This is a genomic window from Sphingobium sp. TB-6, from assembly GCF_012927365.1.
Classification (GTDB): domain Bacteria; phylum Pseudomonadota; class Alphaproteobacteria; order Sphingomonadales; family Sphingomonadaceae; genus Sphingobium.
Genome location: NZ_JABBGL010000001.1, coordinates 569501 through 626451, shown reverse-complemented (window position 1 = coordinate 626451; position 56951 = coordinate 569501). Strand labels below are relative to the sequence as shown.

At 63.4% G+C, this 56951-nt stretch carries 55 protein-coding genes (2 of these 55 running past the window's edge); 23 read left to right on the top strand and 32 right to left on the bottom strand.

All coding sequences use genetic code 11. From position 1 onward, the window contains the following. Together HHL26_RS02840 and HHL26_RS02835 are read right to left on the bottom strand one after the other, a co-directional pair. Positions 1-1486: the 5' portion of a potassium transporter Kup gene (locus HHL26_RS02840; RefSeq protein ID WP_066562430.1), read on the bottom strand. 410 nt of this gene lie to the left of the window's left edge; only the first 1486 of its 1896 coding nucleotides appear in the window; the start codon lies at positions 1484-1486; its stop codon lies off the left edge, out of view. Between the two features lie 408 nt (positions 1487-1894). Next, positions 1895-3040 (bottom strand): PHB depolymerase family esterase, encoded by a 1146-nt coding sequence (locus tag HHL26_RS02835; protein WP_066562428.1) that lies wholly within the window; start codon positions 3038-3040, stop codon positions 1895-1897. Positions 3041-3288: 248 nt separating this feature from the next. Here HHL26_RS02835 and HHL26_RS02830 point away from each other — a divergent pair, with 248 nt between their 5' ends. The 3 genes from HHL26_RS02830 to HHL26_RS02820 all read left to right on the top strand — a co-directional run bounded on the left by HHL26_RS02830 (position 3289) and on the right by HHL26_RS02820 (position 5721). After that, on the top strand, positions 3289-3816 hold the full coding sequence (locus HHL26_RS02830) for a hemerythrin domain-containing protein (protein ID WP_066563790.1): 528 nt from the start codon (positions 3289-3291) through the stop codon (positions 3814-3816). Between the two features lie 386 nt (positions 3817-4202). Further along, positions 4203-5510, top strand: a complete 1308-nt coding sequence (gene hemN, locus HHL26_RS02825) for an oxygen-independent coproporphyrinogen III oxidase (protein ID WP_066563788.1) — start codon at positions 4203-4205, stop codon at positions 5508-5510. Next, positions 5500-5721, top strand: a complete 222-nt coding sequence (locus tag HHL26_RS02820; RefSeq protein ID WP_066562426.1) for a hypothetical protein — start codon at positions 5500-5502, stop codon at positions 5719-5721. Before hemN ends, HHL26_RS02820 begins: the two co-directional genes overlap by 11 nt. A 12-nt stretch (positions 5722-5733) precedes the next feature. On the opposite strand, the gene HHL26_RS02815 is transcribed toward HHL26_RS02820, so the two are convergent. Beyond that, positions 5734-6822, bottom strand: coding sequence for a helix-turn-helix transcriptional regulator (locus HHL26_RS02815; RefSeq protein WP_237230147.1), 1089 nt, complete (start codon positions 6820-6822; stop codon positions 5734-5736). A gap of 85 nt (positions 6823-6907) precedes the next feature. On the opposite strand from HHL26_RS02815, the gene cysD reads away from it, so the two are divergent. Genes cysD through HHL26_RS02800 form a run of 3 tightly spaced genes read left to right on the top strand, consistent with a single transcriptional unit; the run spans position 6908 to position 10499 of the window. Next, entirely contained in the window at positions 6908-7819 is a 912-nt protein-coding gene (cysD, locus tag HHL26_RS02810) for a sulfate adenylyltransferase subunit CysD (protein WP_066562423.1), read from the top strand. Further along, positions 7819-9726: a sulfate adenylyltransferase subunit CysN gene (cysN, locus tag HHL26_RS02805; protein WP_169575802.1), complete on the top strand. Its 1908-nt coding sequence runs from the start codon at positions 7819-7821 to the stop codon at positions 9724-9726. Before cysD ends, cysN begins: the two co-directional genes overlap by 1 nt. Next, entirely contained in the window at positions 9723-10499 is a 777-nt protein-coding gene (locus HHL26_RS02800; RefSeq protein ID WP_066562419.1) for a 3'(2'),5'-bisphosphate nucleotidase CysQ, read from the top strand. The genes cysN and HHL26_RS02800 overlap by 4 nt, the downstream gene beginning before the upstream one ends. Before the next feature lie 17 nt (positions 10500-10516). On the opposite strand, the gene HHL26_RS02795 is transcribed toward HHL26_RS02800, so the two are convergent. After that, a complete protein-coding gene (locus tag HHL26_RS02795; protein ID WP_145907585.1) occupies positions 10517-11137 on the bottom strand; it encodes a methyltransferase domain-containing protein in 621 nt (206 codons plus the stop codon). Positions 11138-11339: 202 nt separating this feature from the next. Here HHL26_RS02795 and HHL26_RS02790 point away from each other — a divergent pair, with 202 nt between their 5' ends. Further along, positions 11340-11624 carry a hypothetical protein gene (locus HHL26_RS02790; protein ID WP_066563784.1) on the top strand — a complete coding sequence of 95 codons (285 nt, stop codon included), beginning with the start codon at positions 11340-11342 and terminating at the stop codon, positions 11622-11624. Positions 11625-11631: 7 nt separating this feature from the next. On the opposite strand, the gene HHL26_RS24460 is transcribed toward HHL26_RS02790, so the two are convergent. The 8 genes from HHL26_RS24460 to HHL26_RS02755 all read right to left on the bottom strand — a co-directional run bounded on the left by HHL26_RS24460 (position 11632) and on the right by HHL26_RS02755 (position 18981). Further along, positions 11632-11754 (bottom strand): hypothetical protein, encoded by a 123-nt coding sequence (locus tag HHL26_RS24460; RefSeq protein ID WP_257721825.1) that lies wholly within the window; start codon positions 11752-11754, stop codon positions 11632-11634. A 14-nt stretch (positions 11755-11768) separates the two neighbouring features. Continuing rightward, positions 11769-12659, bottom strand: a complete 891-nt coding sequence (locus HHL26_RS02785; RefSeq protein ID WP_066563782.1) for a dioxygenase — start codon at positions 12657-12659, stop codon at positions 11769-11771. A 114-nt stretch (positions 12660-12773) separates the two neighbouring features. After that, positions 12774-13007, bottom strand: coding sequence for a hypothetical protein (locus HHL26_RS02780; protein ID WP_066562417.1), 234 nt, complete (start codon positions 13005-13007; stop codon positions 12774-12776). A 5-nt stretch (positions 13008-13012) separates the two neighbouring features. Continuing rightward, positions 13013-14320 (bottom strand): acetamidase/formamidase family protein, encoded by a 1308-nt coding sequence (locus HHL26_RS02775; RefSeq protein WP_066562414.1) that lies wholly within the window; start codon positions 14318-14320, stop codon positions 13013-13015. Positions 14321-14350: 30 nt separating this feature from the next. After that, positions 14351-14695, bottom strand: coding sequence for a hypothetical protein (locus tag HHL26_RS02770; protein WP_066562412.1), 345 nt, complete (start codon positions 14693-14695; stop codon positions 14351-14353). A gap of 11 nt (positions 14696-14706) precedes the next feature. Then, a complete protein-coding gene (locus tag HHL26_RS02765) occupies positions 14707-15942 on the bottom strand; it encodes an SRPBCC family protein (protein ID WP_066562411.1) in 1236 nt (411 codons plus the stop codon). A 104-nt stretch (positions 15943-16046) separates the two neighbouring features. Next, on the bottom strand, positions 16047-16526 hold the full coding sequence (locus HHL26_RS02760) for a nuclear transport factor 2 family protein (protein ID WP_066562410.1): 480 nt from the start codon (positions 16524-16526) through the stop codon (positions 16047-16049). A gap of 49 nt (positions 16527-16575) precedes the next feature. Beyond that, positions 16576-18981: a TonB-dependent receptor gene (locus HHL26_RS02755; protein ID WP_082748999.1), complete on the bottom strand. Its 2406-nt coding sequence runs from the start codon at positions 18979-18981 to the stop codon at positions 16576-16578. A gap of 282 nt (positions 18982-19263) precedes the next feature. On the opposite strand from HHL26_RS02755, the gene HHL26_RS02750 reads away from it, so the two are divergent. The 4 genes from HHL26_RS02750 to HHL26_RS02735 are packed head-to-tail and all read left to right on the top strand — an operon-like array spanning position 19264 to position 21704. Further along, entirely contained in the window at positions 19264-20523 is a 1260-nt protein-coding gene (locus HHL26_RS02750) for an aromatic ring-hydroxylating dioxygenase subunit alpha (RefSeq protein WP_237230146.1), read from the top strand. Positions 20524-20536: 13 nt separating this feature from the next. Next, on the top strand, positions 20537-20908 hold the full coding sequence (locus HHL26_RS02745; protein ID WP_066563778.1) for a hypothetical protein: 372 nt from the start codon (positions 20537-20539) through the stop codon (positions 20906-20908). Next, complete coding sequence (locus HHL26_RS02740; RefSeq protein WP_145907582.1) at positions 20875-21405, top strand: nuclear transport factor 2 family protein; 531 nt, start codon at positions 20875-20877, stop codon at positions 21403-21405. The genes HHL26_RS02745 and HHL26_RS02740 overlap by 34 nt, the downstream gene beginning before the upstream one ends. Then, positions 21402-21704: a non-heme iron oxygenase ferredoxin subunit gene (locus tag HHL26_RS02735; protein ID WP_066562408.1), complete on the top strand. Its 303-nt coding sequence runs from the start codon at positions 21402-21404 to the stop codon at positions 21702-21704. The genes HHL26_RS02740 and HHL26_RS02735 overlap by 4 nt, the downstream gene beginning before the upstream one ends. A 62-nt stretch (positions 21705-21766) precedes the next feature. On the opposite strand, the gene HHL26_RS02730 is transcribed toward HHL26_RS02735, so the two are convergent. Next, positions 21767-22795: an AraC family transcriptional regulator gene (locus tag HHL26_RS02730; RefSeq protein WP_066563774.1), complete on the bottom strand. Its 1029-nt coding sequence runs from the start codon at positions 22793-22795 to the stop codon at positions 21767-21769. A gap of 266 nt (positions 22796-23061) precedes the next feature. Here HHL26_RS02730 and HHL26_RS02725 point away from each other — a divergent pair, with 266 nt between their 5' ends. Then, complete coding sequence (locus tag HHL26_RS02725) at positions 23062-24309, top strand: FAD-dependent oxidoreductase (RefSeq protein WP_066562404.1); 1248 nt, start codon at positions 23062-23064, stop codon at positions 24307-24309. Positions 24310-24493: 184 nt separating this feature from the next. On the opposite strand, the gene HHL26_RS02720 is transcribed toward HHL26_RS02725, so the two are convergent. The 5 genes from HHL26_RS02720 to HHL26_RS02700 are packed head-to-tail and all read right to left on the bottom strand — an operon-like array spanning position 24494 to position 29040. Continuing rightward, complete coding sequence (locus HHL26_RS02720) at positions 24494-25666, bottom strand: glycosyltransferase (protein WP_066562402.1); 1173 nt, start codon at positions 25664-25666, stop codon at positions 24494-24496. A 4-nt stretch (positions 25667-25670) separates the two neighbouring features. Next, positions 25671-26174 (bottom strand): DUF2141 domain-containing protein, encoded by a 504-nt coding sequence (locus tag HHL26_RS02715; RefSeq protein WP_066562400.1) that lies wholly within the window; start codon positions 26172-26174, stop codon positions 25671-25673. Continuing rightward, the gene (locus tag HHL26_RS02710; RefSeq protein WP_176392212.1) at positions 26171-27115 is read right to left on the bottom strand and encodes a hypothetical protein; all 945 of its coding nucleotides are present in this window, start codon (positions 27113-27115) and stop codon (positions 26171-26173) included. The genes HHL26_RS02715 and HHL26_RS02710 overlap by 4 nt, the downstream gene beginning before the upstream one ends. Then, on the bottom strand, positions 27112-28299 hold the full coding sequence (locus tag HHL26_RS02705) for a glycosyltransferase (RefSeq protein WP_082748994.1): 1188 nt from the start codon (positions 28297-28299) through the stop codon (positions 27112-27114). The genes HHL26_RS02710 and HHL26_RS02705 overlap by 4 nt, the downstream gene beginning before the upstream one ends. A gap of 3 nt (positions 28300-28302) precedes the next feature. Then, on the bottom strand, positions 28303-29040 hold the full coding sequence (locus HHL26_RS02700) for a polysaccharide deacetylase family protein (RefSeq protein WP_066562399.1): 738 nt from the start codon (positions 29038-29040) through the stop codon (positions 28303-28305). A 229-nt stretch (positions 29041-29269) separates the two neighbouring features. Between HHL26_RS02700 and HHL26_RS02695 the strand changes: the two genes are divergently transcribed. Beyond that, complete coding sequence (locus HHL26_RS02695) at positions 29270-30310, top strand: endonuclease/exonuclease/phosphatase family protein (RefSeq protein WP_066562397.1); 1041 nt, start codon at positions 29270-29272, stop codon at positions 30308-30310. On the opposite strand, the gene HHL26_RS02690 is transcribed toward HHL26_RS02695, so the two are convergent. From HHL26_RS02690 to HHL26_RS02675, 4 genes are all read right to left on the bottom strand, one after another. Beyond that, complete coding sequence (locus HHL26_RS02690; RefSeq protein WP_237230173.1) at positions 30294-32660, bottom strand: TonB-dependent receptor; 2367 nt, start codon at positions 32658-32660, stop codon at positions 30294-30296. The two genes, HHL26_RS02695 and HHL26_RS02690, sit on opposite strands and share 17 nt — an antisense overlap. Beyond that, complete coding sequence (locus HHL26_RS02685) at positions 32572-33555, bottom strand: FecR domain-containing protein (RefSeq protein WP_169575801.1); 984 nt, start codon at positions 33553-33555, stop codon at positions 32572-32574. The genes HHL26_RS02690 and HHL26_RS02685 overlap by 89 nt, the downstream gene beginning before the upstream one ends. A gap of 90 nt (positions 33556-33645) precedes the next feature. Further along, positions 33646-34164, bottom strand: a complete 519-nt coding sequence (locus HHL26_RS02680; RefSeq protein WP_066562390.1) for a sigma-70 family RNA polymerase sigma factor — start codon at positions 34162-34164, stop codon at positions 33646-33648. Positions 34165-34305: 141 nt separating this feature from the next. Beyond that, positions 34306-35190: a LysR family transcriptional regulator gene (locus HHL26_RS02675; RefSeq protein WP_066562388.1), complete on the bottom strand. Its 885-nt coding sequence runs from the start codon at positions 35188-35190 to the stop codon at positions 34306-34308. Between the two features lie 100 nt (positions 35191-35290). Between HHL26_RS02675 and HHL26_RS02670 the strand changes: the two genes are divergently transcribed. Beyond that, positions 35291-36790 carry a CoA-acylating methylmalonate-semialdehyde dehydrogenase gene (locus HHL26_RS02670; protein WP_066562381.1) on the top strand — a complete coding sequence of 500 codons (1500 nt, stop codon included), beginning with the start codon at positions 35291-35293 and terminating at the stop codon, positions 36788-36790. Positions 36791-36831: 41 nt separating this feature from the next. On the opposite strand, the gene HHL26_RS02665 is transcribed toward HHL26_RS02670, so the two are convergent. Both HHL26_RS02665 and HHL26_RS24575 read right to left on the bottom strand, forming a co-directional pair. Further along, positions 36832-37917 carry a PepSY-associated TM helix domain-containing protein gene (locus HHL26_RS02665; protein ID WP_066562380.1) on the bottom strand — a complete coding sequence of 362 codons (1086 nt, stop codon included), beginning with the start codon at positions 37915-37917 and terminating at the stop codon, positions 36832-36834. Then, a complete protein-coding gene (locus tag HHL26_RS24575; protein WP_169575600.1) occupies positions 37904-38266 on the bottom strand; it encodes a hypothetical protein in 363 nt (120 codons plus the stop codon). The genes HHL26_RS02665 and HHL26_RS24575 overlap by 14 nt, the downstream gene beginning before the upstream one ends. A 144-nt stretch (positions 38267-38410) precedes the next feature. Between HHL26_RS24575 and HHL26_RS02655 the strand changes: the two genes are divergently transcribed. Continuing rightward, positions 38411-39454, top strand: coding sequence for an MBL fold metallo-hydrolase (locus HHL26_RS02655; RefSeq protein WP_066563767.1), 1044 nt, complete (start codon positions 38411-38413; stop codon positions 39452-39454). Positions 39455-39626: 172 nt separating this feature from the next. On the opposite strand, the gene HHL26_RS02650 is transcribed toward HHL26_RS02655, so the two are convergent. Further along, positions 39627-40550, bottom strand: coding sequence for an SDR family NAD(P)-dependent oxidoreductase (locus HHL26_RS02650; RefSeq protein WP_237230143.1), 924 nt, complete (start codon positions 40548-40550; stop codon positions 39627-39629). A 165-nt stretch (positions 40551-40715) separates the two neighbouring features. Here HHL26_RS02650 and HHL26_RS02645 point away from each other — a divergent pair, with 165 nt between their 5' ends. After that, positions 40716-41642: a LysR family transcriptional regulator gene (locus tag HHL26_RS02645; RefSeq protein WP_066562378.1), complete on the top strand. Its 927-nt coding sequence runs from the start codon at positions 40716-40718 to the stop codon at positions 41640-41642. Between the two features lie 29 nt (positions 41643-41671). Here HHL26_RS02645 and HHL26_RS02640 read toward each other — a convergent pair whose 3' ends face one another. From HHL26_RS02640 to HHL26_RS02620, 5 genes are read right to left on the bottom strand one after another with little or no spacing between them, the layout of a single operon-like run. Further along, the gene (locus tag HHL26_RS02640) at positions 41672-42181 is read right to left on the bottom strand and encodes an aromatic-ring-hydroxylating dioxygenase subunit beta (protein ID WP_066562376.1); all 510 of its coding nucleotides are present in this window, start codon (positions 42179-42181) and stop codon (positions 41672-41674) included. Then, complete coding sequence (locus tag HHL26_RS02635; RefSeq protein WP_082748993.1) at positions 42178-43545, bottom strand: Rieske 2Fe-2S domain-containing protein; 1368 nt, start codon at positions 43543-43545, stop codon at positions 42178-42180. Before HHL26_RS02635 ends, HHL26_RS02640 begins: the two co-directional genes overlap by 4 nt. 14 nt (positions 43546-43559) lie before the next feature. Continuing rightward, positions 43560-44369 (bottom strand): SDR family oxidoreductase, encoded by an 810-nt coding sequence (locus HHL26_RS02630; RefSeq protein WP_066562375.1) that lies wholly within the window; start codon positions 44367-44369, stop codon positions 43560-43562. A 44-nt stretch (positions 44370-44413) separates the two neighbouring features. Continuing rightward, positions 44414-45568 (bottom strand): alpha/beta fold hydrolase, encoded by a 1155-nt coding sequence (locus tag HHL26_RS02625; protein WP_066562374.1) that lies wholly within the window; start codon positions 45566-45568, stop codon positions 44414-44416. Continuing rightward, the gene (locus HHL26_RS02620; protein ID WP_066562373.1) at positions 45561-46544 is read right to left on the bottom strand and encodes a glyoxalase; all 984 of its coding nucleotides are present in this window, start codon (positions 46542-46544) and stop codon (positions 45561-45563) included. The genes HHL26_RS02625 and HHL26_RS02620 overlap by 8 nt, the downstream gene beginning before the upstream one ends. Before the next feature lie 254 nt (positions 46545-46798). Here HHL26_RS02620 and HHL26_RS02615 point away from each other — a divergent pair, with 254 nt between their 5' ends. From HHL26_RS02615 to HHL26_RS02585, 7 genes are all read left to right on the top strand, one after another. Continuing rightward, entirely contained in the window at positions 46799-47728 is a 930-nt protein-coding gene (locus tag HHL26_RS02615) for a 3-keto-5-aminohexanoate cleavage protein (protein WP_066562367.1), read from the top strand. Beyond that, positions 47725-48765 (top strand): SMP-30/gluconolactonase/LRE family protein, encoded by a 1041-nt coding sequence (locus HHL26_RS02610; RefSeq protein WP_066562365.1) that lies wholly within the window; start codon positions 47725-47727, stop codon positions 48763-48765. Before HHL26_RS02615 ends, HHL26_RS02610 begins: the two co-directional genes overlap by 4 nt. Before the next feature lie 138 nt (positions 48766-48903). Further along, positions 48904-49944 carry an aromatic ring-hydroxylating dioxygenase subunit alpha gene (locus HHL26_RS02605; RefSeq protein ID WP_237230141.1) on the top strand — a complete coding sequence of 347 codons (1041 nt, stop codon included), beginning with the start codon at positions 48904-48906 and terminating at the stop codon, positions 49942-49944. Positions 49945-49998: 54 nt separating this feature from the next. Further along, positions 49999-52254 carry a TonB-dependent receptor gene (locus HHL26_RS02600; protein ID WP_158511764.1) on the top strand — a complete coding sequence of 752 codons (2256 nt, stop codon included), beginning with the start codon at positions 49999-50001 and terminating at the stop codon, positions 52252-52254. A 49-nt stretch (positions 52255-52303) separates the two neighbouring features. After that, the gene (locus HHL26_RS02595; RefSeq protein WP_169575800.1) at positions 52304-54088 is read left to right on the top strand and encodes an FAD-dependent oxidoreductase; all 1785 of its coding nucleotides are present in this window, start codon (positions 52304-52306) and stop codon (positions 54086-54088) included. Between the two features lie 70 nt (positions 54089-54158). Beyond that, positions 54159-54548 carry a c-type cytochrome domain-containing protein gene (locus tag HHL26_RS02590; RefSeq protein ID WP_169575799.1) on the top strand — a complete coding sequence of 130 codons (390 nt, stop codon included), beginning with the start codon at positions 54159-54161 and terminating at the stop codon, positions 54546-54548. A 69-nt stretch (positions 54549-54617) separates the two neighbouring features. Continuing rightward, entirely contained in the window at positions 54618-56288 is a 1671-nt protein-coding gene (locus HHL26_RS02585; RefSeq protein ID WP_087573083.1) for an FAD-dependent oxidoreductase, read from the top strand. Positions 56289-56438: 150 nt separating this feature from the next. On the opposite strand, the gene HHL26_RS02580 is transcribed toward HHL26_RS02585, so the two are convergent. Beyond that, entirely contained in the window at positions 56439-56591 is a 153-nt protein-coding gene (locus tag HHL26_RS02580) for a hypothetical protein (protein WP_158511762.1), read from the bottom strand. Between the two features lie 74 nt (positions 56592-56665). After that, positions 56666-56951, bottom strand: partial view of a TonB-dependent receptor gene (locus tag HHL26_RS02575; RefSeq protein WP_169575798.1) — the final stretch only. 2072 nt of this gene lie beyond the right edge of the window; only the last 286 of its 2358 coding nucleotides appear in the window; the start codon falls outside the window, past its right edge; it ends in the stop codon at positions 56666-56668.

Here is a 56951-nt window from a genome sequence, read left to right as displayed (position 1 = left end):
CCCCCTCGACACGGGAGTTGAGGAAAATCGCCGTCCCCGGTACGCGTTTCAGGGAACCGGAGACGGACTGGATGAACAGCTCCACGTCCATCGCGCCTTCCATCAGATAGAAATTCATGATCTTCCGACCCGTCGACCAGGTTGTGAGGATGATGAACACAACCGCCGCCACCAGCAGCGGGAACCAGCCGCCATCGGGTATCTTGGTCGCATTGGACAGGAAATAGGCGCCGTCTACAGCCAGGAACAGCCCCGTCACCGCACCCGCCAAGAGCCGGTTCCAGCGCCACACGCTGAAGGTCAGTACCGCCATCATGCAAGTCGTGATGACCATGGTGCCTGTAACGGCAATGCCATAGGCCGCCGCCAGATTGCTCGAAGACTGGAAGCCCAGCACCAGCAGCACGACCAGAAACAGCAGCGCCCAATTGACCATCGGCACATAGATCTGCCCCGCCGCCGAAGCGCTGGTATGGGAGATTTTGAGCCGCGGCAGGAAGCCAAGCTGCACCGCCTGCTGCGTCACCGAAAAGGCGCCCGAAATCACCGCCTGGCTGGCGATGACCGTCGCCAGCGTCGCCAATATCACCAGCGGCAGCCGCGCCCATTCCGGCGCGAGCAGGAAGAAGGGATTTTCCGCTGCTTCAGGAAGGTCCAGCAGCAGCGCGCCCTGCCCCATATAGTTGAGCAGCAGACAGGGAAAGGCGGCATAGAGCCAGGCGATACTGATCGCCTTGCGCCCGAAATGCCCCATATCCGCGTAGAGCGCCTCCGCCCCCGTCACTGCCAGCACGACTGACCCCAAGGCCAGAAAGGCGAGTTTCGCGTCCAGCGCGAAGAAATGCACCGCCCACATCGGATTGATGATGCCGATAATTCCCGGATGCCGCACGATGTTGAGGATGCCCAGCGCCGCCAGCACCAGGAAATAGACCACCATGACCGGCCCGAACAGCGCGCCCACTCGCGCCGTGCCATGTTTCTGGATCAGGAACAGACCGATCAGGATGACGATGGCGATGGGGAGGATGAAGGGCGCGAAACCGTCATTCACCGTCTCCAGCCCCTCGACCGCCGACAGCACGGACACGGCCGGGGTGATGATGGCGTCGCCATAGAAAAGCGCCGCCGCCAGCACACCCAATATGGCGATGGTCGGCGTCCACCGGCTCTTGCCCAGCTTGCGGGAGATCAGCGCGAGAAGCGCCATGCTGCCGCCCTCGCCATGATTGTCGGCACGCATGATGATGAACACATATTTGACCGTGACGATCAGCGTCATCGTCCAGAAGACCAGCGAGAGCACGCCGTAGATATGCGCCGGATCGACCGCCAGCGGGTGGTGACCGACAAAACTTTCCTTCAACGCATAGAGCGGCGAGGTGCCGATGTCGCCGAACACCACGCCCAACGCACCCAGCGCCAGAATGGGCAACTTCCCTTGCGGATGGCTATGACTCACCCCCTCACCCGCTTGATCCGTCATCCGTACCGTTACTCGCTGTTACCAGGCCGCCCATTGCACAGAGCCCCATTATATTTCCAGTGGAGCTTTATGCGATCGACATAGGATTCGCATAGGAATGCCGGAAAGCTCCGGCAAATCCTATGCATTTTCAAAGGAAAAAAGCGCTTGTCCATCTCAAGGATCAGGGTAGCTGACATGGGTGGCGCGCTGCCGCGGCGATGATTGGGAATCTTGCGACGTCGATACGTCGCTCTCCTCGCCAGACCGGAGTGTATTATCTCTCGTCACAACCTGCGCCCCAACCGGCGCAAGAGGGATTTGGATCGCGGGTGCCACGCGACGCCAGCATGAGATGAGGCGGTTGCAGCACGCCCGCATCGCGATAGCGGTAGGTGGTGAGTGGCGTATGCGAAGCTGCATGATGCCTTAACGCATCAACCCGGCGGCGCGCAGCGCATCCTCGATCACCTTGCGCACGCCCGTCGCGACTGTGAGTCGAACCGTAGCGCGCTCCTCATGGCTGCGCGGGGATGACGAAGCCTGCAGCGATGCAATCGACGGGACAAGCGCCCGCTTTGCAGGCGGTGTCTCGATCTCATGGGCCCGCTCAACGGCATCCCCGGTCAGGCTCCAGAATCGACAGATGCGGTGGGTCGAGGAAATGCCGGTTTCCAGCATATAGGCACCACTTCGTCCGCAGCCATCTTCGCCTGCGGTGTCAAGCGGCGTGCCATGGCCCATTCCCGCGATACTATATTCCTCGATCACGTCACGGCCCTTTGCATCCGACCAGGTGCGCCGGACATAATCATCCCTCCGCTCGATCCGGCTCGGATCGGCTTCAACATCGTGCAAGGCGCGCCATTGGGCAGCGATCGCCCCGGCATTGGACGGATGCACGGTCGCGTCCGCGCTTCCGTGCCAAATGGAAAGGGTCGGCCAAGGACCGGCGTGGTCGGAGGCGCCCCGGACCAGCGCGGCAAGCTTGGCTTCGGGAGGAACGCCATGGCCGCGCATAAGGTCGAAGGCTGCTGGAATGGTGCGGGCACAGCCATAGGGCACCCCGGCGATGATCGCGCCGCCCGCAAACAGCTCGGGATAGGTCGCCAGCATGACAGCCGTCATGGCGCCGCCTGCCGACAGGCCGGTCACGAATATCCGCGTGGGGTCGATCCGATGGCGCACGGCCATCGCCGCGATCATCTGCCGGATCGAAAGAGCTTCGCCCGAACCTCGCCGGCTGTCCTCCGGGGAGAACCAGTTGAAGCAGAGATTGGGATTGTTCTGCCGCTGCTGCTCAGGAAAAAGAAGCGCAAAACCATGGCGATCAGCGACTTCCGACCAACCCGATCCGATATCATATCCTCCCGCCGTCTGCGTACAGCCATGCAGAACGACCACCAGCGCGGCCCCGTCATCGAACTTTCCGGGAATATATGTCCGCGCCCGAAGAGCGCCGGGGTTCGATCCGAAATCCGTCAGCGCACTCAAGCGTCCGGGGTCGTCGGACATATGGCCGGGAACGAGGCGAAGCGCCGCAAGACGGGAGATCGTGTCCGAGAGGGGCCGCATTGCAGTATCCTTTGATGGAGCGAGCCTGCACAGGCGTGGCTATAACCATCTTGCTGCACTGCACAATAAGTAGGTTTTGATTCTCCATTGGCAAGACCGGCTTTCTCCACTCATCGGCAAGCATGGATGACGTCCCGCCATAATCATATTGAGCGAAGTTAATTACGCGCTTTGTCGGGGATCTATGGCCGACGATCGCGAGTTCCATGAGACGCGTCTTCGCGCTCCCCCTTCTCAGGAGAATGAATATGGCTTCACCCCAGACCGCTACGAAATCCCGTCAAACCAAGCCCGGCTCTAAACCGGCCCGCAAATCGGCACGCGCTGCGTCGCGATCCCCCGACGCCATCAGCCTGCTGAAAGCCGATCACAAGGAAGTGAAAAGCTATTTCAAGCAATATGAAGGTCTGGAGGATGTGGCCGATAAGCAGGCGCTGGCCGACAAGATCTGCCGGGCGCTGACGGTTCATGCCCAGATCGAGGAGGAAATCTACTATCCGGCCGCCCGCGCCGCGATCGACGACGATGATCTGCTCGATGAGGCGGAGGTGGAACATGCCAGCGCCAAGCAGTTGATCGCCGAAATTCAGGCCATGACGGCCGCCGACCGGCTGTTCGACGCCAAGGTGACGGTGCTTGGTGAATATATCGACCATCATGTCAAGGAAGAGGAGAAGGAGATGTTTCCGGAAAGCCGCGCCAGCGACCTCGACCTCAAGGCGCTGGGCGCCCAGCTTGCCGAGCGCAAGGCCGAATTGATGGCGAAGGCCCACTGAATATCCTGGACTGTCTTGTTATCGGCGGTGGCCCGGCGGGTCTCACCGCCGCCATTACACCATGTGGACACCGGACTGGCCTAGTATGATGATGGCCGGCGTCACCGTGGCGCGTGAAGGAAAAATCCACAACATCGCCAACTGAAATTTCGAGTCCTTGATTGAGATAAATCAAGATGCAGGCGCAACCGGTCGCGTATATTCCTCTCGACGCTTATGGCCGATGCCGGCTCCTAGCGGTAGGAATATCTCAGCCGGAGCAATTCAGCATGTTTATCGCAATTTTTATCGCGAATTCTCTTGAGTTGGCTAATCGGCAAGCTCGCAAAAGCCACGGAAATCCGTGGCTTTTGGCTGGTCATCCAGTGTCGGCCTGAGTCAGGATGATGTGGACCTTTCATCCCTACCTGCTCGACCGGCCCGTGCCGCGCTACACCAGCTATCCCACCGCCGCGCAGTTCAGCGGCGATGTCGGCGCGGCGGAGCTTGCCGCCCGGCTGGACGGGGTGGAAAGGGACAGCGCGCTCTCGCTCTATGTCCATATCCCCTATTGCCACGACATCTGCTGGTATTGCGGCTGCAACACGGGCGCGGCGAACCGGGTCCAGCGCCTCGCCGCCTATGTCGAGTCGCTGGAGCGGGAAATCGCGACCGTCGCCGGGCGGCTGAACGGCAAAGGCCGGGTGCAGCGCATCGCCTTTGGCGGCGGCAGCCCCAACAGCCTGCCGCTGGTCGATTTCGTCCGCCTGCTTCAGCAATTACTGCTCTGTTTCGATGCGCATCATGCCGAATTGTCGGTCGAACTCGATCCCCGGCGTCTCGACGGGCAATGGATTTCGACCATGGCCGCCATGGGCGTCGACCGGGTCAATCTGGGCGTGCAGACCTTCACCCCGCATGTCCAGGCGCGAATCGGCCGCATCCAGCCGCTCGACATGGTGGAGCGCGCCGTCGACCAGCTTCGCGCCGCCGGGATCGCGACCGGTTTCGACCTGATGTACGGCTTGCCCGGCCAGACGGCGGACGATCTCGCCGCCACGCTGGAGGCCGCCATTGCGATGCGGCCCGCCCGAATCGCCCTGTTCGGCTATGCCCATATGCCCCGGCTGCTGCCCCGCCAGCGCCGCATCGACGCCAGCGACCTGCCCGATCTCGCCACCCGCTTCGCCATGGCGGCGCAGGGATATGAAATGCTGACCGGCGCGGGCTATGCGGCGATCGGTTTCGACCATTTCGCCCTGCCGGAGGACGGCATGGCCCGCGCCGCCCGCGAAGGCCGGCTGCGCCGCAATTTTCAGGGCTTCACCGACGATCCGGCGGAGATATTGCTGGGCCTGGGCGCTAGCGCGATCAGCCAGTTCCCCGATCTCATCGTGCAGAATGAGAAGCAGGCCGGCCCCTGGCGCGAACGGGTGGACGCAGGGCAATTATCCGCCACCCGCGGCACTTTCCGCTCAGCCGAGGACCGCCGCCGCGGCCGCATCATCGAGGCTTTGCTCTGCCAGGGAGAGGCGCATGTCGGCACGGCCCTTCCCATGCCCGACTTCAGCCGCTTCGAGCGGCTGGGTCTCGTCCGTCTGAGCGAAGGCCGCATCGCGCTAACGCGGGATGCGCTGCCTTATGCGCGCAGCATCGCCGCCTGTTTCGATGCCTATCTGGAACCGGCGGAAAAGCGGTTCAGCCATGCGGTCTAGCGCGCTGGCGTTCCTTGCCGTCATCCCATTGACGGCCGTCCACGCGCCCGCCTCCGCCACGCAAAGCCCCTGGTTCTGCGGTTCGGCGCCGCCGGGCTGGACTCCGCCCTGGCAGCGCAAGCCCGCTGCGCCGGACGACAAGAACGCGCCCTGCCATTTCATCCCCTGCGACAGGAAGAAGGTCCGAACCTGCTCCACCGCCGCGGATTGAGCGGCCGCCCCTTCAAGCCAGCGCCAGCACACTCGTCAAAATATTCCGCACCAGTTCCGCCTGCCCCCGCGCCCCGGTCTTGGCGTAGATCTTCTTCGAATAGTTGCGCGCCGTCTCCAGCGTCAGCCCCAGATCGTCCGCCGCTTCGCTGATCGACATGCCCTGCGCGATCGCCCAGGCCAGCCGCGCCTCGCTGGGCAGCAGGCCGAACAGGTCGACCAACTGGTCGCAACGGTCCGCCTGCGACCAACGATCGCCGCTGATATAAGCGATGGCGACCGGCGGCGACTGGGCGGACAGGGAACGGTCCCGCATCGGACGCACCAGCATGTCGAGCAGCGGATCGCGGCTGAGATTGATCGCCTTTGGCCGCCCCTCCGCATCCTCCGCAAAACTTTTGACCAGGGCGGTCAATTCCCGGTCCACGGCCGGGGATGCGGGCATCAGCCGATCGTAGCGGCCCCGCCGCAGCACGCTCGATCGCTGGAAAAGCTGCTCCAGATGCGGGGTCATGTCGACGATGCGGCAGCGCGCATCCAGCATCAGCCAGCCGAAATTGAGCCGCCCGAACGCCTCCGAAGTCACGGACGAGCGGAATTTTTCCCGTTCGAACGCGACGAAGCTGCGCAGCGCGATGCGCAGATGCGGCACCAGCGCAGTCAACAGGGCGCCGACGGCGGACCCTACTTCACGACCGCCCGCGCAGGTCAGCCATGCGTCCATGCCGCTCGGCTCCGTGACACGGACCGAGCGGATATTGGTGATGCCCAGCGGCTCCAGAAACTCCGCGCGATAGCTTTGCTGCACAGCGTCGCCGGGGTCGAGCAGTTCGTCCAGCGTATAGACCCGCGCTTCGCGCATCCGCCGGTAGGGCAAGGGGTCGCGCACATATTTTTCGTTGAACAGCCTATCAAGGTGCAGCGGCGTGGGCGGCCCGGCATAAAGTTCGACGATCCGCTCCTCGTCCACCGGGCGGAACGCCAGGCTGACATAGGCGGCGCCGGAGCGGGCGCGCAGCTTTTCAAGGAACCCATGCCAAAGGGGTTGCTCGAACATACCCTCATGGAGAGCCGCCAATAATCCACCGTCGTCCAGTCGCATGGCTAATATGTATATCCTCCCATATGGGAGGTCCAGTCTTTCCCCGCTTCTGTCATGTGAGCGTCACGAAACAAGGCGGTGAACGATGATCGATTCGAAAAGGCTGACGCATTTGGAGCGATTGGAGGCGGAGAGCATCCATATATTGCGCGAGGTTGTGGCGGAGGCCGAGAAGCCTGTGATGCTGTACAGCGTCGGCAAGGATTCGGCGGTGATGCTGCATCTCGCGCGCAAGGCCTTTTATCCCTCGCCGCCGCCCTTCCCGCTGCTGCATGTGGACACGACCTGGAAGTTCAAGGCGATGTACGAGCTGCGCGACCGCATGGCGCGCGAGAGCGGCATGGAACTGCTGGTCTATCATAATCCCGAAGCGCAGGAACGGGGCATCAATCCGTTCGACCACGGCCCGCTGCACACCGACATGTGGAAGACGGAGGGCTTAAAGCAGGCGCTCAACCTCTACGGCTTCGACGCGGCCTTCGGCGGCGCGCGCCGCGACGAGGAAAAGAGCCGGGCCAAGGAGCGCATCTTCTCCTTCCGCACCGCCTCGCACGGCTGGGATCCCAAGAACCAGCGGCCCGAACTGTGGAACCTCTACAACGCCCGCAAGAACAAGGGCGAGAGCATTCGCGTCTTCCCGATCAGCAACTGGACCGAGCTGGACATCTGGCAATATATCCACCTGAACGACGTGCCGATCGTGCCGCTCTATTTTGCCGAGGAGCGCCCGACCGTGGAGCGGGACGGCATGCTGCTGATGGTCGATGACGAACGCTTCCCCTTGAAGCCGGGCGAGGAGCCGGTGATGCGCTCGATCCGTTTCCGGACGCTGGGCTGCTATCCGCTGACCGGCGCGGTGGAGAGCCAGGCGAAGACGCTGCCTGATGTCATCCAGGAAACGCTGCTCACCACCACATCGGAACGGCAGGGCCGCGCCATCGACAAGGATGCTGGCGGCGCCGGCATGGAGAAGAAGAAGCAGGAGGGTTATTTCTGATGTCGGACGCAGATGTCATCTACAAGACCGACGCCCTCATTGCCGAGGACATCGACCAGTATCTGGAGGTGCACCAGCACAAGACGATGCTGCGCTTCATCACCTGCGGCTCGGTGGACGACGGCAAGTCGACGCTGATCGGCCGCCTGCTCTATGACAGCAAGATGATCTTCGAGGATCAGCTCGCCGCGCTGGAGGCCGACAGCAAGCGCGTGGGCACCCAGGGGCAGGAGATCGACTTCGCCCTCCTCGTCGACGGCCTCGCCGCCGAGCGCGAACAGGGCATCACCATCGACGTCGCCTATCGCTTCTTCGCCACCGAAAAGCGCAAGTTCATCGTCGCCGACACGCCGGGCCATGAGCAATATACCCGCAACATGGTGACCGGCGCGTCCACCGCCGACCTTGCCGTCATCCTGATCGACGCGCGCAAGGGCGTGCTGACGCAGACCCGCCGCCACAGCTATCTGGCGCATCTGATCGGCATCAGGAACATCGTGCTGGCCATCAACAAGATGGACCTGATCGACTATGACCAGGCGGTCTATGACGGCATATTGAAGGATTATACCGAGTTCGCCCACTCGATCGGCATCAAGGCCTTCACCCCGATCCCGATCTCCGGCTTCAAGGGCGACAATATCACCGGCCCGTCGGAAAACACCCCCTGGTACAAAGGACCGGCGCTGATCGAGCATCTGGAGACGGTCGAGGTCGACCAGGTCTCCGACCAGCTCAAGCCCTTCCGCATGGCCGTCCAGTGGGTCAACCGCCCGAACCTCGACTTTCGCGGCTTTTCCGGCCAGATCGCGACCGGCACGGTGCGCAAGGGCGATGCGATCCGCGTCCTGCCCTCGGGCAAGACCAGCACGGTCAGCCGCATCGTGACGCTGGGTGGCGATCTGGACATCGCCGTCGCGGGCCAGTCGGTCACGCTCTGCTTTGCCGATGAGGTCGACTGCTCGCGCGGCGACGTGATCGCGGCGTCGGACAATCCGCCGCAGGCCGCCGACCAGTTCGAAGCCACCATCGTCTGGATGGCGGATGAGGAGATGCTGCCCGGCCGCCCCTATTGGCTCAAGATCGGCACGCAAACGGTCACGGCAACGATCCAGCAGCCCAAATATCAGATCAACGTCAACACGATGGAGCATCTGGCGGCCAAGACGCTGGACCTCAACGCCATCGGCATCGCCAATCTGTCGACCGACAAGCAGATCGTGTTCGAACCCTATGAGACGAACCGCACGCTGGGCGGCTTCATCCTGATCGACAAGATCACCAACGCCACGGTGGCGGCGGGGATGCTGCACTTCTCGCTGCGGCGGGCGCAAAATGTCCACTGGCAGGCGACCGATGTGTCCCGCGACTTCCACGCGGGCCTCAAGAACCAGAAGCCGGCCGTGCTGTGGTTCACGGGGCTGTCGGGCGCGGGCAAGTCGACGATCGCCAATCTGGTCGAGAAGAAACTCGCCAGAATGAACCGGCACACCTTCCTGCTCGACGGCGACAATGTGCGTCATGGGCTGAACAAGGATCTGGGCTTCACTGATGCCGACCGGGTGGAGAATATCCGCCGTGTGGGCGAGGTGGCCAGGCTCATGACCGATGCGGGGCTGATCGTGATCACCGCCTTCATCTCGCCCTTCCGGGCAGAGCGCGACATGGTGCGCCAGATGATGCAGCCCGGCGAGTTCATCGAGGTGCATATCGACACCCCGCTGGCCGATGCGGAGGCGCGCGACGTCAAGGGTCTCTACAAGAAGGCGCGGGCCGGCGATCTCAAGAACTTCACCGGCATCGACAGCCCCTATGAGGCGCCCGAAGACCCCGAGATCCGCATCGACACCACCGCCATGACCGCCGATGAAGCGGCCGAAGCGATCGTCGCGAGGTTGATCCCATGAGCGAGCGGATCGACATCGCGACATTGAGCGACGCCGACCTCGCGGCGCATCTGGCCGAGGTCACCGGGCGCATCCTCGTCAATGTGCGCGAGAGCGGGCTGTTCAGCGCCAAGGCGCTGGGCAAGGCCGGGGACCAGACCGCCAACCAGTTCCTCTGCCACGCCCTGCGCGAGACGCGGCCCGAGGACGGCCTGCTGTCGGAGGAGGAGAAGGACAATCCCGACCGGCTCGCCATGAGCCGGGTGTGGATCGTCGACCCGGTCGACGGCACCCGCGAATATGGCGAGGAACGTGCCGACTGGGCGGTGCATGTGGGGCTTGCCATCGACGGCCAGCCCGCCATCGGCGCGGTCGCGCTGCCGGGTCTGGACGGCGGCACGCTGCTGCGCTCCGACCAGCCCCGCGCCCTGCCCCCGGCGCCGGACAAGCTGCGCATGGTGATCAGCCGCACCCGCCCGGCCAAGGAAGCGGTCGCGATCGCGGAAAGGCTGGGTGCGCAACTGGTGCCCATGGGGTCCGCCGGGGCCAAGGCCATGGCCGTGATATTGGGTCAGGCCGACATCTATCTCCACTCGGGCGGTCAATATGAATGGGACTCCATGGCCCCGGTCGCGGTCGCGCTCGCCCATGGCCTCCATTGCTCGCGCATCGACGGATCACCCCTCGTCTACAACCAGAGCGACGTCTACCTGCCAGACCTCCTCATCTGCCGGAAGGAACAGGCCAGCCAAATGCTCGCCATGATCGCGGAGCTGGCGCAGGCCGACGGTTGATGCGATGCGTCCCTTCCTCAGAGGGGACGCGACGCCCAATATAGATGGCAGGGCGGCACGTTCCGCCATTCAAAGCCCGTCGCGACCTTCGCGAAACGACCCTCCAGCAGCGGCCCGACGGCCTGGCGCATCTGATAGGCCAGAAACCTTCCCTCAGGCGCCAAGGCCCGCCCGCTCACCCGCATCAACCCCTCCCCCCGATCCCGCGTCAGCGTCGAAAAAGGCAAGCCGGAAAGGATGCAATCCGCCTCGTCCAGTCCATGATCGGCCATGATGTCCAGGACAGCGTCCGCTGAGCCGCTCACGGCGATCAGGCGCCTGTCCGGGGTCGCATCGCGCAAATGATCGATGAACGCCGCGCTGGTGTCGATGGCCAGCAACCGCGCGTGAGCCGGTAGGCGATCCAGCAAGGCGCGAGTGAATATGCCGGTGCCCGGCCCATATTCGACGACGCAATTCAACCGGCTCCAGTCGACGGGAGAAAGCATGGTATCGACCAGGAAACGCGAAGCTGGAAAGGCGGAACCCACGGCCAGAGGATTTTTGAAGAACTCCCGAAAGGCGAGAGCCAGGAATTCCGGACCGCGACTTTCATTCAGCCGGTCTTGAACCACCCTGTCTTCGAACGATGCCGCCACGATTACTCACTTTCCCATCACCCCTACGCACGAGAGGCTTTTCGGGGAAACCCGTGGAGCCTGCACCGGGTTCCTGGAAAATCGGCTGACATGGATCAAGACATGCTCGCGGATCGGCGCAAGAAAGGTGACAGCCACCGATATTCAGCTATCCCATGGATCGGCCTTCCGGATTCAACTGGAAGCAACGGAGAACATCGAAATGCAGCAGATCAATCCGATGACGGTTGCACTGGGCTATTGGAGCCTCGGCCTGGAAGCCGCCATGGTGATCAGCCTGCGCATGCCGAAGCTGCTGGCCGGCAATCCGGCGGCGGCAATCGAGGTGCAAAGGATGGTCTCAGAGAAAATCGAAGCCGTGGCCCAGTTGCAATGGAAGGCGATGACCGGCGCCCTGGGCACGACGCCGCTTTCCGTCATGCAGGCATCCACCGCGCATTATCGCAAGGCGGTGGGGAAGAACCGCCGCCGCCTCGCCCGGCATTAGCTTACCTTCAGGCAAGAAAGTCCATCACCGCCAACCGGGAGCCGCTCATCAGCTTGACGAGCGCTTCGCTGTGCGGCGGCGGCGCGGCCGTTTCGGGGTGGAAGGCAGGGCTGCCGACAATCTTCCGCATGAAAAGCCTCCTCCTCAAGCCACAGCGCGAGCCCGTGCCGAAAAAGCTTCTTCGCTGGAAGCATCGGCCTTCTGGAGTTCGAAATCGAAGGCGATGGTGGCGGTGTCGCCCTGCCGGTTTGGGACGGGCAGCAGGCCTTCCCGTGTGCCGAAGGCGAAATCGTCCGCCGCGAACGGATCGTCCCCAAAGTTGATCTGCGTCGTCAGCATGCGATAGCCGGGCGCCTCGATGAAGAAATGGACATGGGCCGGGCGATTGCCGTGGCGGCCCAGCGCCTGCATCAGCCGGTCGGTCGCGCCGCCCGGAGGCACGCTGTAACCGTTCGGCATCTTCGAATGGAAGGCATAGCGCCCGTCGCCGCCGATCCTGATGCGGCGGCGGTTGTTGAAAGGGGTCTGCTCGCCGGTCGGGTCGAAATGGGAATACCAGCCTTGGGAATTGGCGTGCCAGACATGCAGGATCGCGCCGTTGACCGGCTCGCCGTCCGGTCCCTTGATCACGCCGCTCATATAGAGCGTGCCGGTGTCGTCGGCATCGTCGGTCAGGTTGACGTCGCCCTCCACCAATGGCGCGCCCGCGACATAGAGCGGCCCTTCAATGGTGCGCGGCGTGCCCCCGGTCCTACCCGCTTCGGCATCCTTGGCGTCCATGAAAAGGTCGATGAAATGTTCCAGGCCGACGCCCGGCACGATCAGGCCGAATTCAGCCGCACCATTCTGGAAATATTGGATCGCGGCCCAGAATTCGCTCTCTGTCACGTCATGGCGCACGATGGTCTTCATCACCGCTTCCACCAGGTCGCGGGTGATGGCCTTCAACCGCTTGTCGCCACCCTCTGCATCAAGGCCGCTGGCACGATCCAGCAGGGTCTGGACCGCCGGGGAATTCACGAAATCTTCGGTCATCATGCCTCTCCAAATGGTTGAATATCAGCGATCATCGTCATGAATGGAGGAAGGATGGCGGCAGAGCGCCGTCACCCAGCAGCGGCGTCACGGGTTTTCCGCTCAGCTCCGATTTCATGCCGAAAAGCTATCGGGCGCGCCCGGATCGATGCTTTCGACGCGCTGCATCAGCCGGGCGGCCATGGACGAGCGGACCGGGCGGCCCGCAATGACCTTGCGCCAGCTATTGTAGCTGATGCCGAAACGCGCGTTCAGCGCCTCATCGGTCCTGCCGGTTTCCAGATGCAGCATGCGATCCACCACATCCTTGCCGATGACGATCAGGCCGGACCTCTTCGCCCCATTCATGTGGATCACGCCAGCGGGCCATATTGCTGGCGCACCAGTTCGGCCACACCCATGCGCTCCAGGATCGGCGTCGGGCAAAGGAAAGTGACCCGAACGACGCCCGGCAGACGGCTGATCTCGATCGATCCCGCGATCGTCGCCCGGTTCAGGATTTCGTCATAGGGCAATCCCGTCACCTCGGCGGCGCGGGCGAGGCCGTTTTTGGTAGCGTCGTTCAGCGTCGGTCCCGAACCGATGAAGGTGATCGGCCCATTATCCTCGATCCTCTTCTGGCCGTAGCGTTCGGCCAGACGCCCGACCGCCGCGCTTTCCTCCCGGCTCATCGGCTGCGCCAGGAAGGGCAGGTCGTCGCGATGCTGCAACAGGATCGGGCCGTCCAGTTTCAGCCCCTTGATCACCTTCACTTCCAGTTCGACCACGCCCGACACGTCGGTGGCGTGCCCCGCAATCTCGCCATTGCCCTGCTGCGCATGCATGTCGCCCATATAGACGCCGCCGCCCGGCACCTTGACCGGGCAAATGAGAATCGCGCCCTCGCGCACCGAATTGGTGTCCATATGGCCGTCGGTCTTGTGCTGGTCGAGTTCCTCCTGCGTGAAGCTGTAGCCATGGGGCGCATCGATCAGGAAGGAACCGAAATCCCCCGCATTGTGCGAATCCGGTAGGTCGCGTGACGGCACCGTGCCGATATTGCCGAGGAAGGGCCGCATGCGGCTGGCGAGACCGGCGATATCCGCCCGCGCCAGGGCAAGGATGGAATGCTGGTGCGACTGGTCCGGCATGGCCGCGATAGTGCGGGCATCGCCAGCGATCCGTTCCGCAACATCCTTGCCGACGGTCAGGGACACGTTGTTTTCCCGGTCCAGCACGATGACATAGCCGTTGGAAAAGCGGAACGCGTTCACTTCCGCGCCGCAATTGTCGCACCGGACCGCCTCTTCCCCGATCCCTTCTATATGGCTGGACGGCGCGGTCGTGCCGCAGCTCGGGCAGAGCTTCGCGACGAAGGGATCACCCACATAGCGCCCCTCGACAAATTCCATGACGCCCGAGGAGGTGGCGAGCGAAGTGACGCGCACCGTCTTCAACTTGATGGCGATGGCGTCTCCCACCTCCGCGCCCTCGACCAGCACCGGGCGGGTGACTTCATGGCCGCCCTGGAATTTCGGCGTGATCATCGGCCCCCAGCAGCCCGGCGGCGTGCCGGTGCGGATCGTGCCGCCATCGCGAACCGTCCCGGCCGGTTCGATGCCCGGCCCGACGATCCCGCCGCTATAGTCGTAAACCTCGATATGCGAACGTGCATCAGACATTGGAATTACCCTTGCTTTCTGTGGGAACGCTCAGAGCGCGGCATCGCCATCCATGCGCACGAACCGCCTGGCGTCGAAGCTGAAGGGAACGGCGCTGCTGCCGCTGTAAAGCTCATGATGGGGCGAGGCTTCGGCAAAGGCGCAGGCCAGCAGGAAGAGATTATGGACATCCTCCGGCATGCCGGTGGCGGGATGGTCCGACAGCAGGCGCAATATCTCATCGAGGCGCGGCATCATCGCATCGTACAGCGCCTTGAAATCGGCGGCGGTGGCGGTCCAGCGGATTTCGCTGCGTTCATTCTCGCTCGGGCGCGCCCAATGGGCGGCAAGCGGCGCCAGATCGGCAAAGGGCGCGGGAAGGATGGGGTTCGTCATGCTATGGTTCCTCAGGCCGCGAGATAGGTGTCGAGCGTGCGCGCCGCGTGGCGGATCAGGAATTCCTGGTCCATCAATTGCATCGCATCGATCGATCCGGACATGATGCCGGCGAAAGTGTCTTCCATGGTGGCGGTGTCTTCCAGCCAGGCGTTGCGGTGCAGCGCGTTCACATGCTGCTGCGCCACCTGTTCCGCCGCGGTCTGGGCTGGCCGGAAATAGTTGATGCCTTCCCACAGCGTCCGCCCATGATCGAGCGGCCAGAACTGATGGGTGAAAAAGGACATGCCCGGATAGCCGCAGCCCGACGCCAGATGGATGATGAAATTGGGAAACAGATTGGGCAGCTCGAACTGGAAATCCGCCCGCCGTTCCGGGTTGATCGCGGGCGGCAACTGATCGGGGCGCGGGCGGTGGCGCTCGGTCGTGCTCAGCATCGATGCGAAGGCCAGCGTAGAGGGCGCGGTGTCCATGCCCGCCCCATAGATGGTGGAGGAGGCATGCGGCCCCATCAGCTTGAAATCGCTATGCTCCACCCCCTTGAAGCCCGGCAGCGACCCCGCATGGATGGTCGGCACATGATAGCCTTCGCTGAAGGCATAATGCGCGACCTTCCAGTTGCAGTTCAGCACGGTCGAATAGCGGAAGGCAGTGGTCGATTCCGCATAGGGATAGCCGCCGAACAGCTTGCCGAAATCGCCCAGATATTCGGTCAGCGTCTGAGCCGGTTCGGCGTCGAAATTGATGAAGACGAAGCCTTCCCAACTATCGCAATGGATTTCGCGCAGGCCAAGGCATGCCGTGTCGAGCTTGCCGAATTTTTCCTTCATCGGCACCGACCGCAGCGGTCCATCGGTCGAGAAGACCCAGCCGTGGAACCGGCAGGTCACCACATTGGCGCGCGACCGGCCGAAGGTTTCGAAACCGCTGGTCGGAACCACCTTGTTCCCGCGATGGGTGCAGACATTGTGGAAGGCCCGGATCTGGCCGTCCTTGCCGCGCACGATCAGCACGGACGCATCGGCCACGGGCAGTTCCTTGACCTTATAATCGCCTATGTTCGGAATCTCCCAGCTTGTCGCGACCTTCAGCCAAGTCTTCCGGAAGATCTTTTCGCGTTCCAGCTCGTAAATGGCCGGATCGCTGATCGCCCGCACCGAAACCGGATCGATGCCGAGTTCGTCGCGAATGTCATCGACGCTGCGATTGATATGGCGCAGATCTCCCGCCGTGCATGTCCTAGTCATGATTCTCTCCGAAAATTCCAGTGAAGTCTGCCGCTTCTTATCGAGCAGGCGCTAGGACCAGAGGGCAGCCATCATCCCCTGGCCGCAATCAAACGCATGGCGGATCATGCATCGGCCAAAGCGGCGGGTTTCTCACGCCAGCCATCGGGATAATGGGATATGAGATCGGCCCGCAATTCCAGCGCGCTGAAGCGCCAATTTCCCTCCCTCTTCCGCGCTTCCGCGACATAACGCCCGCCAATCCAATAGGCCCGCCCGCTTGCCGAAGTGGCGACTTCCCACAGCATGAAGTCGACGGCGGCCCGGTCATGGCCGGGATCGAGCGTCACCTTGGGCGAAACCAGATAATGCAGGGTCCATTTGAAGCCCTGATCGGCATTGCCAGCGACCCCCTGCGCGATCGTCTCGCCGCCCGATAACGTGCCATATCGGTCGATCTGGAAGACCGCATCCTCCGTGAACAAGGGCCGCAGCATCTGAGCCGACGGCCCCGCATCGAACGCCCGCGAAAGATCGACGATCAGCGTGTCGATATCGCGCAGCGCCTCCAGACGTTCGACCTTGCGTTCCAATGTTTCCGGCATGGCATCCTCGCCCGGTAAAGGGGCGCCGGAACCCAGCGCCCGCATGATTTCAGAAGGTCCGGCGCGCGCTCAGGAACCATTCGCGGGGACGTCCGAACGCGCCCTCGGTGATCCCGCCGAAGGAATCCACGAAGCCGGAGCCGAGATAGACCTCCTTGGTCAGATTCTTGACGCCCAGCGTGATCAGCCAGCTTTCGGGCTCGTCGCTATAGCCGATCGACGCGTTCACCAGATGATAGCCCTTCTGGATCAGCAGCGGGCTGTTCACCGCGTCATTATAGACCTTCGAACGATAGGACCAGTCGACCCGCGGCGTGAACTTGCCCACGCCATCCACCCGGATGTCGTAGGACACGCCAGCGCTCAGCGTCCACTTCGGCGCATTTTGCAGATGAGAATCCTTGGTCACGCCGCTGTTGAGGGCGCGGATGTCCACCTGACGATATTTGGCGTCAAGATAGCCGAGCCCCGCCTCCAGCCTGAGCGCCTCGGTCGGGCGCGCCTGCAATTCGAGTTCCAGACCCTTGATCCGCGCCTTCGCGGCGTTCTGGATGATCGGCGCGAAGCCCAGGCGCGGGTCGTTCACCGTGATCTGCAGATCGTCATAATCGTTGACGAACGCCGCGCCGTTCAGCCGCAGCCGCCGGTCGAGCAGGTCGGACTTGAAGCCGACTTCATAGGTGGTGCTCGTCTCCGGCCGGAAGGACGGGATATTGGCGAAGGGCGGGAAGACGCGCTGGGTGAAGCCGCCGCCCTTGAACCCTTGCGAATAGGATGCGTAGGTCAGGAATTCGGGCGACCAGCGATAGGAAAGGCTGGCCATCGGCGTCCAGGCGCGGTCCTTGATCGTCGTGCGTCCGGGCGGACCCATCAGCGGATCGCCGTCCTGAAGGCCCGAACCGTCAGGATTGAAGGGCTGGCCGGTCAGGAAGCCCGCCGCCACGACATATTGGTTGCCATTGTCGAAAGTCTTCCTGTCCTCGGTCCAGCGTATGCCGCCCGTCAGGCTGAGATTATGGACGATCTCGAACGTCGCCTGACCGAAGGCGGCAAGGCTTCGCCCATCGAGTATCGCACCGCTCATGAAGACGGCGTCGACAATATTGACCAGATCCTGATGATTGCCGCTTTCCTTGGAATAATAACCGCCGACAACCCAGTTCAGGCGGTTGTCGAGGGCGTCACCGATCAGTTGCAGCTCTTCGGAGAACTGATCCTGCTTCCAGTCGCTCTTGGTCTGGACGATGCTGGCGGGGCTATGATCGGAATCGCGGGTCCAGAAACCCGTCACCTTGCGATAGGCGGTGATGGACTTGGCCGTCACATTCTCGCCCAGCCGCCATTCCACCGTGCCGGAAACGCCCCAGATGTTGAGGTCGGACGCGGATTGATAGCGGCGCTTGCCGAAATTGTCGAAGGTGCTGGACACCGCCCGGAACGTGCCGCCATGGCGATAGGGCGCCTGCGCCCACTGGCTGTTGTAGCAGCGCGTGTCGGAAAGCCGGGCCGGATTGGAAAGATCGGTGCAGATGCTGGCCGCGCCGGAATAAAGGCCGTTCCAGACCTGCGCCGCAGGGGCGTTCTCATCGACCGCCAGCATGACGTTGGGCGCGGTTTCCTCCCGCGAGCGCGTGCCGTCGACGGCGATGTTGATGGAAAGCTTGCTCGTCGGTTCAAGCCGAACCGCGAAGCGGCCCGCCATCGTATTGGTGTCGCCCAGATCCGGCGCCAGCGGCACCGTGCCCTTCACATAGCCTTCGCGCAGATGATAGAAACCGGAGAAGCTGGTATAGACCCCCTCCGCCAACGGCACGTCGATCGATCCCTTGATCTGCACCCGGTTGTAGCTTCCCGTGGTCAGTTCCAGGCTGGCGCCCAGATCGTCGGCGGGCTTCTTCGTCACCACGCTCACCGCGCCGCCGATGGTGTTGCGGCCGAACAGCGTGCCCTGCGGACCTCGCAGCACCTCGATGCGCTCGACATTGAGCACGTCGAGGACATTGCCGACGCCGCGTGAAATATAAACGCCGTCGAGATATAGTCCTACGCCCGGATCGGCGGAGAGCTGATAGTCATTCTGCCCGATGCCGCGAATGAAGATCGCCGCCGTGGCGTTGCTGGCGGAAACGGGAACCGAGCTGTTGAACTTCACATTCGGCGTGAAGTCACCGATCTGGGTGACATTGTCGATGCCGCGTTGCGCCAGACCTTCCGACGTCACGGCCGAGATGGAGATCGGCGTGTCCTGAAGCGATTCCGCCCGGCGGCGGGCCGTGACCGTGATTTCCTCGATACCGGCGCTCTGGTTCGCTGCCGGATCTTCCGGCGCCTGCTGCGCCAGAACGGGCGTTCCGGAGGCCAGCGCCAGGCCAGCCATCAGCGCGCGAAACGAACCGGACTGCAAGCACTGGGCAGCACGGCCGGATGATATGGGTTTGCAGGTTTCAGCTTCCATTTTTTTGACTCCCCGTCTCGATTGGCATTTTGTTTTTCTGATACCGCCCAGTCCCCGAAAGGTGCGGTCACCGCCCTTGCTGGACGCCCGCCTCTAATCGAACCCAGATCGGCCAGGCGCGCTAGCCTGATCCTGCGACGTTCGACATCTGAGCGCGACGGAGTGCAAAGCGGCGAAAAAAGGCGTTTCTTCCCGCTCCCGATCCATCGCGCCTTTGATGCGCCCCCAGGCTAAGGTGCACCGGAACGGGCTAGCGGGGCAAGGCGCGCGCCGACATCATCCATGCCGAATTCACGCATTCGGGAAGCGGCGGACGCGGCGACCGATCGCAACAGCAAGGACAGGATGATGAACGAAGCGCATCGCTGGTTACACGAACATCCCGAACTGGGATCGGGTCCGATCTCCATCGAACCCTATATCGACCCGGACTGGTACGAACTGGAGCGGGCGAAGATATTCAGGAAGGTCTGGCTGTGCGTCGGGCGCGTCGACGAAATCCCCAACAAGGGCGACTATAAGGTCAAGCGCCTCGCCGCCGCCGACACGTCGATCATCCTGATGCGCGGCAAGGATGATGTCGTGCGCGCCCACCACAATGTCTGCGCGCATCGCGGCAACACCGTCGTCACCGAAACCGGCCCGGAAACCTTCGGCCGCAGCAGGGCGGCCATCGTCACCTGCCGCTTCCACGGCTGGGTCTATGGCGCGGACGGCGCGTTGAAGCATGTGCCGAGCGAAGAACGCTTCTACCAATGTTTCGACAAGCGGAAGAACGGCCTGTCCCCGATCCACACCGACTTCTGGGAAGGGTTCATCTTCGTCAATCTGGCTGAAACGCCGGACAACAGCCTGGCGGAATATCTGGGCGATTATGCCGCGCATTTCGCCGGATTCCCCTTTGCCGAACTCAGCTATCAGTTCACCTATCACACCGAACTGGAATGCAACTGGAAGGTCGCGCATGACGCCTTTGCGGAGGCCTATCATGTCGACACCATCCACGCCGGGTCGTTCCCCAACACTTTCTCGACCGGGCTGCAAAATGTGAAGCTGATGGGGCCGCACCGGAGCTGCGCGGTCTGCCTCACCCTGGGCGCGAAGCCGACGCCGGTGGCGGGCATCGCCAATAACATCGCGGGCGCCTCCCTCGTCACGCAGCGCGCCGAAACGATGCTGCCGCCCGCGATCAACCCCGACAAGAGGGACGATTTCGCGTTCGAACTGAGCGTGCTTTTCCCCAATACGCTGATCCATGTGTCGGAAGGCATCTGGTTCACCCACCAATTCTGGCCGATCGCCCATAACCGGACATTGTGGGAGGGGCGCTATTATGTCCGCCCGCCCAAGACCAATGCCGAACGCTGGGCCATCGAACATGCGATGACGCTTCAGCGCAACGCCTGGCTGGAGGACACCGCCACCATGGAGGATACGCAACGGGCGATGCAGTCGCGCGCCAAGCTGGTCCAGAACCTCCAGGACGATGAAATCCTCATCCGCCACAGCGCCGCCGTGGTCGATCAATATGTCAATGCGTGAGGGGGAAGTGACCATGACGCAAACCATACTGCCCACCGGCTTCGAAGACCTCTCCCTTTGCCTCGGCTGGAACCTGCCGACCGCCGACGAGCGGCAGCGCAAGCGGCAGGGGTCGGGCGCGGCGGAACTGCGCACCTTTTACGACCGGATGCTGCCGCGCCTTTCCGACGCGCTGGCGGAGGTCGACCGTTTCCCGCTGGGGGCGCTGCCGGAGAGCCATCACGCGCTCTACAATCTGGCGCTGTCGCTTGCCGAGGTGGCGCCGCATATCGAGCTTTATTCCGGCTCGCCCGGCGTCCCCTATGCGTTCGAGGAGGCGCGGTTCGTCGCCGTCCATGGCGGGCAGGAGACGTGGCGCGGTCTCAGCCCGATGGCAACCGCCTGACCATGGCGAGGACGGCCCATCTCTCCGTCGAGGAACGGCTGTTCCGGATCGAGGCGCGCCAGGAGATAGAGGATCTCGTGGCGCGTTACGGCCATGGCGCGGACCGGAAGAACGATCCGGCGATCATGCAGCCGCTATTCCATGCCGACGCCATCTGGTCGGCGGAGGGCTTCGCCACCTTCCACGGCTCCGGCGCGATTGCCGAAGGGCTCGCCCACATCGCCGCCGAGGCGGTGCTGTGGTCGATCCACTATATGGTCGCCCCCTATGTCGAGTTTGCGGAGGACGGCCGGTCGGCGCGCTGTCGATGGTATCTCTGGGAATTGTCCACCATGGCCGGGGACTCCGGCCCGGAAGATCGCTGGCTGGGCGGCTGGTACGACAGCGTTGCAAGATATGAGGAAGAAGAATGGAAATTCGCGTCTGTGAAGCTGGATCTCAGGGTTCAGGGGGTGGCCACGCCGCCCTGGATGGTCAAGAAGGCGTTCGATCAATGATCCGGCTGTGCGCGGTGGAGGATTTGAGCGAAGACGAGGTTCATCGGGTCGAGCTGGACGGCGACCATGGGATCGCCGTCTACCTGCTGGACGGCGAAGTATTCGCGACCGACGACCTGTGCACCCATGGCGAAGCGTCGCTGGCGGAGGGAGAGATCGAGGACGGCAAGATCGTCTGCCCCTTCCACCTAGGCAGTTTCGACATAAGGACCGGCGCGGCCTGCGCCGCCCCCTGCTCGATCGCGCTCAAAACCTACACTGTGGAGATTATCGACGGCGCGGTGCATATCGCGGGCTGAGAGAGTCTGTTTGGAAATGCGCCGTCCGGCGCATAGCCGTACCAGCCCTCTCCCCCACCCGGTCAGCCCTTCAGTTGCCGCAGGGTGGCTGAAGGGCGTTCGCCAAAGCGCTCCGCATAGTCGCGGGCGAATTTGCTGAGGTGGCTGAAACCGCAGGTCAGGGCGACATCGGTGACGCTATGCCCCTCCTCGACGCCGCCCAGCAACATCTTGCGCGCGAGGTCGAGCCGGACATTTTTGAGATAGACCATCGGCGTGACCCCGCGGAAACGGCGGAAACCGGCGTGCAGGGAGCGCGCGCTGACGCCCGAAATCTCGATCATGTCAATCAGCGAAATCGCCTCGCACGCATGGCCCCGGACGAAATCCTCGACGCGCCGGACATAATAGGGCGCAGGGCCGGATGGGACGGAATCGAACAGGTCGGAATGGTTGTGCGGCACCGCGGCGAGCAGCAGGCGCTTGAGCGCATCCTCCACCGCTCCGCTGGCGCGGGGATGGGTATAGCCGGTCAGGCCATAGTCGATGTCGTCGCAGATGGTGCGGACGAGATGGGCGAACGCCTGGGCGGCGCCGACCAGCGGCACGGGCCGGGTCGAAAAGACCAGATCGTCCGGCCGGAAGCCCAGCTCGTTCGCCAGCACCAGTTCCAGGTCGGCCTTCGGGATCTTGATGGTGAAATGCTTGTAACCCGCGTCGAACGTCTGCCGGAAATGCGAATTGGGGGCGAGCACGCACATCTGGCCGGGCGCAAGGCTGAAACTGTCCTTGTCATGGGTGATGAAGGAGGTGCCCGTCAGCGAAAATTGCACAAGATAGCTCTCGCCCATCTGGGGCACGTCGATGGAGATGCGGCCGAAGGGATTGCCATAATCCTGCGCATTGAACGTCAGCGCCTTGAGCTGGGCCTGATTGTGGCGAAAGTCGATCGGCGGGCGCCCGCCCTGGACATCCAGCCGATGGGGGCAGAACATCCGGCTCATATGCGCTTCGACATCGCCGGCGTCGGTGCTGCTGAACCTGTTCCACTGCACGAGCGGAAGCGCCTCTCCATTCCAGAAGCGGTTCGGCGTGGCCATTTGAGTCAGCATGCTCGTCCCTCCCGGCGCGTTTCCGGCGCAGATGCGGACATATTCCCCCTGATGCGACGGATCATTGACGCAGCCCTCCCTTCGCCTTTTCATGATGACACTCCGATTACAAGGCCGGGTCAAGCCTGGCGCGCCAAAAGGCCGCATTATGGGGGCAGCGCCTGCGGTAACGGGATAGTTGCCGGACAGATTATCGCCCAGATTCCCCGAAACGCCATGAAAGACGGCGCGGCGTGTCCCCCGGTCACGCATTTGGGAGAATCGAGTTGAACGATCAAATCGCCGTGGACGTCCTCATCATCGGCGGCGGGCATGCGGGCGCGCATCTGGCCATTTCGCTGCGGCAGAAGGGCTTTGCCGGAAGCATCGCGATCGTCAGCGACGAACACAGCTTGCCCTATGACCGCCCTCCCCTGTCCAAAGCCTATCTGATCGGCAGCATGCAGATCGACCGGCTGCTGCTGCGGGACAGCGATTATTGGGCCGAGCAGCAGGTGCGCTTCGAACTGGGGTGCAGGGTGAGGTCGCTCGATCCCGCCGGCAAGCGGGTCGAACTGGACGATGGCCGGATCATCCGGTTCGGGTGGTGCGCGCTGGCGACCGGCGGGAAAGTGCGGCACCTTCGCTGCCCCGGTTCGGAGCTTGCGGGCCTCTATTATCTGCGCACCGTCGCGGATGTGGATGCGATCCGCGAGGGGCTTCGCAATGGCGGGCGCATCGGCATCATCGGAGCGGGATATGTGGGGCTGGAGGTCGCGGCGGCGGCGCGCGAGATGGGGCATGAGGTCGTCGTCATCGAAGCGCAACCCCGCGTCCTCCAGCGCGTCACCTCACCTGCAGTGTCCGACTTTTTCGAACGCCAGCATCGCAACCGGGGCGTCGAGCTGCGCCTGGGCGAGCAAGTCGCGGGCTTTTCCGGCGAGGATCGCGTGTCGGCCGTCAGATTGGGATCGGGCGAGGAAATTCCCGTCGATCTCGCGATCATCGGCATCGGCATCGATGCCGACACGGCGCTGGCGGAAGAGGCGGGCATCGCCTGCGACGGCGGCGTGCTGGTCGATGAATATTGCCGGACGTCGGCGGAGGGCGTTCTGGCCATAGGCGACTGCGCCCGGCATCCCAATCCGTTCGCCGGGGGCTTGTGGCGGCTGGAATCCGTGCAGCATGCGATGGACTCCGCGGCCATCGCCGCCGACACCATCATGGAGGCGCCGACCGAATATCGGGCGCTGCCGACATTCTGGTCCGATCAGTTCGACCTGACGCTGCAATCCGCCGGGCTCAACAAGGATGCCGACGACATCGTCCTGCGCGGCGACCGGGAAAATGGCCCGTTCACCGTCATCTACTTGCGGCAAGGCCGCGTGGTGGCGGTCGATGCGATCAATAATGCGAAGGATTTCATGGGCGCCCGCGCGCTGATCCTGAAGGGGGTTGCGGTCGACCGGGCGAAGCTGGCGGATATTTCCGTCCCCCTGAAGATGGCGGCGCAGACGGATCGGGTCGCGTCATGAACGCCCTCTGGAACGCAGCAGCCACCAGAGAATAGCTGCCCAGAAGGACCAGCATTCGCAGTCGGCCCGATATCGCAGGCCGCAAGCATGGGGTTGGCCTACCTCCTTCGCCCGCTCACCGGTACGGGGCTGTGGCCTCTCGCTGGCGGCTGGTCCGGATCGGCGCATCAGGGGCAAGGACCGTCTAAGCAGCATGACGGCGGCCCGGCGCGAGGCGCTGATAGGCGGAAAACAGCCTGCCGAAATGATCGTCCATGGTCATGACCGACGGCGCCAGGGCAGAGGCGCGGCGGCGCTGTTCGGCGGGGCCGCCATTCACGAAATCGACGATGGCGGCGGCCAGGCTGTCGGCCTGAGCGGCGCGATAGAGCAGGCCACCACCGCTGCGTGCCTGGTCCGAAGCGCCCCCTTCGTCGGGCACGATGACCGGCAGGCCGCTGGCCCGCGCTTCCGCCGCGACCATGCAGAAAGTCTCCGCCTCGCAGCCATGGACGAGCGCGTCGGCGCTGGCGAGCAGTTCGGCCAGCGCGGGCCGGTCGTGCATCGGCGCCAGAAGCTGGATATGCGGATTATTGGCGGCAGCGCGGCGGACCCGCGCCCGTTCCCGCCCGTCACCCACCAGCACCAGCCCGACCGGCGTGGCAAAGCCCGCCGACGTGACCGCCTCTATCACCATCGGCCAGCGCTTTTCGGGCGCATGGCGGCCGACCCCCAGCAGCAGCGTCGCATCGGGGCCGAGGCCACAGCGCTCCAGCAGCCGGGCGCGCAGCCGTTCGTTGCGCCGCGTGGGGCTGAAATGGCCGGGCTCCACGCCCATGGGCAGGGTCACGACGCGCTTCAGGCGCCCCGCCTCCAGCCGTTGGGACAGGCTGTTGCTGGCGCTGACGACCATGTCGAAACTCTCGTCCAGCCGCCGCAAATGCCGCCAGAACCAGTCGAAGCCCCGGTCAATCCGCTCCCGGCTCAGCACTTGGCCGAACCAGCGATAGGCATAGGCGGACAGCGGATCGGCATGCATGATGAGGGCGCGGGGCGCATCCCCCCGCCAACGCGCCACCATCGCGGCGCTGCCCCAGGGCGAGGACGCCTCGACCAGATCGGGTTGCAGCCGGTCGAGCATGGCGTGGAGCGACTGTTCATCATCGAAATAGGAATAGCGCCGGTCCAGCGGGAAACGCCGCGCGGGCAGCATGACGATCTTGCCGCCGCCCGCCTCCACCACCCGGTCGCTGTCGGACGGGGCCAGGATGATGATCTCATGCCCCGCCTGCGCCCCGGCGCGCAGCTTGCGTTCCACATAGGTCTTCACCCCGCCGCCGCTGGGCGCGTAGAAGGCGCAGACATCGACGATGCGCATCGGATTATTTCTCCGCTGGGCCGAAGGAAAAAAGTCCCCGGCGATAATTGACGGTGATTGTGATGCGCGTGGGGCCGCTGCCCACGGGCGCGCTGGCAGCGGCGGCATGGGGCTTGGACCAGCCGATCTTCGGATTGCCCGCAAAGCCGATGCCGTCGATCGACAGGGAAAAGCGGCGATTGGCGTCGCGGTCATGCAGCAGGCTGAGCGCATAGCTGCCGGGGCCGGGTGCGCGAATGCACAGCTCCACCGGGCCGGATGGCGGCACCGGCTCCTCAACGCGGCGGAACGGCTTGCCCGCGGCGATCAGAATATTGTCGTCCGCCAGGAAATCCGCGTCGTTCGCGGGATAAAGTTCCAGCTTCAACCGCCCCTTGCGGTCCTTGAGGCCCGCCACCTCGACCAGATAGGCGGAGCCTTTTTCGTCCGGGCGGCATTGCCCCTCGGCCTTGCCCAGATCAGGCGTGGAGGGGATCGCCACGCTGGCGAGGAAGAGGGTTGCGATCATTGCGCCCGGCTTTCCCGCAGCAATCCGGTCGCCCCCAGCGTGATGCCGACCAACAGATGCGCCGCCAGGATCAGCGACGCCATCAGCGCCATGGCCGACACGATCTCGCTGTCGCGCCCGATCAGAAATGCGGCCATGCCTGCGAACACCACATCCTTGTTCGGCAGGAAGGGCAGGCGCGAGACCAACTGCCGCAGCGTGCCGAGTAAAATCCACCAGCTAAGCGCGATGTCAGGCAGCAGCATGTGCCACATCATCGCCGCCAGCACCGTCGTCGCGACGATGCGCAGCAGATGGATCGCCGCGACCATCCACAGCGCCTTGCGCGGCAGGGTGAACAGCCGCTTGCGCAGCAGCATGGCGACCAGCGACGTCGCCAGCACGAAGAGTATCGACCCGCCCACTTCCCATGTGTTGAGCCGCGCATCGACCGCGCCCAGCAGCGGCACGGCGAACGCCACCATCACCAATGTCACGCCATTGCCCACCAGCGCGGACAGGATCGTCACATCCTTGATCGCGCCGAAGGGGGCGGTGGTGATCTTCGCATGGCGCCGGGCCCAGGCGTAGAAATAAACCTCCCCCAGATAGCCGAGCAGGATTTCATTGCTGACCAGCTTGCGCAGCAGCGCGGCGAAGCCGTCCGGCGGGATCGACCAGAGGCGGCGGAAGATCACCCATTCGGACAGCGGCCCGGCCAGATAATAGAGCGCGAAGGCGGCCCAGAAGGCGATGCCGCCCGGCACCAGCGCCCAGAGGCTGGCGGGGTCCAGCCCACGGAACTGGTGCAGCGCGACCACGAGGATCAGCACCGAAACCAGCGGCCCGGCCCAGCGGGTCCAGTTGCGGCCCGACTGGATCAGCGGCCGGGGATCGAGCAGAGCCGGGTCGATCGGTGCGGTAGGCGGCGGCATAAGGCCTGTGGAACTGTTGCCGGTCATGAAAGGCTCGTCATCATTGGCGGGATGGGGTCGCGGCGCGGCTGACCAAGCGCCTCAGTCGGGCATGAGGCGCTTTTGGCGCTTGTCATCGCCGCGAAGCTGTCGAGATAGGCGGCGGAGGCGGCCTCCAGGGTGAAGCGGCGCGCTTGGGCGAGGCTGGCGGCGCTGTCCTGCGGCAGGGGCGCATCGGCCAGAGCGGCGGCAAAGACGTGGGCGTCGCCCACCGGGAGGAGGCGGCCGAGCGCGCCGTCGCCAAGCAGCGACCGCATCGCCGCGCTGCATTGCGTGGCGATGACGGGAAGGCCGACGGCCAGCGCCTCCAGCAGCGCGGCAGGCACGCCTTCATAATCGGAGGACAGCAGGAAGGCGTCCGCCTGCCCGATCTGCAGGGCCGGATCAGGAACATGACCCATGAAACCGACGCGATCAGCGATGCCGAGGCGTTGCGCCCGGCTTTGCAGCGCCTTGCGTTCCGGGCCGTCTCCGAAGATCAGCAGGCGGTCATCGGGCCGCGCCGCCTGGGCGAAGGCTTCGAGCATCAGCGGAAAATTCTTCTGCCGCGCCAGACGGCCGATGGCGACGAACAGACGTCCTTTGCGCCCCTCATCCGGCTGGCGGGCGGCGCGCAGCCGGTCGATCTGCGCCCGCGACAGGGCGGGATCGGGGACGATGCTGATCGCCTGTTTCACCGGGCGCACAAGTTCGGCTATTTCGCACTCCAGACCCGGTGCCATGGCGACGAAATGATCGATGAACCGGCCCTGGATGCGCAGCCATAGCCGGTAGGCCATGCGCGCCGGCCAGATCATGTCGCGCCGTTCGAGATCGTTGCTGATCTTGGCCAGGACCGGCGGGCAGGCGCGGCCCAGCAGCAGCTTCATCGCCACGGCGACCACGGCATAGCTGTTGCCCGCGCAGAACAGGGCGTCGGGCCGCGTCCGGCGGATGAAGGCGGGCAGCGTCGCGATCATCCAGAGCGTTTCGAGGCCCGCAACGGAGAAAGACGGCTGGCGCGGGACATGATGGTCGAGGCCGTCGCCCAGCTCCGCCCGCATGGCGCCGTCGATGCGGCCCAGAAACAGCGGCGCGTCGACGCCCTGCTCCCGCCAGCGCCGTACCAGCCGCAGCGCCACGCGCTCGACCCCGCCCGGCTCGAAACTGTGGAGGAAGGTCAGGATGCGCATGGATCAGCTCGCCAACAGGTCGCCATAGCGGGCGGGCCGGTGGGTGCGCCCCAGCCGCCACAGCACGCGATCGATGCTGGCGAGCAGCGCGGGGACATGCGCGTCGCCCGGATGCACGGCTACTCGCGCCACGGGCGCATGGCGCAGCACCGGCGGCAACACCCGCGCCGCCAGCAGAGAGGATGCGATGCGCGCCCGGCTGCGGCTGGCCCAGGTGATGACCGGGCCACGCGCCAGCACCTTGCCCGATGGCGGATGCCAGACCTTCATATGATCCTCCGCCAGCGCGAAACCGCATTGCCCCAGCGCATCGAGCGCAGGCGCGCCATAAAGCCAGGCGGGCGCGACGAACCCCGCCACCGGACGGCCAGTGATCTGTTCGATAAGGTCGCGTCCATCGATCATGCGCCGCGCCGCGGTCTCGCCGTCCAGGCCCAGAAATTCGCCCTCTCCGGCGGTCATGTGGCGCGCCTTGAACCGCGCGACGGGCTGATCGTGAACGGTCCTATCCTGGTGGAACCAGCCATGGGCGAACATGCTGATCCCCGCATCCGCCCATGCGCGCAGCCGCACCGCGAAAGGGGAACCCACCGCCAGAGGATGCCGTCCCCAATGGTCGGGCACGACCAGCATCGCCAGTTCGGCGGGACCGGCATGGCGCGTCATCCGATCCAGCAGCAGGTCCACTTCCGTTTCGAAACGGGGACCAACATCATGAATGGAAAGAAGAAGCCGCTTCATGACAGGTCAACGCCCCCCCGGAACCCTGTGCATTACCAGCGGCCCTATGATTGTCGGGGATGACGGCATTATTACAAAGTCGATCACAAGCGCTCTTTCACTCTCGCAATGGAGACGCCATGGCCGGAAAGTAACGCAGTTCCTTGCCCGAATATTTTTTTCGACTTGCGACAACTGAGGTAAGAACCCCGTCCCGTCGTCTTCCCGCCATCGCGGCAGGAGAAGAAGCGTGCGCATTTTCGGATATGCCCTGCGGACGCTCGCTGTCGCGGCGCTGATCGCGGCGGCGCCGTCGGCCGATACCCGCGATCCGCCGGCCCCCGCCGGCCCGGCCCGCTTCGACGGCGACCTGTCGGTGATGACCTATAATATCCACGGCCTGCCCTGGCCGATGGCTTGGGACCGTCCCGCCGATTTCGCCCGGATCGCCGCGACATTGCGGACGCTGCGTTCAGAGGGGCGCAACCCGCAGATCGTGCTGCTGCAGGAGGCCTTCACCAGCGACGCCCAGGCGATCGGCCGCGCGGCGGGCTATCGCTACATCGTCGATGGTCCGGGGGAGGACGCCGCCAGCCCGCAACCGCCAGCCCCTGCCGACTTGCGATTCGCGGCGGCGCAAAGCTGGTCCCATGGCGAGGGGATCGGCAAATGGGTCGGCAGCGGCCTTCAGATCCTGTCCGATTTCCCCATCTCCGGCGTGCATGCGATGGTCTATCCCGGCTATGCCTGCGCGGGGTTCGATTGCCTCGCGAACAAGGGCGCGCTGCTGGTGCGGATCAGGCTGCCCGGCGGGGGCGATCCGGTGGACATCGTCACCACCCATCTCAACAGCCGGCGCGCTTCCGATGTGCCGGACGAACGGTCGAACCATGCCCATGACCGGCAACTCGCCTGCCTGACCGCCTTCATCCGCCGCTTTCACAACCCCCGCGATGCGCTGATCGTGGCGGGCGATTTCAATGCCGGGCAGACCCAGGCGCGGCGCAGCGACCTGATCGAACAGGCAAGAGGCTGGAGCAGGAGCACGCCCGTGAACAATGCCTATGCGGCGGCGGAAAGGCTTCGCCTGCCGCTGTCCGCCGATGCGCGGCTGTCGGAATGGCGCGGCCGCGACTGGGAATTTTTCGCGCCGGGCCGGAGCACAAATGTCGCGCTGCGCCGGATCGAGGTGCCATTCGGCCATGCCGCCGACGGCAGCATGCTGTCGGACCATGTCGGCTATGCCGCCGTCTTCGCGCTCCAGCGGCGGCCTGTCACCACGACCTTGTGAAACCCACCGTCCATTGCCGGGGGCGCAACGGCGTATATTGCGGCCCCTTGCCCAACGAAAAGGGATTGCCGAAGGCGAAGCTGTCCGCCCTGCAATCGAACAGGTTGCTGCCCGCCATGCGGATGCCCCACGTCCCCTTGCGCAGCAGCAGATCCACATCGGCCAGCGCATAATCGCCCATCTGGCGGTCCAGCCCCGGATCGAAGCTGAGCCGGGAGCGGCTGAGATAGTTGAGGCGCACCCCGGCGCTGCCGTTCCAGCCCCCAAGCTCGAAGGACCGGCTCAATCCCCATCTTGCCGTCCAGCGCGGAATGACGGGAAGATGCCGGTCCTCAATCTCCGTCCCGTCGCTCGTCTTTGTCAGCAGGGCGCTTTGCACCACCAGCCCGGCGCTGAGCGCCCAGTCGCGCGCGGGCGCCCAGTCGACCGACAATTCCGCCCCATGGATGCGCGCATCCCCGACATTGCGGGTGCCGATCAGCCCGTCCGACAGCAGATAGTCGGATTGCAAATGCGACCATGTCGTCAGAAAAGCGTCGGCATTGATCGTCAGTCCCGCTGGATTGCTGTGACGCCAGCCCGCTTCGAAGGTCTGCAATTCGTCGGAATCGAAACGCTCCGCCGATCCCGTGCCGGTTTGCGAAAGCCCGCCCGGACGCAGCGCCCCGGCATAGCGCAGATAGAGGAAATCCCTGCCCCCAGCCTGCCACGACAAGGCGAGCGATGGGGTAAATCCGCTGCGCGACACCGAAACCTCGACCCGCGCCCTTTTCGCGCCCCGTTCCTCCTCGGTCCGCGAATGGAACAGGCGGCCGCCGATATCGAGCGACAATGTGCGGGACAGCGGCACGCGAATGTCACCGAAGGCCGACAGTTCGCGCACCCCCTGAGTGCCCGTCGCGACCGTGACGTCGCCCGCCTCGTTGCTGATCGTGCCCAGCAGATGGTTGCGCACGTCCATGAAGGACAGGCCCGCCAACCACGACAGGCCGCCGCTGCCGGTATGGGACAGGCGGATTTCCTGATCGAACAGGCGGTTCCGTCGCTGCTCGACATAAAGCGCCGGAGCCGGAACGCCGAAGGCCGACGCCGACAGCGCGCTCGCATCCAGCGTGCTCGACACGTCATGGTCGACCCAGTTGCCCGCATAGACAAAATCCGCATCGCCCAGCTTCCCCGCCACGCGCAGGGCGGCCATGGCGAAGTCATTGTCATGCGGCTCGGCAGGCTGCGCGGGCCGCTCCAGCCGGTGCCGGGCATAGACATATTGGCTGTCCGCGACATCCTGCATCTGCACCATGCCGTTCAGGTCGACGGTCCAGTCCCCCGGCAGCGCGCGCAGGGCGAGGCGAAGGCCGCTGACCTCCCCCCGGTTCGCATCGCCGCGCCCGGCGGTGTCGATCCAGCCCGGCTCGCGCGCCGCATAGGCGACGCCGCGCAGTGCCAGCCGGTCCGCGACCAGCGGCAGGTTGACCATCGCCTCCACATCGCCGCCGGCATCGCCATGCGCCGCGATGGAGCCGCCCGCGCCCGCCATGGCAGCGAACCGCCCGGCATCAGGCGGACGGGTCACGATATGGAACACCCCGCCCAATGTGCCCGTGCCGTACAGCGACCCCTGCGGCCCCTTGAGCAATTCCACCCGCTCGACATCGACCAGCCGCAGGTCGGGATCGGGCGCATTATAGGTGGCGCGGGCGTCGTTCACCAATATGGCGACGGTCGACTGGCTGCTGCCGTTGAACGGGCTGTCCGCCACGCCCCGGATGAACTGCCGGTTGCGCCCCGGCCCCAAATTGGTGAGCGTCAGCCCGTCTAGCTGCCGCGCCACATCGGCGGTGCCGGGCAGCGGCGTTCCGGTCCGCTCACCCGGCGCCTCCGCAATGGCGACCGATATGGGCAGGCTTGAAAGCGGCTCATCCCGCTTGGTGCCGGTGACGATGATGTCCACATTGCCGCCAGGCTGCGGCGGAAGCCGATCCGCCGGACGCCGGGGCAGCGGCCGTTCGGCGCGGACCAGACGAAATGTCGTAGGCGTCAGGCGCTGCGCCTTCAGCCCCGTGCCCTCCAGCATCGTCGCCAAGGCCTGCCGCGCCGTCAGCCGTCCGCTGACCGGCCGGGACCGGACGTCCGGCAAGCGCCCTTCGAAGCCGACCGCTATGCCCGTTTGCCGCGACAATTCCGCCAGCGCGGCGGACAACGGCGCGGCGTCGATGCTGATCTGCCGGGACTGCGCCCAGGCGCTGCCCGGCGCGGCGAGTTCAGCCGCCGCCAGCGCGCAGCAGGACAGCGCCGTCCTGCCGCCCAGCTTCGCGCACGATCCGAAGGTCCATAAGCTGCGCCACTTCACCGACAAGACCCGATCCGTCCCCCACGATCAACACGCCGGAAAAGCGCCGGCCGGCGACGTCCGCCCCGGCCCTGACAGGCACCCCTGCATAGCGGCTGATGTCGGACGCGACCAGAGACAGCGGCACGCCTTCATAAACCAGCCGTCCCTGCCGCCAACTGCCGATGGCGGCGGGCGCGACCGCGCTGATCTCGCCTTGGTGCGTGGTCCGGTCGATGACCATCTGCCGTCCGGCGGAGAGGCGGACCGCAGCATTGTCCGCACCGGCCGGCTTGAGCGCGATCACGCCGTCCGCCACCGCGACGCGCATCGTCCGGGTGTCGGCCAAAATGTCGAACCGCGTGCCGATGTCGCTGATTTCCTGCCCGCCCGCCCGGATCGTCATCGTCCGGCCGGGACGATGGGGAATGTCGAACAGCGCGCCGCCCTCCAGCGCCAGCTTGTCCTGCCCCTCCCCCTCCACCCGCAAATGGCTGGAGGCAGCAAGGGTGATCCGCGATCCGTCCTTCAGCGCGATGGTGCGGCTCTGCCCGGCGCCGGTGCGATAGTCGGCCGCCGACGGCGCAGGCGACAGGGACAGGAAAGTCGGAACGGCGACCGCCAACGCCATGGCCGCCGCGATCCCGCCACCGGCCCAGAGGCTCCAGCGGCGCGGCGACGCGACCGGGTCTTCCATGGCGGGAAACGCCACCGGCACAACCTCAATGGGCGGCAACAGCGCGGCCAGGGTAGGACGATGATCGGCAATCCGGTCATCCAGCAGCGCGATCTCATCGAAGGCAAGGCGATGCGCGGGATCGGCCTCCAGCCACAGCGTAAAGCCGTCCCAGTCGAAATCCGCATCGTCCTGCGCACTGTGCCAGGCAATCGCCCGGTCGATGATCGTCTCCGTCATGGTTCCGTCCCGTTACGGTCCCTTGGCCGGGCATAGCCGCCCGTCCACGCCGTTCTGTCTCCTCTGTGACGTTACCATTACAGCATTGCCTCAGTCCTCGCTCAACGCGCGGCGCAAATATTTCATCGCGACCGCCATATGCTTTTCGACGCCGCTTTTGCTGATGCCCAGGCGGGCCGCGACCTCGCCATGGGGCAACCCCTCGACCTTGTGCAACTGAAAGGCGCGCCGCGCGCCCGGCGGCAGATTGGCGATGGCGGATGCAAGCCGGGCCGCCTCCTCCCGCGCGGTCATCTGTTCCAGCGCATCGGCATGGGGATCGACGGGATCGGCGTGCCGCATGTCAGCGCCGGATGCCAGTTCCATCCAGGCCCGGTCGCGCACTTCGCGCCGTTTCGTCTCGCGCAGTCGGTCGAGCACCAGATTCTGCGCGATGCGATAAAGATAGGCCCGGGGATTGGCGATGGGACCACTGCCCCCCTCCCCGATGCGCAGCCACATGTCGTGCAGCACATCCTCCGCTTCGGCGGCATTGCCGGTGCGCGCGATCAGGAACCGCAACAGCTCGCCGCGAAGCGCGTGATAGACAGTTTCCAGCCCGCCTTCCATTCTGGCGCCCTTCCGATCGACACACCCTCATTCTCCCAACCGGCGGGCTTTGCAATTTAATTGCCTGTAATGTTGCGGTAAGAAGTGCCGCATGCTCCTGCGAAGGCAGGAGCATGCGGCACTTCACATAAAACAACCTCCTTACAACCGCTCCCGCACCGTCCGCGTCACTTCCTCCAGGAAATCGGCTGCCGCCCGCACCCGCGGCAGCCTTTGCAGATCGGCATGCATGACCAGCCAATAGCTGCGCCATACCTCCATCGACTCGGGGAAAAGCTGGACCAGCCGGTCATCCTCCGCCGCCGCGAAGACGTGCAGCACGCCCAGGCCCATGCCCGCCGCCACCGCCGCATGCTGCGCCGCGCTGGAACTCGCCCGGAAGACGATGGCCGCGCCGGGCAGCAACTGGTCAAGGGCGATCATCTCCGCAAATCCGGCCAGTTCCTCGATATAGGACACGAAGACATGGCGGTTGAGATCGGCCCGCGCCGCCGGTTCACCCTGCCGTTCCAGATAGGCCTTGGAGGCATAAAGGCCGAGGCGATAATCGGTCAGCTTGCGCGTCACGAACCGGCCCTTGGGCGGGGGTTTCAGCATCACGGCGATCTCCGCCTCCCGCCGGGACAGGCTGGCCGCCTTACTTTCGGAGGCCAGTTCCAGCGTCAGGCGCGGATGTCGCTCGCGCAACTCCGCCACACGCGGCGCGATCAGATGGCTGGCGAAGGCCTCCGGCGTGGCGAGGCGCACCGTCCCCTCCACCTCCCGGTCGCGCCCGGCGACGCTGCTCATCGCGGCGAGCAATTCGCTCTCGATCCGCTCGGCATGGGGCGCCAGCGCGAAGGCGGCGGGCGTCGGCGTGACGCCACGCGGGCTGCGGTCGAACAGGCGGGCGCCCAGCGTCGTCTCCATATTGGTCAGGCGCCGGGCGACCGTGCTATGATCCACGCCCACCCGGCGCGCGGCGGCCAGCATATTGCCCTCCCGCATCACGGCCAGGAACAGGCGCAGTTCGTCGGAATTCAGCATGGGCAAATCCGCACAACCAATGTGTCCACATACCCGTATATCTGCAAAGCTGACCCGTCTATACCAAAGCCATCCCACCGGCAGGAGAGGAACCGGAAAAATGCGTTCAATTACTCATTTCATTCATGGGCAATCCGCCCCGCTGGCGGGCGCGCGTCTGGCCGACGTGCTTAACCCCTCGACCGGCGCGGTGCAGGCGCAGGTTGAACTGGCCACCGCCGCCCATCTCCAGAAGGCGGTCGATTCCGCGCTTGCCGCCCAGCCCGAATGGGCCGCGACCAACCCGCAGCGCCGCGCCCGCGTGATGTTCCGCTTCAAGGAACTGATCGAGCAGAATATGGACGAACTCGCCGTCCTGCTCTCCTCCGAACATGGCAAGGTGGTGGCCGACGCCAAGGGCGACATTCAGCGCGGCCTGGAAGTCGTGGAATTCGCCTGCGGCATCCCCCATCTGCTGAAGGGCGAATATACCCAGGGCGCAGGTCCGGGCATCGACGTCTATTCGATGCGCCAGCCGCTGGGCATCGCAGCGGGCATTACGCCCTTCAACTTCCCCGCGATGATCCCGCTGTGGATGAGCGCGATGGCGATCGCCTGCGGCAATGCCTTCATCCTGAAGCCCTCGGAGCGTGACCCGTCCGTGCCGGTGCGTCTAGCTGAACTGGCGATCGAAGCGGGCATGCCGGCGGGCATCCTGAACGTCGTCCATGGCGACAAGGAAATGGTCGACGCCATTCTCGACCATCCAGCCATCAAGGCGGTCAGCTTCGTCGGATCGTCCGACATCGCCAATTATGTCTATGCCCGCGGCGCCCAGAACGGCAAGCGCGTGCAGGCGATGGGCGGCGCGAAGAATCACGGCATCATCCTGCCCGACGCCGACATGGATCAGGCGGTGGCCGATATCGTCGGCGCTGCCTATGGCTCGGCGGGCGAGCGCTGCATGGCGCTGCCGGTGGTCGTGCCGGTGGGCGAGGCGACGGCGGACGCCTTCCGCACCAAGCTGATAAGCGCCATCGAGACGCTGCGCCCCGGCATCCCGACCGATCCCGACGCGCAATATGGCCCGCTCGTCACCAGCGTGCACAAGGCGCGGGTGGAAAGCTATATCCAGATGGCCGCCGATGAAGGCGCGGAAATCGTAGTCGACGGGCGCGGCTTCTCGCTCCAGGGCTATGAGGAGGGCTTCTACCTCGCCCCGACGCTGATCGACCGGGTCACGCCGGAAATGAAGAGCTATCAGGACGAGATTTTCGGTCCGGTGCTCCAGATCCTGCGCGCCCAGACCTTCGAGGAAGCGCTGAGCTATCCGTCGAAGCATCAATATGGCAATGGCGTCGCCATCTTCACCCGCAATGGCGACTATGCCCGCAAGTTCGCCGCCGATGTCGAAGTCGGCATGGTCGGCATCAACGTGCCGATCCCGGTGCCGGTCGCCTATCACAGCTTCGGCGGCTGGAAGCGTTCGGGCTTCGGGGATCTCGACCAATATGGCATGGATGGCGTGCGCTTCTACACCCGCACCAAGAAGATCACCCAGCGCTGGCCCGACGGCGGCGCGGTGATCGACCAGAGCTTCGTCATCCCGACGATGAAATAAGCCTCAAAGGAGGGAAGGGCGTGCGCGCCCTTCCCGTCGCCTTACGTCATGGCGGGGCGGACCGGCGGTTTCCGGACGGCCCGTGCGGAGCGCCTGAACCAGAAGGTCCAGACCGTCAGCGTCCCGAGCAGCGTCATCGCCAATCCGGACAGGGTCATGATCAGCTTGAACGCCAAGCCACCGACCTTCGCCGTGTGAAGCGGGTAGAGCAGATTATAGCCCTGCACCGCCATCGGCAGCGCGGCCGCATCGCGCGCGGCGACCAGCGCGCCGCTGTCGGCCGCGAACCATAAAGTGGTGCGGCCATTGGGCAGCCATTCCTGCGGCCGCCGCATGCGGATGGTGATCAGCCCGCTATTCTTGCGCGGCAGGGTCAGGCCGCGCAGCTCCGCGTCGGGGAAGCGCGCCTTCGCCGCCATGACCATCCCCGCCCAATCCAGTTGCGCGGCAAGCTTGGCGTCACGCGGCGGCAGCGGTGCCAGAGCCTTTTCGATCTGGGCAGGCGCCCCCGGTCCGAACAACAGCGCCGCCATCGGGCGGAACACCAGCACCGCCCCCGTCACCAGCGACAGCAGCAGCAGCGGCGCGACGATCACGCCCAAATCGCGATGATGCCGCACGATCGCCGGTCGGCTCATCCGCGCAGGCCACAGCCGCCACTCAAAGGTCCGCCGCGTGCGCCACCAGAGGATGAGGCCGGTCACGACGAAAAACAGCCCGCAAAGCGCGGCAATGCCGATCGCCCAATCGCCCGCCTCGCCGGAGAAAAGATGGTGGTGGAAATCAAACAGCCACAGTTCGGGCCGTTCCCACTGGCTGCCCCACCGCGTCACCACGGCGCCGCGCTGATCCGCATAGGCGCCGCCACCACCCTCGAACAGCAGCTTCAGCAGCCCAAAATCGTCGGACGCATAGCTGATCGACAAAGGCCGCGCCGCCGGATCAGCCATGATGCGCTGCGTCACCTGGGCCAGTTGGCGGACATCCTCCACCCGCGGATCACCCGCATGGGGCGCCAGCGTCCAGGCATTTTTATGCACCAGCAGCGCGCCGCTGAGGCCCAGCAGGGCCAGCAGCAGCCCGATCAGTCCGCCGGTCCAGCGGTGCAAAGTGTCAATCAGCTTCACTTGAGTCGATAGTCCCAGGAAAGGGTGAAATTGCGTCCGCGCCCCGCGAAATAATGGGCATTGTCGTTGGGCCGGACGGTCGGCTGTAATAGTCGATATAAAAACTGTCGAAGATATTTTGCACGGCCAGCGTCAGTGCCCCCGAACCGGGTCTGGTAACGCAACGACAGGTCGCGATCAGTCGCTGTTCGGTCAGGTCATAGGGTGCGTCGAAGCCCGGCATGGCGCGCTCATGGCTAATCTTGCAGCCATATTTGCGATGCGGTTCTATGAGATCACTGTCGGTCATATGTGTAGAGGCGATGCTTAGCCTGCCTAGCTTGACCAACAAAGAGAGATCGGCCACCACTCAAGCGTCTCGTTGATGATATGAAAAAAAATCCTAATTCCCGCCGCGAAACCTGGTGCAACATGATTATGTGCGACGGATGAATTGTTGCCTTGCCCGGCGCGCCATCGCCGCGCGAGCATGCAGGCACGACAAGGAATGAAAATGACGGCTCACCTGAATTACCCTGCGCTTGAACTGCCGGCGATTGGTAACGGCAGCGCGACTGGAATTGCAGACGGAGTCCTTTGGCTGCGGATGCCGATGGGCGGCAGCTTGGAAGCGATTAATCTTTGGGCGCTGGCTGACGGCGATGGCTGGACCATCATCGACACGGGCCTGCGAACCACCGAAACCACTGCGGCGTGGCGCCAGGCGTTCGCTTCGACCTTGGCGGACCGGCCGGTGCGGCGCATCATCGTCACCCATCTCCATCCCGACCATAGCGGCATGGCAGGCTGGCTGGCGCAGAAACAGCCCGCTCGGCTCTGGATGACGCGGCTGGAATATCTGACTCTTCGCGTTCTTGCCTCCTATACGGGTCAAGAAGCGCCTGAGGAGGCGATCCGATTCTACCAGACCGTTGGCTGGGAAGAAGATGCTCTCGATCACTATCGGGCGCGGTTCGGAGATTTCGGTAAGATGCTCTATCCCTTGCCCGACAGTTTCCGTGCGCTGGAGGATGGCCAACGGCTCATCATCGGGGGCCGTGAATGGGTGATCGTCGTCGGCAAAGGGCATTCGCCCGAACATGCCATGCTCCATTGCCCCGAGATGAAGTTGCTGATTTCGGGAGATCAGGTGCTGCCTGAAATCTCATCCAATGTTTCGGTTCAGCCTTTGGAACCGGAAGCCGATCCCCTCACCGATTGGTTGGAGACGCTCAAGGCGATCCGTCAAAGAGTGCCGGATGACGTGCTCGTCCTTCCCGCCCACGGCAAGCCGTTCCATGGACTGCACGCCCGCATCGGCGCCTTGATCGCCGGGCATGAAGCGGGCCTTGCTCGTCTGCTCACACTGGTTGAAACGCCGAAACGGGCAATCGACGTCTTTCCGGCTTTGTTCAAACGCCAGATCGATCGGTCTGTTCTGGGCCTTGCTACAGGGGAAAGCCTGGCCCATCTCGCCTGCCTTCGAAGCCGAAGGCTTGTGACCGAAGAGGTCGATGCTGCCGGTATCAGATGGTGGCGCGCCCTGGGCACAGTCTAATGGGATCGCGGTCGATCCTTATCGACAACTGGTCGCCTTTTCGAACAAGTTGACCTGAAACGAAGGAACAGCCGGTTCCCCCGGTAGGCGACGCCTCGCTTGTGCCCGGCTCAAATAGCCATAGAGGTAGAGCTTGAGCAGCATGGGAATGAGACGCAGTTTTCCCGGCGGTTCAGGTATCAGTTCCCTTTAACTCCGCGCTTACCCTTGCAATCTCATGGCTGAACTGGTCGGGGCCGTGCGCCGGCACGAATGCGCCAAGTCGATCGTCAATCTCCGGCCAGCGGGCCAGGATCGCATCGGCAGCATCGGCTCCGTCCACCACCAGCCCTTGCGTCAACAATATCCTCGCGCTCTCATAGCTGCCTGCGCCCGCGCACAGGATCGCGCCATTGGGCGCATCGGCCGCCGAGAGAGCTACGACGGCGGGCGCGACTAGCGCCGGGTCGAGCTGCAGCAGCTCGCTTGCCTCATATAATCCATCGGTCATGCGCGTTGCCGCGGATGGCGAGAGGCAATTGACGCGGATGCCATATTTCTCACCTTCCAGGCGAAGGGTTTGCATGAGGCCTACCAGCGCCATCTTCGCGGCGGCATAATTGGCCTGCCCGAAATTGCCGAACAGGCCCGATGAGGAGGTGGTGAAGATGATCCGTCCATGCCGGCGCTCGCGCATGCCGTCCCAGACCGCCTTGGCGCAATGGACCGATCCCATCAGATGGACCTCGATCACCGCGCGGAAATCATCCATCCCCATCTTGGCAAAACTTCTATCGCGCAGGATCCCGGCATTGTTGACGAGGATATCCACGCCTCCCCATTGATGCTCCACATTGGCCACCATCGCGCGCACGGAAGCAAGATCCGTGATGTCCGTTCCATCGACGATCGCCTCGCCACCGCGCGCGGCGATCTCGTCGGCCACCGCGCGTGCGCCTCCAACATCGCCGCCAAGGTCATTCACCACCACCCTTGCGCCATGTGCTGCCAGCGCCATTGCGTGGGCACGGCCAAGCCCTCCTCCTGCGCCGGTCACGATCGCGATCCTGCCCGTAAGGTCGATCATCGCCATGTCTGTCCCATCCTGCTTCGTCATTGCCTAACAGCGCTTACTCACGCAGAACCGGAGCCGGAAATCGCTTCGCCCTATGTCGATCATAAGTCCAAAAGATAGGCAATCCTCCGCCGGATTTGCCATGTAGGATGAAGGAAAGCGGCAGTTGCATTGAAATGATCCAGCAGAGGATGGACTTGAGGCACAATGGCTAATCTCAACCGTTTCGACTTCAATCTGCTTCTCGCGCTCGACACGCTCCTGTCCGAGCGGAGCGTCACGCGGGCGGCCGATCGGCTGTGCGTGACCCAGCCGGCGCTCAGCGGTTCGCTGCAACGGTTGCGCCAGCATTTTGACGACCCGCTCCTCCTGCGCGTCGGGCGCGAGATGGAACTGACGCCCAAGGCGCGCGCCCTCATCGAGCCGGTTCGCACCGCCCTGTTGCATATCAACGCCGCCCTGGAAACGCAGGCGATCTTCGATCCCGGAACATCGGAACGGACCTTTCGCGTCGCGATGTCAGACTATTGCGTCCACGTTTACCTGCCAAAGGTCGTACGCATCCTCGCGGCCCGCGCGCCGCAACTCAGGCTCATGATCGAGAATGTGTTCGGGCCAAGCTTTTCGAGACTCGAGGGCGGGGATATCGACATGGTGATCACCCATGGCGACCGCAGCCTGTTCGGTCGCGAGGGGCGCGACGTCGACCTTCTGACCGCTGACCTGTTCACGGACAGCTTCGTATGCGTCGTCGCGCGCGATCATCCCATCGGGGAGACGATGACGAAGGACGACTATCTGTCCTATCCGCACGCCCTTGCCTTCTTCGGCGCCAATGTGCGCACGGTCGAGGAAGCCGAGATCGAGCGGCGCGGGATTGTGATCAAGGAACTGCTGCACGTCCCGACTTTTGCAGGATTATTGCAGATGCTGCCCGGCACGGAGATGATTGCCACGGTGCAGAGCAAGCTGGCGGAGCAGTTGGCCGACACGGATAAGGTCCGCGTATTGCGGCCGCCGATCAACCTTGGCACCCTTCAGGAGACACTCATCTGGCATAATCGCAGCGATGATGATCCAGGTCATATCTGGCTTCGCAAAGTGTTGAAGGAGGCAGCGGCGGAACTGGGCTGAACCATTGGCGCCGCGCCTCCTTTCCTCGATCAGAGGAAGACCGCCAGGTTCGGGGTCTGGAGAATCGTCTCAGCCAGAATGATCGTGCGCCGCACCAGACGGCATTTTCCCTCGGCATCGATGCGGATGCGATCGATCCGGCGTGCGGGAATCCATTCATAGGCCCGGTCGATGGCGCGCTGGCGATAGAGGGAGAGCGCGCTGTGGACCCGATAGAGACCATTGCCCTTATCCTCCTCGACGAAGATCGATCCCACCGTCCGCACAGTCCGCGAGGCAGGGTCTTCCGCCCAGTTCTCGCTCGTGCCCATGCGTTCCAGGCGCTTGCGGATCATCGCCATGTCCTCATGCATGCGGAAGGCGCCCTTGGGGAACTCGTCCTCCCGCTTGCGCGCGCTGATGCGCAAGGGAATCTCGTAAAGTATCTCCTCGGCGAGGAGGCCGACCCAGTCCTCGAGCCGGCCATTATCGAGGAGCATGGCCTCATGGCCCAGGAACTGGCGGATGGCGAATTCCACATCAGGCGTGATCGCGCTCATTTGCCGGTCTCCACCATCTGGCTCAGCCAATGCTGGTAAAAGGCACGCTGGCTCGGCTCGCCGGGTCCCGGACGCCAGGCTTCTCCCGGTCCTTCCCAGCTCTCGTCCAGCGTCTGCTGCCCCATGCCATCCATGCCCATCTGCATGTTGAACGATATGTTCTCCTTGCGCGCCCAGACACTGCGGGCTGCTTCGGGGGCTCCTTCCCATACTACAGTATCGTCCTGTTCGAAGATACCTGCCGAACTGAAACCGAACTGGCCTGCGGCATAGCTGTCGGCGGCCTGTTGCTCGTCCATGAAGTTCCACTTGAGCTGCCAGGACCACAGTTCCATTTCCCCCGGCCCCGAGGGTTGCCACTGACGCCAGGATGTGTAGACCGCAGGCGGCTTGCCCGGCGAGGGCGGGCCGAAGAAGCGCAGGAAGGACAGGTTCGGGAAGATGGTGCCCACGATCGGCGGGTTCTTCTTCACCACGTCCTGCAGCAGCGGATCGATGCGATCGAGATCGAAGTGCTGCTGGATGTCGGGCGGATAGTACCAGACATGGCCATCCGGACCGAACATGCTGTCGAAATCATGCCCAAGGAAGCTGTGTCCGCCCGGGATCACATAGTGCGTCGAATAATTATTGAGGACGTCGAACCCCTGCGCGAGCTGGATCGTCTGGACCGAGCCATGTGCGACGCCGACATGATAGCCGTCGCCGCCGAAATTTTCCGAGCCAGTTTTCCAGTCGCCGCGTACCTTGTAGCGGTCCGGCGGCCCCATCGGACTCATGCCGCCCGGATGCAGGTCCATCAACCCGCGCATGAACCATGCGGCGCCACCCAGATAGTCCATGAGCGTAGGGGCATCGGGATCGAGCGAGGCGAAGATCATCCCAAGGAAGCTCTCGACATGGGGAGCCTTGAGCAGCCCCCAATCCTTTGGGTCGAGTCCCTTATAGGCCTTGCTCTTGTCGGGCGCGCCGATCCAGTCGCCATTATTCTTGAAGACCCAGCCGTGATAGGGGCAGCGGAAATGGCTCTGGTTGCCGACATCGGTCTGACAGAGTTTGGTCCCGCGATGGCGGCAAAAATTCGCCAAAACGTGGATTTCATTCTTTGCGTCGCGCGTCACGATCACGCTGTCGCGCCCGATCCGGCGCTGCATGAAATCGCCCTTGTCGGGGATTTCGGACTCGAAGCCGAGGAACACCCAGCTTTTCGCGAAGATGCGTTCCATCTCGGCGTCGAAGATGTCGGCATTGGCGAAGATGTTGACGGGGACCAGACCCCGATCCAGTTCGCCGCGGGTCCGGGCGAGGATGTCGTCCAGACGCTCGCTGATACCGGGGCGCGATTGCGCTGCGTGCATGACCATGATCGCGTCCTTCCTCAGCGGGCAGAGATGATCGGGCGATTGGCGAGACCCTGATCGGCCATGATGATCTCGCCCGTCAGGATGCGTTGCCTGGGATCGGCGAGGAGCGCGTAGGCCGGGCCATATTCCGCGCCGGTGGGCAAGTGATCGAGCAGCGTGACCTTGCGGATCATCGCCATGAAACTGTCCTTGGGGATGTCGTTCTGGCTTTCGCCCTCCAACCCCAGAGCGCCGGGGCCGCGCAGGTCGGAGTCCGCGATGCCGCAGGGCGAAACCGCATTGACCCGGATGTCGGGCGCAAATTCGAAGGCCAATTGGCGCACGACGCCCAGCACCGAATGTTTGGACGCGGTATAGAGCAGTCCGCCGCCGTCTGCGCAGTAGGAGGCATTGGAAGAGGCCGTCAGCGTGATCGATCCGTTGCGCCTTGCCAGTTCTTCGCGGAACACCACGGCGGACAGGATATAGCCCAATACATTGATCCGCATCACTTCGTCGAAGGCGGCGGGAATCTTCTCCAAAGGCAGCTCCGAAATCGGCCGATTGCCGTCGAAGATACCCTGGGCGCCGACGAGGCAGTCGACCCCGCCGAACCTGGCGACTGTGGCGTCACGAAACCTCTTCAGAGCCTCAATGTCACGCACGTCGCCTTCCATGACGAGCGTATCGTCGCCAAAGGCCTGCTGGAGCGCGGCAACCTTCTCGGACGAGATATCCAGCAGGGCCAGCTTCGCGCCCAAGGTCCGGAAATGTTGGGCCAGCCCGAGCCCTAGGCCAGAGCCGCTGCCGGTCAGCGCAACGACGGCGCCTGTAAGATCGGTCATGTTGTTCCCTACTCCCATTATATTCTCACGCGACTGTCGCGTAATCAGATCATTTCGGCAAATCTGTCATGGATCCAGTCCGCGATATAGCTGCGGACAGGTTCCATATTGTCGGCGCTGCAATGCTCGACACCACCTTCGCGGGCCGTGAAGACCTTGAGGTCCGCACGCGGGCTGCGCACGGCCTGATCGTGCGAGCGATAGGCATATTCGACCGGGATCTGCCGGTCATTTTCACCATGCACGATCAGGAAGGGCACATCGATATGCTCGACCACGCCAGTGAGCGTGATCCGCTCCGACATCGTCATGAAGTCGTCGAGGCGTTGCTGGCCCCAGACCCACATGACATGGGCCCAGTAATGCGGCACGGGATTCTCGCCTTCATTGCGCCGGCGGCGCTGCTGCACCAGACCCCATTCATGGTTGGCGCCCCAGGCGACGCACAGCTTGAACCGTTTCTCGAAGGCCGCGGCACGCGGGGCATAATAGCCACCCAGCGACCAGCCCATCATCCCGATCCTGTCGGAAGCGACATCCTTGCGTGTCTCCAACCAGTCGACCGCCCTGCCGGCCCAGACTTCGGTCTCGACAATTGCGGGCAGCTTGTTGCGGCGGAGCGCACCGCCGACGCCAGGCTGGTCGACGACGAGGCAGGAGATGCCGCGCGCGCGCAAAGCCGCGGGCAACCCCACCAGGAACACCATCTCCTTCACGCTGTCGAGGCCGTTGCAGAAGACCATGCAGGGCGGCGTGGGATTGTCCTGGGTGGCCGCCGAACAGAAGAGCGCGGGATAGTGGCTGCCGGCATAGGGAATCTCGACCATCTCGCAGGGCTCGCCGCTGCATTCGACATAGCGCGCGAAGGTCGAAAGCATGTCGGCATAGGCCTGCTGGCGCGGCGGATAGTCGCTCGCCTGCATGCGTTCGGCCGTGATGAGATAGGCACAGGCGCGACGATATTTCGCCGCTGCGCTCTCCAGATGCCCGGCAGCGTAATCCGCATCCGCCATGTCCTTCACCCGCGCCGCCATGGCGAGCCACGTATCGAAGAAGGCGTCGACCCCGTTGTCGCCAGCCGTCGCGGCCTGAGCGGTCGCGCGATTGGCGCTATCGATCTCACCGATCGATCCCCCCATTTCCAGCGCGAGATTGATGGACAGGTTCCAGACATAGTTGGTGGGAAAGGGCTCAAACATGATCGATCCCTTCGGCGACCTGCGCCTCGGTCAGATATTTGAAGCTCCATTCCGGCTCCGTCTCAAGGAAGGGCGGAACATTGTGGGTGAAGTGGCTATATCCAAAGAGCGGCACGTCGAATTCGCGCGGCACCCAATTGTCGTCCACATAGTCCGCGTCGGTGCCATATTCGGCTTCTCCGCCGGCAGGACAGGGAAGATAGTAGAAAAGCGCGGAGTCGATGCGATGCCGGCCAAGCCCGATGTCGGACGGCTGCCAGCCGCGGCGCACCATGTAGTTGGCCCCGACCATCAGCTCGTCAATATCCTCGACACCATAGTTGGCGTGATCGAAACGCAACTGGCCATCGCAGCCGGGAAAATGGGCGTTGGCGTTGAGGAAGAGCAGGTTGTGATGGTTGTTGCTGCCGCTTGCGCGCAGATAGTGGCCAAAGCCGGTCTGCACGTCGCTCAGCCGGAAGCCAAGCCGCGCGCGCATGAAGCGCCCCGCCTCGATATAGTCGGGAAGCCGAAACACGACATGGTTGATCACCTTGGGCCGCGCGCGGCGACGCCACTTGCGATGGGTATTGAGACGTCGCACCACGCCGGGCGCATTGACCGGGTCGGGCGCATTGGCGAACTGGCGGGGCGTCCACAGGACGAATGAGAATGGCACACCGAACAACAGAGCGCGAAACCCGCCCTCAATCGATTCCAAGGCATGGTCGCGGCCCAGATTGTCGGCAAGGGCACCAAGCGATACCTCGTCATCGATGCCCCAGGAAACTTCATGGACCCCATCGCCAACGATCTGCGAGGATGGAAGTGCCGGGTCGCCGGAAGGCAGGATTTCGACCTCCGATCCATTAGCGAGAGTGTAAAGGCCCGGCGCATCGCCGCCTGCCGGACTCAAACCGAAATCAGCGAAAAAGCGCCGCGCAGCCTCTGTGTCAGACACAGAGTAACGCAGCCGCTTGATCCCGATAATAGCCATTTCTCGATCCCTCCCGTGCCCGTCCCGGGCTGCTCGAGGCTGTCCGTCAGACCGGCCATGCCTTGTTGAGATCCGGGGTAATATGCCCTGGCCGTCCGCAAAAATCGTTTGTCGGTATGCGTGGCATAATCGCTGCCTATCCACGCCTCATGCCGATCAGATCGGCTTATCCGTCATATAGGGTAAAGTGATTTCCCGTGCGCTCGACGATCTGGAAGCTTGGCCATCAAACAAGTCGATGGAAGGGATGACGGATGCGCAAGGTGATCGTGACATGTGCGGTAACGGGCGGGATCCATACGCCCTCCATGTCGCCGCATCTGCCGGTAACGCCCGAGGAGATCGCCAGCTCTGCTATCGAGGCGGCCCGCGCCGGCGCGACGATCGTACACCTGCATGCCCGGGATCCCGAAAATGGCAGGCCGACGCAGGATCCGGATGTCTATGCCCGCTTCCTCCCGGTAATCGCGGACCGCTGCGACGCGATCATCAACATCACCACCGGAGGATCGCCGGTCCTGACGCTGGAGGAGCGACTGGGGCCCGCCCTGTCCTTCCAGCCCGAAATTGCTTCGCTCAACATGGGCTCGATGAACTTCGCCTTCTATGAGATGCTACAACGCTTCACCTGCTTTGAACATGCATGGGAAGAGCCCTATGTGCGCGGCAGCGACGACTATATCTTTCGCAACACTTTCCGCGACATCGCCTACATTCTCGAAAGCTGCTCGGCGCAGGGCACGCGGTTCGAGGTCGAATGCTATGATGTAGGGCATCTCTACTCGGCAGCCCATTTCGCCGATCGCGGCTTGTTGAAGCCGCCTTTCTTCATCCAGTCTGTGTTCGGCATCCGTGGCGGCATCGGCGTCCATCCCGAAGATGTCGCCATGATGCGCCGCACGGCGGACCGCCTGTTCGGTGACGATTATGTCTGGTCGGTGCTGGGCGCAGGGCGGCACCAGATGCCGATCGCAACCATGTCGGCGGCGATGGGCGGCAATGTGCGCGTTGGTCTGGAGGATTCGCTGTGGGGCGAACCGGGACGCCTTGCCAAGTCCAATGCCGAGCAAGTCGAGCGCATCATCACGGTCCTCCACGGCCTGTCGCTGGAGGTGGCGACCCCGCAGGACGCTCGCGAGATATTGCAGCTCAAGGGCGCCTCCGAAACGAGGATCGCGGCGTGACCCTTATCCTGCAGGGACGTGGTCCCAACCCCCTCAAGGGCTTTCGCGTGGAAGACCAGATGCTGCGCTTTATCGGTCGGGATCTGCAGCGCCCGGAATGCATATTGGCCGATCGCGAGGGCACCCTATGGTCAGCCGATGCGCGCGGCGGCGTAATGCGGATCGCGCCGGACGGCACCCAGAAGCTGATATGCCAGAACGCCGACGCTCATTTCGACCTCTCGGGCGATGCGGAGCAAAGCCTCGTGTCCGGCACGCTCCCCAACGGCCTTGCCTTCGGGCCGGACAACTCGATCCTGATCTCCAACTTCGGTACCGACCGGCTGGAGATCATGGATCGCGAAACCGGCGCAACCCGCGTGCTGCACGACCGGATCGACGGCAAGCCGATGGGCAAGGTCAATTTCGTGCTGCGCGACAGCAAGGGGCGTTTGTGGCTCACCATATCCACCATGGTCAATCCTTGGACCGACGCGATCACGCCATCGATCCGTGACGGCTATGTCGCGCTGGTCGACGATCGCGGCATTCGCGTGGTGGCGGACGGTTTTGCCTTCACCAATGAAGTCCGCCTCGATGCCGCCGAGGAATGGCTCTACGTCGCCGAAACCACCGGCAAATGCGTAACCCGCCTGCGCGTCGGCCCGGACGGTTCGCTGAGCGACCGCGAGGTCTATGGCCCCTCGACCCTGGGGCGCGGCGTGATCGACGGCATCTGCTTCGACGCCTATGGCAATTTATGGGCGACGATGATCTTCGCCGACCGGCTGGTCGCCATCACCCCCGATGGCGATTGCCTTGAACTGGCCGAATTCGGCAGCAGCCAAGCGACCGATCGGTTCGAGGAGGAGTTTGGGAGCGGCGCGCCGGTTTCCTTCGAGACCTTGGCGGCCTGCGGCGGGACGATCGCCCCCTGGCTGGCGAGCGTGACCTTTGCCGGGCCGGACCTGCGCACGGCCTGCCTGGGCTCGCTGCGGGGCACCAACATCCCCGCCTTCACCTCCCCTGTTCCGGGCTTGCCGATGGCGCATTGGTAGGAAGCGTGCCGCCGATATCCCGCCCTTATGTTTCACATCAGCAAGGACAATTGGATACGCCGGGCAGAGCGAAATAGGGATGAAGGCAAGGAAGGGCGCGACGAAACGACGCCTTCCAGACATGCAGAGGAGAAGGCATTGTCTACACGGGTTCACCATCGCAGTTACCCGCTTAATGCCTGGTACATGGCCTGTTGGGCCGATGACCTTGCAAGCAATCGCCTGTTGGCGCGAACCCTGCTCGATCGACCGGTCGTCCTCTTTCGCGATGCGAACGGCGCCCCTGCCGCGCTGGACGACATGTGTCCGCACCGGTTCGCTCCCCTCTCCAGGGGCCGCGTTCAGGACGGTATAGTCCAGTGCGGATATCATGGCCTGCGGTTCGACGCATCAGGCGCATGCCTGGGCAATGCCTCCGCCTACAGCAGCTTTCCGCCGGGCACGTGCGTGCAATCCCATCCCGTGGTCGAGCGGCACCGTGCGATCTGGATATGGCTGGGCGATGTCGAACGAGCCAATCCGGAGCTGATCCCCCTGCTTTCGCGGATGCCCGAGCCTGGAGGCCAAGAGAATATCGGCAACTATCTGCACGTCCATGGCAACTGGCTGCTGGAAACCGACAATATCATGGACCTGACGCACGTCCATTATCTGCACGACGGTTCGCTCGGCAATGAAAGCATGCGCACAGGTGAAATGACCGTGAGCGAGAAAGACGGCGTGATCCGCGCCGAATTATGGATGCCAGGTACGACCTGCCCCTTCGGACCGCTGGAAGGCAAGCTCTGCGACCAGTGGAACAATGTCGAATGGCACGCGCCTTCAGCCATGATCCTCGACTTTGGGGCAGTGCTTCCGGGCGAAGCTGCCGTGCAAGACGAGGGTGGTTATGCCTTCCACATCTTCACGCCCGAGACCGAGCGGACCACCCATTATTTCTTCGGCAGTTCCGGCTCTTATGCTGAAGAGGACGCCTCGCTGCCGCGCATGATCGGCGCGCTGCAGAACCGCATCTTCCTCGAAGAGGACAATCCGATGATCGAAGCGATCCAGGAAAGGATGGCCGGTCGCGACTTCTGGGAGATGCGCCCGGCGATCCTGTCGAGCGATGCCGCCGCCATCAGGGTGCGGCGCAAGATCGCCAAGCTTTGCAGGGAAGAGGTCAACGCCGCGGACTGAACCACGGTACTGGCTCCTCAAGAAACAATGAAAATGCGACAATTGGGAGGAAATATGACTTATCGACACTTGCGCAGCGCGGCTCTCTCGAGCGTAGCGGCAATCGCGGTCGCCGCATCTCCGGCTCTCGCCCAGGTGAATGCTCCACAGGGTGGCACAGCTACTGCCGCTGCCGACACAACCGGCATCGCCGACATTGTCGTGACCGCGCAAAAGCGTGCGGAATCCGTTCAGGATACCCCGATCGCGGTGTCCGCCATTGGCGGCGCGGCGCTGGCCCAGCGTGGGGCGACCGACCTGACAGCGATCGCCTCCACCGTCCCCGGGCTCAACGTTTCCGAACAGGTCGGACAGGCGCGGCTGACCCTGCGCGGGATCGGCGTCGACAATATTTCGACTGGCGCGGAAAGCAGCGTTGCCTTCAATCAGGACGGTGTGTTCTTCTCCCGCTCGGCAGCGGCTCTGGCGTCCTTCTATGATGTCGAACGGGTCGAAGTGCTGCGCGGACCACAGGGAACCCTCTATGGCCGCAACGCCACGGGCGGCAGCGTCAACATCATCACCAACCGCCCCACTTTCAACACCAAGGCGGGCGTCAGCCTGACATATGGCAATTATGACGCAATCAATGCAGAGGCCCACTATTCGACGGGCCTGAGCGACAAGGTGGCCATGCGGCTGGCGGGCCAGATCCAAAGTCATTCCGGCTATGGCGAAAATCGCGTCACGGGCGCCGACGTCGACAACAAGCATTCGCAAGCGGTCCGCGGACAGTTGCTGTTCCAGCCGACCGAACGCCTGACGATCCTGCTGGGTGCCGATTATTATCACCAGAAGGACAGGTCGAACATCTATCACTATTTCGGTCCGGCGGGTTTCACCGCATCGGGCGATCCGGTCACGCCGACCGGCCTGCTGCTCGGCGGTTTCGACCCTGGCCCGCGCAATGTGGCAAGTGTGCGTGATCCGTCCAATAAAGCGGAATTCTGGGGCGCGCGCGCAGACATTTCCTATGAACTTAGCGATACGCTCTCGCTGCGTTCGCTCACCGCCTATCGCAGCAGTTCGTTTCTGGTGAAATCGGACCTCAATCCGCTTGGTCTTGATCTTTTCCAGATCGATTTTGGCGAGACGTCGGACGAATATACGCAGGAACTACAACTCAACCTCGACACAGACCGAAACAAGCTGGTCGTCGGCGCCTTCTACATGCACGAGCAGATCGACGGGTTCATCAAGGGGCCGTTCAATCTCCTTGCCGTGGGCAGTCCGGACTTGTTCGTCCAGGGCTTTTACTCGGGCGGACGCCTGAAGACCGACGCTGCCGCCATCTTCGCGCAGGACAGCTATTCACTCACCGACGCCTTGCGCCTGACACTGGGCGCCCGCTACAGTTGGGAAAAGAAGAAGGTCGCCGACCAATCCGACTTCAACTTCGCTGATCTTTACGATCCAGCAGCCGGTCCCCGCTTTCCGGCAAACAGGGACAGCAAGACCTTCAAATCCTTCACGCCCAAGATCGGCCTTGATTTCGACATTGCACGCGACGTGATGGTCTATGCCTCCTATTCCAAGGGCTTCAAGGCGGGCACTTTCAACCTGGGTTCGACCGGCCCCGCGCTCGATCCGGAGAAAGTCGATGCTTATGAAATCGGCCTGAAATCGACGGTGCTCGACGGACATCTCCGGGCGAACCTGTCCGGCTTCTACTATGACTATTCCGACCTTCAGGTGGGCAAGGTCCAAGGGCAGCTTCTGGTTCTGGAAAACGCGGCGGCTGCCGAAATCTACGGCCTGGAAGGGGAGTTCACCCTCGAGCCGGTGCGCGACCTCATCGTCACGCTCAACGCCAGTTGGCTGCATTCGCGGTTCAAAAATTACGTGACGGCGGATCAGGCCCGGCCCGCCGGGGACGGCACGACGCTGGACGAGAACGGCGTGCCCGCCTTCGACCTTTCAGGCAACAGGCTGCCGCAGGCTCCCAGATATACGATCGACCTGTCGGCCCAATATAGCTTCGACGTGCCCGGCGGCTCGCTGACGGTCCGGGGGGAAAGCAATTGGTCGGATAGGATTTATTTCTCGCCCTTCAACCTCAATCATGTCTCGCAGCCCGCGTTCAACACCCAGAACGCCTTCGTCACCTACCGCACGGACAAGGGGCTGCGGATGACGGGTTTTGTGCGCAATATCGGCAATGAAACCATTCGCGCATCCGGGCAGGTCGCAACAACACTCCTTGGCTCGCCGGTCATCGGCTTTGTGAAGCCGCCGCGCACTTATGGACTGACAATCGCCTTCGATTATTGAGCCGATCTCGAACGGCAAAGCATAGCGGCCACATCTGTTGAGGATCGACATGGCAAGCAATCCAACATCTGCGCGACCCGTTTCCTCGCGTCGGCAATTCTTCTCAACGGCGGCCGGCGCGACCGTCGGCGGAGCGCTGGGCCTTGCTGCGGGCGCGACCATGTCGCGCCCGTCGGGAGACGCGTTCGACTGGGCGCAAGAGACCGACATACTGATTGTAGGAACGGGAGCCGCCGCGCTTTCGGCAGCCGTTGCGGCCGTGAACCAGGGCGCTTCGGTCATCATGGTGGAGAAAGGCCCCACCTATGGCGGGACATCGACCAAGTCGGAAGGGGGCATGTGGGTTCCGAACAACCGCTTCCTGCGTGCCAAGGGCAAGGTCGACAACCGTGATGACGCCTTGCGCTACATGGCGCGCTGCGCCCGGCCGCATCTCTATCGCAGCGGCGCGCCCTTTTTTGGCATGCCGGAGCCCGAATATCGGCTGATGGAGGCATTTTACGATAATGCATCCAAGGCGTTCGAATATATGGAAAGCATCGACGCGCTCAAAACCACGCAGATATTGCAACTGCCCGATTATTATGAGGGGCCTGAGAACAAGGTGCCGCTCGGGCGTCAGATCATGACGCAAAAACCTGATGGAAGCTATGGCCTCGGCGTCGAACTCGTGCGGCAGCTCAAGGCCTGGCTAGACGCGCGGAAGGTTGTGTTTCTCCTCCAGCACCGCGCGCAGACGATCCTGCGTAATGGAAAAGGGGAAGTGGTGGGTTTGGAACTGGCCGCGCCGGATAAGACGACCGTGCGGCTGAGGGCGCGCAAGGCCGTGATCTTCGCCACCGGCGGTTTTGCGCATAACAAGGATATGATGCGCAATTTCCAGCCGGCGCCGATCTATGGAACCTGCTCGGTCCCCACCAGCGAAGGCGATTTCGTCACGATGGCGCAAGCCATCGACGCGAAGCTCGGCAACCTCAACAATGCATGGCGCATGCAGGTCGTGATGGAACACACGCTAGATCTGCCGAGCGTCCCCAGAGGAATTTGGCAACCACCGGGCGATAGCATGGTTATTGTCAATAAATATGGCGAGCGCGTGGTCAATGAAAAGCATAATTATCATGACCGGGCGAAGGTTCATTTCACATGGGATACCAATAGGGAAGAATATCCCAACCAGTTTCTGTTCATGATCTACGACCGGCGCGTCGCCCAATTGTTCTCCGACAATTTTCCTCTGCCGCCCGCCGGCGCACAGGCCTCTTACATCATTGAAGCCGACAACCTGGCCGCCTTGGCCCCGGCGATCCAGGCGCGCCTGGACCGTCATGCCGACCGTTGGGGAGAGGTTCGCATCGACGGCAGCTTCTCGGCGAGCCTCGCCAAGACGGTCGCCCTGTTCAATCAATCTGCCGAGACCGGCACCGACGCGCAGTTTCGTCGCGGCGCGTTCCAGTGGGACAGGGACTGGCTCAGCTACACCTCGATTCCGCGTGAAGGAACTCCCTGGAAGACTGGGGAGATGCCCAACGCCACCATGCATCCGTTCCAGGCGCAAGGCCCCTATTACGCGATCATCCTGGGATCAGGCGTGCTCGACACCAATGGCGGGCCGGTCATCAATCCCAAGGCGCAGATACTGGATACGTCTGATGCTCCGATTCCCGGTCTGTATGGCGCCGGCAACTGCATTTCGTCCCCGGCTGGGCAGAGCTATTGGGGCGGCGGCTGCACTCTCGGTCTGGCCATGACCTATGGCCATCTGGCTGGGATGAACGCGGTCCAGGAACCCGTGAAAGACGCCGCTGATGTAAAACTGCCTGCGGCCGCCTGAGGGTAATGAAATGACAGATATGCGATGGGCGGCCGCCCGGCGGCGCGCACGGATTTTGATCTGCCTTTCGATGTTGATGATCTGCGCCTGCTCTCAAGATGGGAAGCGGGAGGCCGACAAGGTGCAGGAGCCATCCAGCGGCCCAAGCTTCAGCCAGGAAATTCAACCGATCTTCGACGGCAATTGCGTAGCTTGCCATCAGGCCCAAGGGGCTTCGGGCAATCTCAATCTTGAGATTGGTACGGCTTACGGGGCAATCGTGGCAATTAAAAGCGGCGAGAGTCCCCTTTCCTACATCGCGCCGGGAAAACCGGAACAAAGCTACCTCATCCGCAAGGTGGAGGGGACGCATGTCCAAGCCGGTGGCTCGGGCGAACGCATGCCCCTGACGGGACCCTTGGATGCTCCGTCGATCGCCAAGTTGCGCGACTGGGTGAAGGCTGGAGCCAAGGCGGACTGACGATGGAAAGGGGATGTCGGCCCGTTTACGTTCCCACGCATCCAAGCATCGCCGCATAAGCAAGGACAAATGATGAACGAGGAATCGACATTCGATCTGGTGGTGGTCGGTTCAGGGGCAGCCGGTCTCACGGCCGCGGTCGTGGCGGCGCATCGGAGCCTTTCCGTGCTCGTGATCGAGAAGGCGGAGACGTTCGGCGGCACGACGGCGCGTTCGGGCGCGGTGGCCTGGATACCGAACAATCCGCATATGGCATCCGCTGGCTTGTCCGATAGTCCGGAGCAGGCTGACCACTATCTTCGCGACCTGATGGGCAATTTCTATGACGAGGGAAAGGTCGGCGCCTTTCTGCGGCATGGCCCGGAAATGGTCGGCATGATGGAGGCGAACAGCGCAGTGCGCTTCGACAACTGGCACAGCCTCGATTATGAGCCGTGGCGCAAGGGCGCGGCGCGCGGGCGCAGCATTGGTGCGGCCGAATTTGATGGCCGGCGGCTCGGCAAGGATCTCGCGCGGATCAGCCCCGGCCTCCCCAATCTCTCCATATTGGGCGGCATGCAGGTCGCCTATGCAGATGTCGCGCATTTTGGGGCGGCGTTTCGAAATCGCGCTGCTTTCCTGTACACCGCGCGAAAGATTGGCCGCTATGTCCGGGATCTGCTGCTGCACGGCCGTCCGACCCGCCTGGTCGGGGGTAATGCGTTAATCGGCGCGCTGCTGCTCACGGCGCGGGAAAAGGGCGTCACTCTGTGGCCGTCAACGCCGATGATGCGGCTACAGTTCGACCAAGGCGCGGTGCGCGGCGTGATCGTGCGTCGTGACGGCAGGGAACAGGTGGTTGTCTCGCGACGCGGGGTCGTGCTGGCAAGCGGCGGCTATGGCGGCAATGATGCGATGCGGCACGCCTATCTGCCGCTCGCGGGCGCGGGTTGCTCTTTGCAGCCGGAAACGAATGTCGGCGATGGTCTCCATGCCGGCGGGCAAGCAGGCGGACATGTTGTCACCGACAATGTCGCCAATGGCATATGGGCGGCATTGTCGACTAGGGTCGATCGCAGCGGCAGGCGTCTCCATCATCCACACATCTTCCGCGATCGGGCGTTCCCAGGCTTCCTGTTGGTGGATCGGCATGGACGGCGTTTCGTCAATGAAGGCGCTTCCTATCAGGAATTGGGCAATGTGATGATCCGTAAGGACATCCAGTCCGCCTGGCTGATCTGCTGCCATGCCGCCTTGCGCACCTACGGCATGGGACATGTCAGACCTGGCCCGCTCCCCTACAAAAACCATATCCGGAACGGCTACCTCAAAACGGCGGCGACTATTCCTGCCCTTGCCCAACGGCTGGGGATCGATCCGGCTGTTCTGGATGCGACAGTGGATCGCTTCAATGGCTTCGCCCGCGATGGCCACGACTCTGATTTCAACAAAGGCGAAGACGCCTATACCGCTGAACAGGGCGATCCCCAGCACCAGCCTAATCCCACGCTAGGGCCGGTGGACCCAGGTCCCTTCTACGCCGTGGAGATCAGGCCAGGCGAATTCAGTACGATCAACGGTCTGGAAACCGATGCGTCAGCCCGCGTGCTGAATGCAACGGGCGAGACCATAGCGGGGCTATATGCCATCGGCGTAGACGCCAATTCAGTTTTCCGCGGCGCCTATCCAGGAGGCGGTGCCAGCATCGGCCCCGGTATGACATTTGGCTATATCGCGGCCATGCACGCAGCAAGTAATTGAAGAGCCTTTTCAAGATCGCGACAATCGAAGAAGCGATGATATGGGAGCGGTCTCCGGCTTCGCGAGCGTCTTTGAAAGACACGTAACGCTCGACCGTCCAGAATTTCGAGACCACGTCAAGGGAAGTAAATTCAAGTACGGCGATGCGGTCTACGTCCAGGTCGCCTTCCAACCGATGAGGCTCTCTTCCTCCAGCGATGACCCGCCGCCATATTTGGCGATCAACGCCGGCACGGTTTGGAAACAGCCGGTAATCCAAGGAGGATCGTCGATCTTCATGTAGACGACCATGATCGCGGCCATTTCCAATCCTTCCCGTTCAGAAGCCGAAAAATGGGGATGGCGCAGCGTACAAGTGCGACATCCCCAAGGGAGAGTTAGTAACGGTAGCTTACCGAAAGCCCGTAGGTTCTGGGCTTGCCGGTCTGGCGATAGGTGTATTCCGCAAGATAGTTGGCGTTGGTCCAATAATATTTGTCCGTCAGGTTGCGGACCCAGAGCTGGCCGCGCCACCTGTCATCGCGATCCCGAATGCCGACCCGCAGATCGATCAGCGTGTAGGGATCGATCGCGAACAGCGGATCTCCCCCGTAACCGCCGTGCTGACGGCTCTGATAGTTTACGTCGACGCCGGCAAACGCATTCACTTTGTCGCTCACCGGA

Coding starts and splice junctions, on each gene's coding strand:
- HHL26_RS02835 (WP_066562428.1), bottom strand. CDS start 3,040: ATGCGGCCCCTCTCGGACACGATCTCCCGTCTTGCGGCGCTTCGCCTC.
- HHL26_RS02830 (WP_066563790.1), top strand. CDS start 3,289: ATGGCTTCACCCCAGACCGCTACGAAATCCCGTCAAACCAAGCCCGGC.
- hemN (WP_066563788.1), top strand. CDS start 4,203: ATGTGGACCTTTCATCCCTACCTGCTCGACCGGCCCGTGCCGCGCTAC.
- HHL26_RS02820 (WP_066562426.1), top strand. CDS start 5,500: ATGCGGTCTAGCGCGCTGGCGTTCCTTGCCGTCATCCCATTGACGGCC.
- HHL26_RS02815 (WP_237230147.1), bottom strand. CDS start 6,822: ATGCGACTGGACGACGGTGGATTATTGGCGGCTCTCCATGAGGGTATG.
- cysD (WP_066562423.1), top strand. CDS start 6,908: ATGATCGATTCGAAAAGGCTGACGCATTTGGAGCGATTGGAGGCGGAG.
- cysN (WP_169575802.1), top strand. CDS start 7,819: ATGTCGGACGCAGATGTCATCTACAAGACCGACGCCCTCATTGCCGAG.
- HHL26_RS02800 (WP_066562419.1), top strand. CDS start 9,723: ATGAGCGAGCGGATCGACATCGCGACATTGAGCGACGCCGACCTCGCG.
- HHL26_RS02790 (WP_066563784.1), top strand. CDS start 11,340: ATGCAGCAGATCAATCCGATGACGGTTGCACTGGGCTATTGGAGCCTC.
- HHL26_RS24460 (WP_257721825.1), bottom strand. CDS start 11,754: ATGCGGAAGATTGTCGGCAGCCCTGCCTTCCACCCCGAAACGGCCGCG.
- HHL26_RS02785 (WP_066563782.1), bottom strand. CDS start 12,659: ATGACCGAAGATTTCGTGAATTCCCCGGCGGTCCAGACCCTGCTGGAT.
- HHL26_RS02780 (WP_066562417.1), bottom strand. CDS start 13,007: ATGAATGGGGCGAAGAGGTCCGGCCTGATCGTCATCGGCAAGGATGTG.
- HHL26_RS02775 (WP_066562414.1), bottom strand. CDS start 14,320: ATGTCTGATGCACGTTCGCATATCGAGGTTTACGACTATAGCGGCGGG.
- HHL26_RS02770 (WP_066562412.1), bottom strand. CDS start 14,695: ATGACGAACCCCATCCTTCCCGCGCCCTTTGCCGATCTGGCGCCGCTT.
- HHL26_RS02765 (WP_066562411.1), bottom strand. CDS start 15,942: ATGACTAGGACATGCACGGCGGGAGATCTGCGCCATATCAATCGCAGC.
- HHL26_RS02760 (WP_066562410.1), bottom strand. CDS start 16,526: ATGCCGGAAACATTGGAACGCAAGGTCGAACGTCTGGAGGCGCTGCGC.
- HHL26_RS02755 (WP_082748999.1), bottom strand. CDS start 18,981: ATGGAAGCTGAAACCTGCAAACCCATATCATCCGGCCGTGCTGCCCAG.
- HHL26_RS02750 (WP_237230146.1), top strand. CDS start 19,264: ATGCCGAATTCACGCATTCGGGAAGCGGCGGACGCGGCGACCGATCGC.
- HHL26_RS02745 (WP_066563778.1), top strand. CDS start 20,537: ATGACGCAAACCATACTGCCCACCGGCTTCGAAGACCTCTCCCTTTGC.
- HHL26_RS02735 (WP_066562408.1), top strand. CDS start 21,402: ATGATCCGGCTGTGCGCGGTGGAGGATTTGAGCGAAGACGAGGTTCAT.
- HHL26_RS02730 (WP_066563774.1), bottom strand. CDS start 22,795: ATGCTGACTCAAATGGCCACGCCGAACCGCTTCTGGAATGGAGAGGCG.
- HHL26_RS02720 (WP_066562402.1), bottom strand. CDS start 25,666: ATGCGCATCGTCGATGTCTGCGCCTTCTACGCGCCCAGCGGCGGCGGG.
- HHL26_RS02715 (WP_066562400.1), bottom strand. CDS start 26,174: ATGATCGCAACCCTCTTCCTCGCCAGCGTGGCGATCCCCTCCACGCCT.
- HHL26_RS02710 (WP_176392212.1), bottom strand. CDS start 27,115: ATGACCGGCAACAGTTCCACAGGCCTTATGCCGCCGCCTACCGCACCG.
- HHL26_RS02705 (WP_082748994.1), bottom strand. CDS start 28,299: ATGCGCATCCTGACCTTCCTCCACAGTTTCGAGCCGGGCGGGGTCGAG.
- HHL26_RS02700 (WP_066562399.1), bottom strand. CDS start 29,040: ATGAAGCGGCTTCTTCTTTCCATTCATGATGTTGGTCCCCGTTTCGAA.
- HHL26_RS02685 (WP_169575801.1), bottom strand. CDS start 33,555: ATGACGGAGACGATCATCGACCGGGCGATTGCCTGGCACAGTGCGCAG.
- HHL26_RS02680 (WP_066562390.1), bottom strand. CDS start 34,164: ATGGAAGGCGGGCTGGAAACTGTCTATCACGCGCTTCGCGGCGAGCTG.
- HHL26_RS02675 (WP_066562388.1), bottom strand. CDS start 35,190: ATGCTGAATTCCGACGAACTGCGCCTGTTCCTGGCCGTGATGCGGGAG.
- HHL26_RS02670 (WP_066562381.1), top strand. CDS start 35,291: ATGCGTTCAATTACTCATTTCATTCATGGGCAATCCGCCCCGCTGGCG.
- HHL26_RS02655 (WP_066563767.1), top strand. CDS start 38,411: ATGACGGCTCACCTGAATTACCCTGCGCTTGAACTGCCGGCGATTGGT.
- HHL26_RS02650 (WP_237230143.1), bottom strand. CDS start 40,550: ATGACGAAGCAGGATGGGACAGACATGGCGATGATCGACCTTACGGGC.
- HHL26_RS02645 (WP_066562378.1), top strand. CDS start 40,716: ATGGCTAATCTCAACCGTTTCGACTTCAATCTGCTTCTCGCGCTCGAC.
- HHL26_RS02640 (WP_066562376.1), bottom strand. CDS start 42,181: ATGAGCGCGATCACGCCTGATGTGGAATTCGCCATCCGCCAGTTCCTG.
- HHL26_RS02635 (WP_082748993.1), bottom strand. CDS start 43,545: ATGGTCATGCACGCAGCGCAATCGCGCCCCGGTATCAGCGAGCGTCTG.
- HHL26_RS02630 (WP_066562375.1), bottom strand. CDS start 44,369: ATGACCGATCTTACAGGCGCCGTCGTTGCGCTGACCGGCAGCGGCTCT.
- HHL26_RS02625 (WP_066562374.1), bottom strand. CDS start 45,568: ATGTTTGAGCCCTTTCCCACCAACTATGTCTGGAACCTGTCCATCAAT.
- HHL26_RS02620 (WP_066562373.1), bottom strand. CDS start 46,544: ATGGCTATTATCGGGATCAAGCGGCTGCGTTACTCTGTGTCTGACACA.
- HHL26_RS02615 (WP_066562367.1), top strand. CDS start 46,799: ATGCGCAAGGTGATCGTGACATGTGCGGTAACGGGCGGGATCCATACG.
- HHL26_RS02600 (WP_158511764.1), top strand. CDS start 49,999: ATGACTTATCGACACTTGCGCAGCGCGGCTCTCTCGAGCGTAGCGGCA.
- HHL26_RS02595 (WP_169575800.1), top strand. CDS start 52,304: ATGGCAAGCAATCCAACATCTGCGCGACCCGTTTCCTCGCGTCGGCAA.
- HHL26_RS02590 (WP_169575799.1), top strand. CDS start 54,159: ATGTTGATGATCTGCGCCTGCTCTCAAGATGGGAAGCGGGAGGCCGAC.
- HHL26_RS02585 (WP_087573083.1), top strand. CDS start 54,618: ATGATGAACGAGGAATCGACATTCGATCTGGTGGTGGTCGGTTCAGGG.
- HHL26_RS02580 (WP_158511762.1), bottom strand. CDS start 56,591: ATGGCCGCGATCATGGTCGTCTACATGAAGATCGACGATCCTCCTTGG.